This is a genomic window from uncultured Corynebacterium sp. (assembly GCF_946998835.1).
GTDB lineage: Bacteria > Actinomycetota > Actinomycetes > Mycobacteriales > Mycobacteriaceae > Corynebacterium.
The window spans coordinates 1-57,671 of sequence record NZ_CAMQAZ010000004.1 but is presented as its reverse complement, the minus strand read 5'-3'; the positions used below and the strand labels follow the sequence as shown (position 1 = coordinate 57,671).

General features: G+C 59.1%; 50 protein-coding genes and 1 riboswitch (1 of these 51 running past the window's edge). Of the genes, 31 read left to right on the top strand and 19 right to left on the bottom strand.

What is annotated here, in order from left to right:
- Both Q0U90_RS02210 and Q0U90_RS02205 read left to right on the top strand, forming a co-directional pair.
- Positions 1 to 1,121: the 3' portion of an MFS transporter gene (locus Q0U90_RS02210; RefSeq protein ID WP_297451221.1), read on the top strand. It extends 358 nt beyond the left edge of the window; the window shows 1,121 of its 1,479 coding nt (coding positions 359-1,479); its start codon lies off the left edge, out of view; it ends in the stop codon at positions 1,119 to 1,121.
- Positions 1,122 to 1,132: 11 nt separating this feature from the next.
- Positions 1,133 to 1,600, top strand: coding sequence for a GNAT family N-acetyltransferase (locus tag Q0U90_RS02205; protein WP_297451057.1), 468 nt, complete (start codon positions 1,133 to 1,135; stop codon positions 1,598 to 1,600).
- Here Q0U90_RS02205 and Q0U90_RS02200 read toward each other — a convergent pair.
- The 4 genes from Q0U90_RS02200 to Q0U90_RS02185 form a co-directional block, all read right to left on the bottom strand.
- Complete coding sequence (locus tag Q0U90_RS02200; protein ID WP_297451055.1) at positions 1,597 to 3,072, bottom strand: NAD(P)(+) transhydrogenase (Re/Si-specific) subunit beta; 1,476 nt, start codon at positions 3,070 to 3,072, stop codon at positions 1,597 to 1,599. The two genes, Q0U90_RS02205 and Q0U90_RS02200, sit on opposite strands and share 4 nt — an antisense overlap.
- 5 nt (positions 3,073 to 3,077) lie before the next feature.
- Positions 3,078 to 4,670 carry a Re/Si-specific NAD(P)(+) transhydrogenase subunit alpha gene (locus tag Q0U90_RS02195; RefSeq protein ID WP_297451052.1) on the bottom strand — a complete coding sequence of 531 codons (1,593 nt, stop codon included), beginning with the start codon at positions 4,668 to 4,670 and terminating at the stop codon, positions 3,078 to 3,080.
- Positions 4,671 to 4,994: 324 nt separating this feature from the next.
- On the bottom strand, positions 4,995 to 5,549 hold the full coding sequence (locus Q0U90_RS02190) for a TetR/AcrR family transcriptional regulator (protein ID WP_297451049.1): 555 nt from the start codon (positions 5,547 to 5,549) through the stop codon (positions 4,995 to 4,997).
- Positions 5,536 to 7,032: an MFS transporter gene (locus tag Q0U90_RS02185; protein ID WP_297451046.1), complete on the bottom strand. Its 1,497-nt coding sequence runs from the start codon at positions 7,030 to 7,032 to the stop codon at positions 5,536 to 5,538. The genes Q0U90_RS02190 and Q0U90_RS02185 overlap by 14 nt, the downstream gene beginning before the upstream one ends.
- Before the next feature lie 128 nt (positions 7,033 to 7,160).
- Here Q0U90_RS02185 and Q0U90_RS02180 point away from each other — a divergent pair, with 128 nt between their 5' ends.
- Genes Q0U90_RS02180 through Q0U90_RS02165 form a run of 4 tightly spaced genes read left to right on the top strand, consistent with a single transcriptional unit; the run spans position 7,161 to position 11,874 of the window.
- Positions 7,161 to 7,784, top strand: a complete 624-nt coding sequence (locus tag Q0U90_RS02180) for a 2-oxoacid:acceptor oxidoreductase family protein (protein WP_297451043.1) — start codon at positions 7,161 to 7,163, stop codon at positions 7,782 to 7,784.
- Between the two features lie 8 nt (positions 7,785 to 7,792).
- Positions 7,793 to 9,070: a transketolase C-terminal domain-containing protein gene (locus Q0U90_RS02175; protein ID WP_297451040.1), complete on the top strand. Its 1,278-nt coding sequence runs from the start codon at positions 7,793 to 7,795 to the stop codon at positions 9,068 to 9,070.
- Complete coding sequence (locus Q0U90_RS02170; RefSeq protein ID WP_297451037.1) at positions 9,063 to 10,175, top strand: thiamine pyrophosphate-dependent enzyme; 1,113 nt, start codon at positions 9,063 to 9,065, stop codon at positions 10,173 to 10,175. Before Q0U90_RS02175 ends, Q0U90_RS02170 begins: the two co-directional genes overlap by 8 nt.
- A 13-nt stretch (positions 10,176 to 10,188) precedes the next feature.
- Complete coding sequence (locus Q0U90_RS02165; protein WP_297451034.1) at positions 10,189 to 11,874, top strand: NAD(P)-binding protein; 1,686 nt, start codon at positions 10,189 to 10,191, stop codon at positions 11,872 to 11,874.
- A 76-nt stretch (positions 11,875 to 11,950) separates the two neighbouring features.
- Here Q0U90_RS02165 and Q0U90_RS02160 read toward each other — a convergent pair whose 3' ends face one another.
- Together Q0U90_RS02160 and Q0U90_RS02155 are read right to left on the bottom strand one after the other, a co-directional pair.
- Positions 11,951 to 13,765 carry a hypothetical protein gene (locus Q0U90_RS02160; RefSeq protein ID WP_297451031.1) on the bottom strand — a complete coding sequence of 605 codons (1,815 nt, stop codon included), beginning with the start codon at positions 13,763 to 13,765 and terminating at the stop codon, positions 11,951 to 11,953.
- A complete protein-coding gene (locus Q0U90_RS02155; protein WP_297451028.1) occupies positions 13,762 to 14,292 on the bottom strand; it encodes a hypothetical protein in 531 nt (176 codons plus the stop codon). Before Q0U90_RS02155 ends, Q0U90_RS02160 begins: the two co-directional genes overlap by 4 nt.
- Positions 14,293 to 14,678: 386 nt before the next feature.
- A riboswitch (TPP riboswitch) is annotated at positions 14,679 to 14,800 on the top strand.
- Between Q0U90_RS02155 and thiC the strand changes: the two genes are divergently transcribed.
- On the top strand, positions 14,799 to 16,505 hold the full coding sequence (gene thiC, locus Q0U90_RS02150; protein WP_297451025.1) for a phosphomethylpyrimidine synthase ThiC: 1,707 nt from the start codon (positions 14,799 to 14,801) through the stop codon (positions 16,503 to 16,505). (Overlaps the previous riboswitch by 2 nt.)
- 126 nt (positions 16,506 to 16,631) lie before the next feature.
- The gene (locus Q0U90_RS02145; protein WP_297451022.1) at positions 16,632 to 18,077 is read left to right on the top strand and encodes a glycosyltransferase family 87 protein; all 1,446 of its coding nucleotides are present in this window, start codon (positions 16,632 to 16,634) and stop codon (positions 18,075 to 18,077) included.
- On the opposite strand, the gene Q0U90_RS02140 is transcribed toward Q0U90_RS02145, so the two are convergent.
- On the bottom strand, positions 18,074 to 18,271 hold the full coding sequence (locus tag Q0U90_RS02140; protein ID WP_297451020.1) for a hypothetical protein: 198 nt from the start codon (positions 18,269 to 18,271) through the stop codon (positions 18,074 to 18,076). The two genes, Q0U90_RS02145 and Q0U90_RS02140, sit on opposite strands and share 4 nt — an antisense overlap.
- Positions 18,272 to 18,607: 336 nt before the next feature.
- On the opposite strand from Q0U90_RS02140, the gene Q0U90_RS02135 reads away from it, so the two are divergent.
- The 3 genes from Q0U90_RS02135 (at position 18,608) to Q0U90_RS02125 (ending at position 22,922) form a co-directional block, all read left to right on the top strand.
- The gene (locus tag Q0U90_RS02135; protein WP_297451017.1) at positions 18,608 to 19,978 is read left to right on the top strand and encodes a M18 family aminopeptidase; all 1,371 of its coding nucleotides are present in this window, start codon (positions 18,608 to 18,610) and stop codon (positions 19,976 to 19,978) included.
- Positions 19,979 to 20,122: 144 nt separating this feature from the next.
- The gene (locus Q0U90_RS02130) at positions 20,123 to 21,538 is read left to right on the top strand and encodes an amidohydrolase (RefSeq protein WP_297451014.1); all 1,416 of its coding nucleotides are present in this window, start codon (positions 20,123 to 20,125) and stop codon (positions 21,536 to 21,538) included.
- A 4-nt stretch (positions 21,539 to 21,542) separates the two neighbouring features.
- Positions 21,543 to 22,922, top strand: a complete 1,380-nt coding sequence (locus tag Q0U90_RS02125) for an alpha-amylase family protein (RefSeq protein ID WP_297451010.1) — start codon at positions 21,543 to 21,545, stop codon at positions 22,920 to 22,922.
- Positions 22,923 to 23,453: 531 nt separating this feature from the next.
- Here the strand turns inward: Q0U90_RS02125 and Q0U90_RS02120 are convergent.
- On the bottom strand, positions 23,454 to 23,669 hold the full coding sequence (locus Q0U90_RS02120) for a hypothetical protein (RefSeq protein ID WP_297451007.1): 216 nt from the start codon (positions 23,667 to 23,669) through the stop codon (positions 23,454 to 23,456).
- 89 nt (positions 23,670 to 23,758) lie between these two features.
- Entirely contained in the window at positions 23,759 to 25,810 is a 2,052-nt protein-coding gene (locus tag Q0U90_RS02115; protein ID WP_297451005.1) for a hypothetical protein, read from the bottom strand.
- A gap of 136 nt (positions 25,811 to 25,946) precedes the next feature.
- Between Q0U90_RS02115 and Q0U90_RS02110 the strand changes: the two genes are divergently transcribed.
- The 6 genes from Q0U90_RS02110 (at position 25,947) to Q0U90_RS02085 (ending at position 31,587) form a co-directional block, all read left to right on the top strand.
- Positions 25,947 to 26,555, top strand: coding sequence for an ECF transporter S component (locus tag Q0U90_RS02110; protein WP_297451002.1), 609 nt, complete (start codon positions 25,947 to 25,949; stop codon positions 26,553 to 26,555).
- Positions 26,556 to 26,563: 8 nt separating this feature from the next.
- Positions 26,564 to 28,096, top strand: coding sequence for an ABC transporter ATP-binding protein (locus Q0U90_RS02105; RefSeq protein WP_297450999.1), 1,533 nt, complete (start codon positions 26,564 to 26,566; stop codon positions 28,094 to 28,096).
- Positions 28,093 to 28,911: an energy-coupling factor transporter transmembrane component T gene (locus tag Q0U90_RS02100; RefSeq protein ID WP_297450996.1), complete on the top strand. Its 819-nt coding sequence runs from the start codon at positions 28,093 to 28,095 to the stop codon at positions 28,909 to 28,911. The genes Q0U90_RS02105 and Q0U90_RS02100 overlap by 4 nt, the downstream gene beginning before the upstream one ends.
- Positions 28,912 to 28,929: 18 nt before the next feature.
- Positions 28,930 to 29,445 (top strand): hypothetical protein, encoded by a 516-nt coding sequence (locus Q0U90_RS02095; RefSeq protein WP_297450992.1) that lies wholly within the window; start codon positions 28,930 to 28,932, stop codon positions 29,443 to 29,445.
- On the top strand, positions 29,445 to 30,290 hold the full coding sequence (locus Q0U90_RS02090) for a YdcF family protein (RefSeq protein WP_297450989.1): 846 nt from the start codon (positions 29,445 to 29,447) through the stop codon (positions 30,288 to 30,290). The genes Q0U90_RS02095 and Q0U90_RS02090 overlap by 1 nt, the downstream gene beginning before the upstream one ends.
- A 112-nt stretch (positions 30,291 to 30,402) precedes the next feature.
- Positions 30,403 to 31,587 carry an acyl-CoA dehydrogenase family protein gene (locus Q0U90_RS02085; RefSeq protein ID WP_297450987.1) on the top strand — a complete coding sequence of 395 codons (1,185 nt, stop codon included), beginning with the start codon at positions 30,403 to 30,405 and terminating at the stop codon, positions 31,585 to 31,587.
- Between the two features lie 418 nt (positions 31,588 to 32,005).
- Here the strand turns inward: Q0U90_RS02085 and Q0U90_RS02080 are convergent, their stop codons facing one another.
- The 5 genes from Q0U90_RS02080 to Q0U90_RS02060 all read right to left on the bottom strand — a co-directional run bounded on the left by Q0U90_RS02080 (position 32,006) and on the right by Q0U90_RS02060 (position 36,044).
- A complete protein-coding gene (locus Q0U90_RS02080) occupies positions 32,006 to 33,238 on the bottom strand; it encodes an amidohydrolase (protein ID WP_297450983.1) in 1,233 nt (410 codons plus the stop codon).
- A gap of 126 nt (positions 33,239 to 33,364) precedes the next feature.
- The gene (locus Q0U90_RS02075) at positions 33,365 to 33,862 is read right to left on the bottom strand and encodes a hypothetical protein (protein WP_297450981.1); all 498 of its coding nucleotides are present in this window, start codon (positions 33,860 to 33,862) and stop codon (positions 33,365 to 33,367) included.
- 108 nt (positions 33,863 to 33,970) lie between these two features.
- Positions 33,971 to 34,582, bottom strand: a complete 612-nt coding sequence (locus tag Q0U90_RS02070) for a suppressor of fused domain protein (protein ID WP_297450979.1) — start codon at positions 34,580 to 34,582, stop codon at positions 33,971 to 33,973.
- Positions 34,583 to 34,621: 39 nt separating this feature from the next.
- On the bottom strand, positions 34,622 to 35,266 hold the full coding sequence (locus Q0U90_RS02065) for a DUF402 domain-containing protein (protein ID WP_297450976.1): 645 nt from the start codon (positions 35,264 to 35,266) through the stop codon (positions 34,622 to 34,624).
- A 100-nt stretch (positions 35,267 to 35,366) separates the two neighbouring features.
- Positions 35,367 to 36,044, bottom strand: coding sequence for a hypothetical protein (locus tag Q0U90_RS02060; RefSeq protein ID WP_297450973.1), 678 nt, complete (start codon positions 36,042 to 36,044; stop codon positions 35,367 to 35,369).
- A 608-nt stretch (positions 36,045 to 36,652) separates the two neighbouring features.
- Here Q0U90_RS02060 and typA point away from each other — a divergent pair.
- The 7 genes from typA (at position 36,653) to Q0U90_RS02025 (ending at position 44,890) form a co-directional block, all read left to right on the top strand.
- Positions 36,653 to 38,566 (top strand): translational GTPase TypA, encoded by a 1,914-nt coding sequence (typA, locus tag Q0U90_RS02055; RefSeq protein ID WP_297450970.1) that lies wholly within the window; start codon positions 36,653 to 36,655, stop codon positions 38,564 to 38,566.
- 81 nt (positions 38,567 to 38,647) lie between these two features.
- Entirely contained in the window at positions 38,648 to 40,723 is a 2,076-nt protein-coding gene (locus tag Q0U90_RS02050; protein ID WP_297450967.1) for an ABC transporter family substrate-binding protein, read from the top strand.
- A complete protein-coding gene (gene mshB / locus Q0U90_RS02045) occupies positions 40,680 to 41,696 on the top strand; it encodes an N-acetyl-1-D-myo-inositol-2-amino-2-deoxy-alpha-D-glucopyranoside deacetylase (RefSeq protein ID WP_297450964.1) in 1,017 nt (338 codons plus the stop codon). Before Q0U90_RS02050 ends, mshB begins: the two co-directional genes overlap by 44 nt.
- Entirely contained in the window at positions 41,696 to 42,172 is a 477-nt protein-coding gene (locus Q0U90_RS02040; protein ID WP_297450960.1) for a hypothetical protein, read from the top strand. Before mshB ends, Q0U90_RS02040 begins: the two co-directional genes overlap by 1 nt.
- A 243-nt stretch (positions 42,173 to 42,415) precedes the next feature.
- Positions 42,416 to 42,739, top strand: a complete 324-nt coding sequence (fdxA, locus tag Q0U90_RS02035) for a ferredoxin (protein WP_048761072.1) — start codon at positions 42,416 to 42,418, stop codon at positions 42,737 to 42,739.
- A gap of 16 nt (positions 42,740 to 42,755) precedes the next feature.
- Positions 42,756 to 43,883 carry a succinyldiaminopimelate transaminase gene (gene dapC / locus Q0U90_RS02030; RefSeq protein ID WP_297450953.1) on the top strand — a complete coding sequence of 376 codons (1,128 nt, stop codon included), beginning with the start codon at positions 42,756 to 42,758 and terminating at the stop codon, positions 43,881 to 43,883.
- A 65-nt stretch (positions 43,884 to 43,948) separates the two neighbouring features.
- Positions 43,949 to 44,890: a pseudouridine synthase gene (locus tag Q0U90_RS02025; RefSeq protein ID WP_297450950.1), complete on the top strand. Its 942-nt coding sequence runs from the start codon at positions 43,949 to 43,951 to the stop codon at positions 44,888 to 44,890.
- Here Q0U90_RS02025 and dapD read toward each other — a convergent pair.
- The 3 genes from dapD to Q0U90_RS02010 all read right to left on the bottom strand — a co-directional run bounded on the left by dapD (position 44,883) and on the right by Q0U90_RS02010 (position 48,523).
- Positions 44,883 to 45,854, bottom strand: a complete 972-nt coding sequence (dapD, locus tag Q0U90_RS02020; RefSeq protein ID WP_297450947.1) for a 2,3,4,5-tetrahydropyridine-2,6-dicarboxylate N-succinyltransferase — start codon at positions 45,852 to 45,854, stop codon at positions 44,883 to 44,885. The two genes, Q0U90_RS02025 and dapD, sit on opposite strands and share 8 nt — an antisense overlap.
- A 148-nt stretch (positions 45,855 to 46,002) precedes the next feature.
- The gene (locus tag Q0U90_RS02015) at positions 46,003 to 47,406 is read right to left on the bottom strand and encodes an amino acid permease (protein WP_297451218.1); all 1,404 of its coding nucleotides are present in this window, start codon (positions 47,404 to 47,406) and stop codon (positions 46,003 to 46,005) included.
- Positions 47,407 to 47,530: 124 nt separating this feature from the next.
- Positions 47,531 to 48,523, bottom strand: coding sequence for a succinyltransferase (locus tag Q0U90_RS02010; RefSeq protein ID WP_297450944.1), 993 nt, complete (start codon positions 48,521 to 48,523; stop codon positions 47,531 to 47,533).
- Positions 48,524 to 48,573: 50 nt separating this feature from the next.
- On the opposite strand from Q0U90_RS02010, the gene Q0U90_RS02005 reads away from it, so the two are divergent.
- The 6 genes from Q0U90_RS02005 to Q0U90_RS01980 all read left to right on the top strand — a co-directional run bounded on the left by Q0U90_RS02005 (position 48,574) and on the right by Q0U90_RS01980 (position 54,130).
- Positions 48,574 to 49,506: a hypothetical protein gene (locus Q0U90_RS02005; protein ID WP_297450941.1), complete on the top strand. Its 933-nt coding sequence runs from the start codon at positions 48,574 to 48,576 to the stop codon at positions 49,504 to 49,506.
- Positions 49,503 to 50,639: a succinyl-diaminopimelate desuccinylase gene (dapE, locus tag Q0U90_RS02000; RefSeq protein WP_297450938.1), complete on the top strand. Its 1,137-nt coding sequence runs from the start codon at positions 49,503 to 49,505 to the stop codon at positions 50,637 to 50,639. Before Q0U90_RS02005 ends, dapE begins: the two co-directional genes overlap by 4 nt.
- 139 nt (positions 50,640 to 50,778) lie before the next feature.
- Positions 50,779 to 51,606, top strand: coding sequence for a TIGR00730 family Rossman fold protein (locus tag Q0U90_RS01995; protein ID WP_297450935.1), 828 nt, complete (start codon positions 50,779 to 50,781; stop codon positions 51,604 to 51,606).
- A 45-nt stretch (positions 51,607 to 51,651) separates the two neighbouring features.
- Complete coding sequence (gene folP / locus Q0U90_RS01990; RefSeq protein ID WP_297451215.1) at positions 51,652 to 52,464, top strand: dihydropteroate synthase; 813 nt, start codon at positions 51,652 to 51,654, stop codon at positions 52,462 to 52,464.
- A 232-nt stretch (positions 52,465 to 52,696) separates the two neighbouring features.
- Positions 52,697 to 52,864, top strand: a complete 168-nt coding sequence (locus Q0U90_RS01985) for a DUF3117 domain-containing protein (protein ID WP_005509573.1) — start codon at positions 52,697 to 52,699, stop codon at positions 52,862 to 52,864.
- Positions 52,865 to 53,254: 390 nt separating this feature from the next.
- Entirely contained in the window at positions 53,255 to 54,130 is an 876-nt protein-coding gene (locus Q0U90_RS01980; protein WP_297450919.1) for a methyltransferase domain-containing protein, read from the top strand.
- A gap of 3 nt (positions 54,131 to 54,133) precedes the next feature.
- Here Q0U90_RS01980 and budA read toward each other — a convergent pair whose 3' ends face one another.
- Together budA and glgA are read right to left on the bottom strand one after the other, a co-directional pair.
- Positions 54,134 to 54,883, bottom strand: coding sequence for an acetolactate decarboxylase (gene budA / locus Q0U90_RS01975; RefSeq protein WP_297450916.1), 750 nt, complete (start codon positions 54,881 to 54,883; stop codon positions 54,134 to 54,136).
- Between the two features lie 126 nt (positions 54,884 to 55,009).
- Positions 55,010 to 56,206: a glycogen synthase gene (gene glgA, locus Q0U90_RS01970; RefSeq protein ID WP_297450913.1), complete on the bottom strand. Its 1,197-nt coding sequence runs from the start codon at positions 56,204 to 56,206 to the stop codon at positions 55,010 to 55,012.
- A 112-nt stretch (positions 56,207 to 56,318) separates the two neighbouring features.
- On the opposite strand from glgA, the gene glgC reads away from it, so the two are divergent.
- Positions 56,319 to 57,536, top strand: a complete 1,218-nt coding sequence (gene glgC, locus Q0U90_RS01965) for a glucose-1-phosphate adenylyltransferase (protein WP_297450911.1) — start codon at positions 56,319 to 56,321, stop codon at positions 57,534 to 57,536.
- Positions 57,537 to 57,671 lie beyond the last annotated feature (135 nt).

The following is a 57,671-nucleotide window of genomic DNA, read 5'->3' as shown; positions in this document are numbered from 1 at the left end:
ACCCACAGGGTGTCGGCATGATTCAGCAGTACTTCAGCGGGCGTGAGAGAGCTATCGCTTTCGGCTACTTCGGTACCGTCGTGGGCGTTGCGGTGGCAATCGGTCCACCGCTGGGAGGGTTGCTCATTCGACTCGGCGGCCCTGACCTAGGCTGGCGGCTGACCATGCTGGTCAACGTCCCCGTCGGCATCCTCACTATTATTTTGGGGCTCATTTTCTTTCCGCGCCCCTACCTGCGGCGACTCCGCAATGCAGACGGCAAACCGATTGGCCTGCTGCGCACCATCCGCGCTCTTGACCCAGTGGGCGCACTGCTGCTGGGGCTCACCGTACTTATGGTCATGCTGCCATTTATGGAATCACGCGGCTCCGCCTGGGTGTGGGGCATGCTGCCGGTAGCAGCAGTGCTGCTTGTGGTGTGGCTGAAGTGGGAAAAGCACATGAAATCCACGCCGACCGCGCCGATGGTGGACTTGGACATTTTCCGACTTCGCCATTTCCGTAATGGCGCGATTATCGCCACGTTGTGGTTCTTCGGTACGACCAGTATTTGGGTGCTCGTGGCGCAGTACTACCAAAATGCCCTGGGGCACTCGGCGTTGGTCTCCGGTTTGATTGGGCTGCCTGCCGCAGTACTTAGCTCGATTTCTGCGAACTGGGCTGGCCATCACTTGGACAAGGGAGGCCGCAGAATCGTCATCGGCGGCATCGCCATGTCCATTACCGGCCTGCTGCTGACCGTGGGCATCATCGCCCTGCACAGCAAATTCGGTGTCAGCGAGTACTGGATGATTCTCACCTTGTGTTTCGTTGGCGCATCGGGTGGTTTGGTCATTTCGCCAAACCAGGCATTGTCACTGCGCGACGTGCCTCTGAACTACGCTGGCGCGGCAGGTGCAGTGTTGCAGACCGGCCAGCGCATCGGCACTTCCGTCGGCCTGGCGGTTATCCTCGCGGTCACCTTTGCCGTGAAGGATGCAATTAACTGGGAGGTCGGTGCTGCCGCGGGCTTCCTCACCATCATTGTGGCCTTCTTCTTGACACTGCTCGTAGCAGTGGCGGACGACAGAGGAGACACGAAAGAAGTGCAGCTTTCGCATGTTCCCGAGCCGCCGCACTAGTATCGAAACCCATGATTGAGCGAGCTTCCTTTTCCGATCTCAGCGCGACCGATGTGTACGCTATCTCGGCACTGCGTACCGACGTTTTTTATCTCGAGCAGTCCTGCGCGGAGCCGGAAATGGATTGGCGCGATTTGGAAGACACCGCGGAGCACTACTTCATCCGCGACGGCAATGACTCTCGCAAAATCACTGCTTACCTACGAGTAATCGACACCATCGATGAGTTTGCATTGAGCTACCCGCGCACCATCGGCCGCGTTGTCGTTGATGCCGCGGACCGGGGTAGGGGATTGTCTTCGAAACTGCTGCAGCAGGTCATCGCAGACCATCCGAACACCGGGCTCATCCTGCATGCCCAGACGCAGGCGAAGGCTGTGTACGCAAAAGCCGGCTTCCATGAGATCGGGGAGACCTTCATGGAAGCCGGCATCGAGCACATCACGATGGTGCGTGATGCGGAAAGTGACGCAGCCTAGGCGTTGACCTGCGACTCTGCCAGGATGCGGTTCAGCGAATCGATGCTGGCCTTCGCATCACCGATGAGCATGTCGGTGTTTTCGTTGAAGAACAGCGGGTTCTGCACGCCCGAGTAACCCGAACCCATCGAACGCTTGAGAACAATCACGCGCTCGGATTCCCACACCTTTAGTACCGGCATACCGGCAATCGGGGAGCCCGGCTGCTCTGCCATCGGGTTGACGGTGTCATTTGCACCGATGACCAGGGTGACATCCACATCAGCGAAATCATCGTTGACCTCATCCAGTTCCAGCACGATGTCGTACGGGACTTTAGCCTCAGCCAGGAGCACGTTCATGTGACCCGGCAGACGACCTGCGACTGGGTGGATACCGAAGACCACTTCCTTACCTGCGGCACGCAGGTTACGAACCAGGTCAGCAACGGCGTACTGAGCCTGCGCCACAGCCATACCGTAGCCCGGAGCGATGAGAATCTTGTCCGCGTCGCGCAGAATCTCGGTGGTGTCCTCATGGTTGACCTCGGTGTGGGAGCCTTCCACGGCGCTTGCCGACGAAGCCTCGGAGCCGAAGCCGCCCAGAATAACGTTGGCAAAGGAGCGGTTCATGGCCTCACACATGATGTACGACAGGTAAGCGCCGGAGGAACCAACCAGCGCACCGGTGATGATGAGCAGAGGGTTGCCAAGCATGAGACCGGTGAAAGCGGCAGCCCAACCGGAGTAGGAGTTCATGATGGACACGACGACCGGCATGTCGCCACCACCGATAGCGATGACCAGGTGCCAGCCCAAGAACAGCCCCAAAGCAGTGACTGCAATCATGCACGCCCATGCGATGGCGTCGCCGTTGGAACCGGTTGCGACGAAGACACCCAGCAGAACCAGCGTGACCACCAGAATGGCAATGTTCAGAGCATTGCGGCCCGGCAGCAGCAGCGGCGAGCCCTTAATCTTCTCAGAGAGCTTCAGGCCAGCGACGATGGAACCAGTGAAGGTCACAGCGCCGATGAAGACGCCAATGTAGACCTCGCCGAAGTGGAACTTCAGAGCATCGGCATCAACATCTTCGGCGAAGATGTAGGAGTTGAAGCCGATGAAGATAGCGCCGAGGCCGACCAGGCCGTTGAACAGTGCAATCAGCTGCGGCATACCAGTCATGGCAACGCTGCGTGCGCGGGTGATACCGATGACACCACCGATGCTGATAGCGACAGCGATGAGAATCAGGGTAATCAGCGGGGAGAAGTGCGTATCCGGCTTGGTGTCAGCGGTGACGAGTGCCTGGAAGATGGCGATGACAACGGCGACGGCCATACCGGCAATACCGAAGGCGTTGCCGCGGCGTGCGGTCTCCGGCTTGGACAGGCCCGACAGGGCAGCGAGGAACAGGACGGCGGCGACAATGTAGCCGACGTTGGACAGGCGGTAGGTCCAGTCCAGAAGCGAAGCAGTATCAATGCTAGCCATGAGACTTATGCCTCCTCTTTCACGAACATGCCGAGCATGCGGTCGGTGACGGCGAAGCCGCCGAAGATATTGATGGAGCTAACCACGATGGCTGCGAACGCAAGGCCGGAAACCAGCAGGTTGGAACTTCCCACCTGCAGAATCGCACCCACCAGGACAATGCCGGAAATCGCGTTGGTCTCAGACATCAGCGGGGTGTGCAGGCGTGGCGTGACCGCGGAGATCACGTAGAAGCCGAGCACAATAGCCAAGGTGAGAACCATGAAGTTGGCGCTCACGCTGTGCGGTGCGCTGAGCATGACCGCAATTGCCAGCAATGCAGTCAGGCCAATAGCAATCTTGGAGCCCATTCCTCCGCCCAGGAAGGAGACCTTCTCGGGTGCGTTTTCTTCAAACGCAGCCTGCTGAGCTTGTTGCTCCTGCAGTGGGGCAGCCGGGGTGACCGCAACCTTAATCGGTGGCGGTGGCCAGAGAATCTCAGCTCCGGTAGCGCCGGCGCCACCTGCCTGCGGGCGAGCCTTCGTCACGGTGATGCCACGGATGATCTCGTCCTCCAGGTCGAGAACCGGTGAGCCATCCTTTTCTGGTGTGATCAGCTTGAACAGGTTGAAAATGTTCTGGCCGTACAGCGACGATGCCTGCGCCGGCAGCCTACCTGCAAGGTCGGTGTAGCCAATGATGGTCACACCGTTGTCGGTGACAATAGTCTTGCCTGGAACCGTCATCTCGCAGTTACCGCCACCGGCGGCAGCCATGTCGACGATGACGCTACCTGGCTTCATCGCCGCAACGTCAGCAGCTGTCAGCAGCAGCGGGGAGTGGCGGCCCGGGATGTTCGCGGTGGTAATAACAATGTCAGCTTGCGCGGACTGCTCGGAGTAGAGCTTCGCGGCAGCGGCAGCCTGATCATTGGTCATTTCCTTGGCGTAGCCGTCTTCGGACTTCTCAGTGGCAGCCGGAATCGGGATGAACTCTGCACCCATCGATTCGACCTGTTCACCGGCTTCGGGGCGCAGATCCGTTGCCTTGACAATCGCGCCCATCGAGTTGGCCGTACCAATCGCAGCGAGACCACCGACGCCAGCGCCGATGACGTAGACGGTAGCTGGTGGCATCTTGCCTGCGGCAGTTACCTGACCAGTGAAAAGACGACCGTATGCGGAAGCGGCTTCGACTACTGCGCGGTAGCCACCGATGTTGGCCATCGAGGACAGCACGTCCATCGACTGTGCCCTGGAGATGCGGGGAACTGCGTCCATCGCAAGGGCAGTGATGTTGCGCTGCGCGAGCTCTTCGACCAGCTCTTCGTTACGGCCTGGCGCAAGTCGGCTAATCAGCATGGCGCCGTCGTTAAGCAGTGCGCGGAACTGCTCCGGCGGGGTGTCGAGCGTAACGACGATATCGCTGCGCCAGACCGACTCGTCGACAATGGTGGCACCGGCGGACTCGTAGTCCTCGTTGGTGAACTTAGCAGCCAGGCCGGCGTCAGCCTGCACGGCGACATCGTAGCCAAGCTTGACGAGCTTGCCGACGGTCTCCGGGGTCGCAGCCACAATTGTTTGCTGGGGATCGGGTTCTAAGGGGATGCCGATTCTCACTGTGGGAGTTCTTTTCTATTCGTGGGTTTGTCAGGGGCACGCGCACTCGGGTGTCGGTTAACGGTGAGTGTGAGCGTGACCGCTTTCTCCTTGGTGTCAATAAGGTATGCGCTGACAGAGAGACCACGGAGGAGTTTCTAGAAAAAGATAATAAAAATATGCGGGTAACGGTGGTGAGGTGGCTGTTTTCGGCATTGCGTACTAGCATAAGGGGGTAGCTAGTGGGGGTAGGGCTGCAGTTTTTAGTCCAGAGTGAACATTTTTGGCTTGCCGAGTGATTGTTTGGGGGGTGAAGTTTGGGGGTGTGGCGATGGTGGATGGCTACTAATCGACGGCTTCTGCCGATTCCGGAATCAGCTTTGCCGCGGCCTCGACGATAGCCTTGCGCTGTGCTTTCGTGAGCTGATTGCCGTTGAGGTAATCGTTTGCCCAGAGTCCATCGGAGATCATCTGGACGACGTAGGCCATGCAGGCATCTTTGTCGGTGGCAATCTCTTCGGCCGGAGGGTTCCACCGGCGTAAAAGTCGTGTCCAAATCTCGCTCAGCTCGGGGTCTGCGGCTGAGTCGATAGACATAAGTAGCTCAGCCCGCGTTGCCGTCTCCAGCGAAACCTGCAGGTTGGCGCGCAAGCGGGTCGCAGGGGAGACTTCCTCTGCGGTCCCGCCCGCGGCCTCAATGAGTTCTTCCTCCCATAGCTGCGCCATGTACTCATGGACGCTGCGAATCATGTCTTCGCGGGAGGGGAAGTGGTAAATCAGCCCCGATTTACTCATGCCGCATTGAGTTGCGACATTTTCGTAGGTGACCTCGGAAAACCCGCTTGTCTCGATAATCTCAACAATTGTGTCGAGAATGACTGTGCGCTTACTCGTGCGCATACTTTGTCTCCTTTGGATTTCCGCGGAAAGCCATCGCAGTCACAACTGCTGCAATGACGGCCACGACAGCGAGGATGATCAAGATGGCCAAGTAGGCGCTGTCGAGGCCGACGCGGGCGCCGTCGTAAAGCGCTTGCGTGTGGAGCGCATCAGTGAGTGAGATGCTGGCGTCGATAGGTGTGAACAGAGCGTAGAACAGCGGCAAGAGGCTGCCAGTGATGGCGACGGTGATCAGCGTGCCGAATTCGTAGGACACGGATTCCATCGCCGCTGCCATGCCCGCCTTTGATTTTGGGGCCGAGCCGATGATTGCGGTCGACGACACCGACATCACGGAGCCCGCGCCCGCGCCGAGCAACAGTAATCCCACAATTGTGAGCGGGAAAGTGCCTGAGGAAACGCCGAAGTACACAAACCCCAGGCCGACGGCGTTGAGGAGGAATCCGCCGGTAATTAACGTGCGGAACCCCACTCGGTGCAGCACCATGCCACCGATGACGCCAACGGGCAAGGATGCGAGTGCTGCGGTGGCGACGAGCAGGCCGGCGTCAAGTGGTGTGTAGCCGACGGAAATCTGAAAGCGCTGCGTTGTCATCAATTCGGCGCCTGCCAGCACGAACATGGCAAGCGCGGCTGCCAGCACGCCACCGGTGAACATCGGTGAGCGGAAGACGGAGAAGTCGATGAGGGGCTCGGTAAGGTTCGCTTGACGACGTCGAAACAGTACCGCGCCCACCAGCCCGCAGGCGATAGCTGTCACGATGACCGCGGTGGAGCGATGACCTGCAACTTCCTTGATGAGTGAAACCAGTCCCAACATGACCAGCATTGCGTAAAGACTGGTGAGGAAGTCCCAATGCTTGGCCGAGTTGGGTTGATTCGGTGGCGCGAAGATGAGCGTGCCAATAATCGCGAACATCACGACCGGGATGTTGATGAGGAAGATTGAGCCCCACCAAAAGTGCTCCAAGAGGAATCCACCAACGACGGGGCCGGCAGCAGCGCCCAACGTTGCCGTGGCTGACCAAATGCCAATCGCAGTGGCCAGTTCGCGGGGGTTGTGGAAAGTCTCACGAAGTAGGGCGAGGGTGGCCGGCATCATCGTAGCGGCTCCCAGGCCAAGGAATCCGCGTGCGGCGACCAGGGCCCAGGCGCTCGGAGCAAAGGCGGCGGCGAGGGAGGAGAAACCAAAAATTGTCAGGCCGACAAGGAACATCTTGCGGTGGCCGATTCGGTCTCCCAGCGTGCCTGTACCGAGGAGGAGTGCGGAAATCACCAGTGGGTAGGCGTTAATAATCCACAGCCCCTCCAGCTCAGTGGTGTGGAGCTGTTCGCGCAGAACGGGCAGGGCCGTGTAGAGCACCGAGTTATCTATGCCGATGAGTAGTAGGCCGGCGCTGATGATAGCGAGGAAGAGCCACCTGTGGGTGACGGTAGTGGGCGGGATCGCCCCCGCGGAAGCGGTATTGTCGGTGCTTGTCATTCCCGTAACTGTAACGAACGTTCGGTTTAGTTACAACTTGTGTGGAATAGCGAATTAGGTATGAAACTGCAGGAAAAGTTAGCCAATCCTACCGGGCGAGACTGTGGAAAAGCGTCTAAGTTGAAGGCATGGTCGAGGTACGAATTCACGGACGCGGAGGACAGGGCGTGGTCACTGCCTCCGATCTCATCGCGATGGCCGCTTTCGCGGAGGGGCGGCACGCACAGGCATTTCCATCCTTTGGTTCTGAACGCACCGGCGCGCCCGTTGTCGCGTATTGCCGTATCAGTGATCGCGAGATTCGCACCCGTGAGCCGGTGCTGAATCCGGATTTGTTGATTATCCAGGACCCCACGCTGCTACCTATTTTGGACGTTTTTGCAGGGCTTTCCGACGAGGGCTATGTGCTCATTAACTCCTCGAAACGCACAGCCGAACTCGGGTTGTCCGAACTTCAGGCGCGCCAGCCGGCGGGGCACTTTATGACAATTCCTGCCACCGACATCGCACGTGAATACACCGGCCGTACCGTCCCGAATGCCGTGCTGCTCGGAGGAATGGCCGCGCTGACCGGGCTCATTGAGATGCAGTCGGTAGCCGATTCGATTATGCAGCGCTTCTCAAAGACCGTCGGTGAGAAGAACGTCGCCGCGGCTCAGGCAGCGTATGAGTTGGTCAATGAGAAGAAGGCCGCGGCGCAGAACCCAGTGGCGCAGAACCCGGCAGCACAAGATTCAGCACAGGAAAAGTAGGCGAGTAGATGCTTAAGCAAATTGAGGGCAGCCAGGCGGTAGCGCAGACCGTCGCAGCATGTCGTCCTGAAGTTATCTGCGCCTATCCCATCTCCCCGCAGACACATATTGTGGAAGCGCTGTCGGCCCTGGTGAAATCCGGCGAGCTGACAGGCTGTGAATACGTCAACGTCGAATCCGAGTTTTCTGCGATGTCGGCATCTATTGGTGCTTCGGCAGCGGGTGCTCGCGCTTACACCGCAACGGCGTCCCAGGGCCTGCTCTACATGGTTGAGGCCGTCTACAACGCCTCCGGCCTGGGACTGCCCATCGTGATGACAGTGGCAAACCGCGCCATCGGTTCGCCGATTAACATCTGGAACGACCACACCGACTCGACGAGTCAGCGTGACTCCGGCTGGCTGCAGCTCTACGCAATTGATAACCAAGAGGCCGCTGACCTGCATGTGCAGGCTTTCAAAATTGCCGAGGAGCTCTCACTTCCCGTGATGGTGTGCATGGATGGCTTCATTCTGACGCACGCAATGGAGCAGGTCGACGTTCCAGAGGCTGACCAGGTCAGCGAATTCCTGCCACCATACGAGCCGCGCCAGGTCCTCGACCCGGCTGACCCGATTTCCATCGGTGCCATGGTCGGGCCCGAGGCGTTCACCGAGGTGCGCTACCTCGCTCACCACAAGCAGCTGCAGGCGTTAGACATCATTCCGCGCGTGCAAAAGGAGTTCGAGGAAGTCTTCGGCCGAGCTTCCGGCGGACTGCTGCACAAGTACCGCACTGAGGATGCCGAGACCATCATTGTCTGTCTCGGCTCGGTCACCGGAACTCTCCGAGATGTTGTGGACGAGCGTCGTGAAGCAGGGGAGAAGATCGGTGTGCTATCCCTGGTCTCTTTCCGTCCGTTCCCGACGGAGGCAGTGCGCGAAGCCCTGAGCAACGCGAAGCGATTCATCGTGCTGGAGAAGGCATTTTCCGTCGGCATCGGCGGCATTGTGTCGTCCCACTGTCGCGCTGCGATGCGAGGTCGCCGATTCATCTGCCACGAGCTGATTGCCGGTTTGGGTGGGCGCGACATTACGAAGAGTTCGCTGCATGCGTACCTGGACAAGGCCGTGCGCGACGAAGTGGAGGACACGACTTTCCTCGACCTCGACCGTGAGCTCGTTGACCGCGAGCTCGAGCGCGAAAAGCTGCAGCGCCGCTCCGGATCTATCCCGGAAAACCTGCTGAAGGACGTATCCAACAAGGCCATGGTCGGTCACTACTCCGAGGAGACTCACAATGACTAGCCCAACGCCACTTCCCACCCCGCGCTACCGCGCCACGGAAATTCCATCTCGTGAAGAGGCGAAGTTCTACCAGGTCGGCTCCTTTGCCATTGGTAACCGACTGGTCGAAGAAAAGCTCCGCTCCGTGCAGTCCGGCACCGAGCGTTTCAACTCGCTGACCTCAGGACACCGCGCCTGCCAGGGCTGTGGTGAGGCATTGGGCGCTCGCTACGCACTCGACGCTGCCGTGGCCGCCGCCGAGAAGCAAGTCATCGCGGTAAACGCGACCGGCTGCCTGGAAGTTTTCTCAACTCCGTATCCAGAAACGTCCTGGAACCTGCCGTGGATTCACTCGCTGTTCGGCAACGCCCCCGCCGTCGCCACCGGCGTGCAGGCTGCAATGAAGGCAAAGGGGCGTGACGACGTCCGCGTGGTCGCCCAAGGTGGTGACGGTGGCACAGTCGACATCGGTTTCGGCCCTCTGTCCGGCATGTTTGAGCGCAATGATGATGTGCTCTACATCTGCTACGACAACGAGGCCTACATGAACACCGGTGTCCAGCGCTCTGGCGCAACTCCGCCGGCCGCCCGCACTGCCACCACGCAGCCAGTCGGTGAGCACCCAGGCAACACCTTTGGCCAGGGCAAAGACCTGCCACGCATCGCAATGGCACATGAGATTCCCTATGTCGCCACCGCCACCGTCGCGGACCTGCGCGACCTGGAGTACAAGGTCACCCGTGCAATGGAATTCCGCGGCGCGCGTTACATTCACGTGCTCGTGCCCTGTCCGCTGGGTTGGGGCTCGGCCTCGAATCACACAATTAAGGTCGCCCGCATGGCAACGCAGTCGGGCATGTTCCCAGTTTTTGAAGCCGAGTATGGCGAGGTCACATCGGTGGCCAAAATTCGCCGCCCGGTACCGGTGACCGAGTACTTGAAGCTGCAGCGGCGCTTTGCGCACTTGTTCAAAAAGGGTGCTGACCCGCAGGTTCTCGAGCAGCTGCAGGCGGGCGCGGATCGGAATATCCGTCGCTACAACCTCATCGACGATGACGCTCTAGACCTGCTGGAGAAGCCGCAGGGGACGTCGGCAAGCGAATCAATGACTTCCAGCGAGAGGTAGGGAGAAAGCAACAATGAGTAATCAGGAATCTCAGTCGTCGACTCCGGCTGGCGAGTCTAAGAAGACTCTGCTGCCATTTGCGATTTCCCTCGACGTGGGGTCGTCACTGGCCAACGAGACCGGCTCGTGGCGCACAGAGCGTCCCGTGTATGTCGACTTGCTGCCGCCGTGCAACAAGGCGTGCCCGGCGGGCGAGAACATTCAGCAGTGGCTCTACCACGCTGAAGAAGGCCACTATGAAGACGCCTGGCGTGAAATCATGCGAAACAACCCGCTGCCTGCGGTAATGGGGCGCGTGTGCTACCACTCCTGTCAGACTGCCTGCAACCGTGCACAAGTCGATGAGGCCGTTGGCATCAACGCAATCGAGCGCTTCCTCGGCGACAAAGCTATCGAAGAGGGCTGGCAGCCCCGGGTCGCCTGCGAACCAACCGGCAAGAAGGTGCTCATTGTGGGCTCCGGCCCATCGGGACTCTCCGCCGCCTACCACTTGGCGCTGCTCGGACACAGCGTGACCGTGCGTGACAAGGCCGAGAAACCCGGTGGCATGATGCGCTACGGTATCCCGTCCTACCGCCTGCCGCGCGGAATTCTTGATGCCGAGATTCGCCGCATCGCCGACCTGGGCGTGGTCTTCGAACAGGGGACCTGCGTTGATGATCTCGCCGCCGCGCGAGAGGAATTCGACGCTGTGTTCACCGCCATCGGCGCAGGTCTGGCGAAAAACATCGGGGTTCCCGCCGGTGAGGCCGCACATATTATGGACGCGATTGACGTGCTTGCCGACGTCGAGAAGCACACCTCTGCGAACGACGAAGCCAAGCCGATGCTGGGCCGCACCGTCGTTGTCTACGGCGGTGGCAACACTGCGATTGATGCGGCGCGTACTGCAAAGCGCCTGGGTGCTGCGGATTCGGTGATTTTGTACCGCCGAAATCGCGAGCAGATGCCAGCCCATGATTCCGAGGTCCTGGAGGCTGAGGAAGAGGGCATCACCATGCGGTGGCTGTCGACGGTCAACCATGTCGACGGCGGCAGCATCAAGATTGAGAAGATGGAGCTCGACGAAAACGGGTTTCCGCAACCGACCGGCGAATACGAAGAATTGGCGGCGGACTCGCTGGTCATGGCGCTGGGCCAGGAGACTGACCTGACGCTGTTCGATGGTGTCGATGAGATTGCTACGGACCGCGGCAGCGTGACTGTTAACAACCAAATGATGACTGGACTGCCGGGCGTTTTCGCCGGTGGCGACATGGTGCCGAGTGAGAAGAATGTCACTGTCGCCATTGGGCACGGTAAGAAAGCAGCGCGCTACATTGATGCGTACCTTTCTGGTGCTGAGTATGAACCGCCAGCCAAGCACGGCGATGCCACTTTGGACCGCATGGAGACCTGGTATTACTCCGATGCGCCGCATAAGGTGCGCCTCAAGCTTGAGGGTGCACGCCGCGCTTCCAACTTCGATGAGGTCGTGCAGGGGCTCGATGAGGAGTCCGCACTGTTCGAGGCTCGCCGTTGCATGAGCTGCGGTAACTGCTTCGGCTGTGACAACTGTTTCGGTGTCTGTCCGGACAACGCCGTACTCAAACTCGAACCGGGAAAGTACGAGTTCAAGTACGACTACTGCAAGGGCTGCGGTGTCTGCGCCGAAGAGTGCCCGTGTGGAGCGATCTCTATGGTGCCCGAGGAGATTTAGCCTTCAGTGCTGGTGCGTTCAGTTTGTGTCTGGTGCTTTACGCTCTGAGTTTAGGCTCGGGATTTTAGACCGGAGTTTAGGCTCGGACGTTGTGGCCAATCACCGGTGGGATGGTGATGGGCGCCTCCCCGAAGAGCTCCTTTTGGTATTCGTTCTGCTCAAACGCACCGGCATCGTTATCGCGGATGGTGGCCACATTCGTTAGTTTGCGTGCCGACGACGCGGAGTCCTCACGGCCAAGTCCTCCTCGGTTTCCCGCAGTGGCGGCCGCAGACGAACCGGGCCCGTGGTTGGCACCAGCTGTTCCCGAGGTTGCTCCCGTGGTTCCATTGCGGGCGTTGAGCAAAGCATTCATTAAGCCACTGCTGCGCTGACCGGAACTATTCGTGGTGTTTGTTGGTGCAGAGCCGGCAGGTCCCGCACCGGTTCCGAATCCTGCGTTAATGCCCGGTTTCGGTGTTGCGACGATTCCAGGATTCGACATCGGAATTCCTGAATTTGGTGCCGCCGAGATTCCACCGAAAGGTGTGAATCGTGTGGGGTTTCCTGCACCGACTGATCCGGCGGGGCCTCCACCATAAGTGCCGTACGCCCCTGAACCCGGCGGCAACGGGTGGCGCGCGGCCCCTCCAGCGAGCTGAGGAGCACCGACACCTGATGGAGTAAGTGCACCTGTACCTGCAGAATTCGGCTGCGTCATGCCTGGTGTTTGAGCCGGCGGAGTCGACATCATAGCGGGCCCCAATGGGCTGCTAGCCGGGGAAGTATGCGCAGGTACGGCTGCCGGGTTCGTCGGCGTCGGCATGGTAGAAGCGCTCGGTTGGACCTGGGAGGGAATGCTCGGACTCGAGTTCGCCGTATGTAGTGTCGGTGAGTTAGGGACAGCGGAATTGGTGCCAAGCGGTGTGCTTGCAGCTTGCATGTTTCCTGACATACCAGCAGGTGACAGTCCAAACTGGCTAGTTCCGGAACGCCCGGCGACCATGGCGCCGGTGGAAACTTCTGAGGTAACTCCGCTTCCCGCATCAGCCGAAACCAGGTTCGGAATGCGAGGAATCGCAGTCTGCAGTTGTGCCGTGTAAGGACCGGCAAGAAACGCAGCCACTTCAGCCTGCTCGAATGCCTTTTGGGCGATGGGGTTCGGAAGAGCCTTGGACTCGACCTGAATCGCAGATAGCGCGTTGACCGACATAGCCTTGACTGCAGGCAAGATCTCAAGATGGCCTGCCATCACCTCAGAAGCTGTGGCAATAGCAGTAGCTCGGGCTGCGAGGCCTTTCATAGTCGAGTCGGCAGCAGTGAATACTTCACCGCTGTTGCTTGATACCAAGCCGGAGGAGATGGAGTTAAGGTTGTCGGACAGCTTAAACATCGTTTCAGCGAAGTTGTTCCAGTAGGCGATTGCTTCAGCCACAACGGAGTCATTTGTCGCCGCGAACATAGCCAGCAGCGCCTTCGCATCTAGACCTAACTCGGCGGATAGCGTGACTGGCGCGAAAGTGAGATTTCCCGCTTCAAACATTGGCCGACGCTGGAATACGCCGCTTGAGTGCGCTACCTCCTTCAGGGAAGCACCCTTGCCATCGAAAGGATTAATGCTCCGAAAGATCCGATTCATGGTGGATTCGTGGTCAGTGATGACACGACGGAAATCGGAAAGATTGGTTTGGGCCCAGGTGAGTTGTTTGCCCAGGGACTTCCCGACGGCAATTGAGCTTCCGGGGCTACCTGAAATTGCCAGGCTGTGCTCTGTCGCTACCAGCTGGAGCGACGGGACCTGCGAATAACCGGCTAAATTTGGCTGCATCGTAATCGAAGAGCCCGGAAGCATAATCGCACCAGTAAGGCCATTAATTGCATTATCAATTGTTGAAATGTTTGCAGAAATCACGACATTTCCCCCAAGTAATCGGTCATGAGATTGTTAGCAGACTTACAGTCGCTGTCATCAAGATTTGTTGATTCTTGATTTGCAATATGCGTGATAAAACCCAGTGCACCTCTAGGGGTTTCGACTGATGCGATGCAGTACGAGAGGCCGATTGGGTTGGTTTGGTTAAAACTTACCCAATGGAGGTTCTCGAAATGATGCGAAATCGGACGCGCACCGTACTTTTCTAGTTGGGAATGAGCCACTCCTGCATGCCAAATCCCAAGTGAGACAATCTGTTCTGCTTGAAGGCCGCAACCTATTTGTTTGACACCTTTAATCCGGTCTTGGACATCCGTCTGCTCCCGATACCCAAGCTTTTCCAAGCGCCCCATGATCTCTGGGTCATCACAAGGATTAGTGAGAACAAACTCGGGCGCGTCGTAGTTGTAGTGGCCATCAGCGCCGAGCGGGGCATCACCAGGCGCTGGCGGATCGTTGGGCGGAAGGACACCTGCAGGCAAGGTCACGCCCGAGTCAGTAGTCATGGGTGTCGCATTATCGCCGACGGGGCGAACCTCTTCGCCAGATGTCTCAGACGATGTGCAGCCGGTCGCCGTTATCCCCAGTAGAAGTGCCGACAGCAGGGCAGTGGTAGTCGCCTTTTTCAAAATTTCCCTCCCCAAAGAATTTGTGTGACAAAGATATAGCACTGCAGCCGCGGTCAGCGCTTGCCGAGAAGCCGAAAAACTGACGGATTGTGGATAACTTTTTTAGGGTGTGGATAAAGGGGTGCGCGCACGAGATACAAGGAACAAAACAGTCACTGCCTGCACATTTGGGATGCGGTCTCCATGCCGTCGGCAAGCGATGGTGACTCGTGCGGGTGTAGTGACCGAAGTAATCCGAACGATTGGTTAGACTATGAGACGCATTACAAAACCACGGGAGTGCCAACCGAATTTCCGGCACTGAGAGGACGCTAGGAACCGAGCGTCGACCGGACGAACCTGAATCTGGGTAATACCAGCGTAGGAAAGGGATGTGTTGCTTCATGGCTGCACGCGTATCTGTATCCGCTCCGCCGAAAGAAGGCGAGGTTACAACCGGCCCGATTTACCGCAGCAACAAGCATTACAACGAGGTTGCGTTCAGCAACGACTTCGGTGAGGCGAGCCTGCGCGTTCCAGTACGTCGCATCAATCTGACGGACGGTACTCACTTCGATGCGTACGACACCTCGGGTATCTATACCGAGGAAAACCCGGAGCTGAACCTGAAGGACGGGTTGGCCAAGACTCGTGATTCGTGGCCGAAGGCCCCTGCGGTACCGGCAGTTGCGGACTCGGAGGAGGCTCCGAAGGTTAAGACTCAGCTGGCATGGGCGCGCGCGGGAATTGTCACCCCGGAGATGGCATTCATTGCTGCTCGTGAAGGTGTAGATCCGGAGGTCGTTCGCGAAGAGGTCGCTGCGGGGCGTGCCGTGATTCCGGCAAACCACAAGCACCCGGAGATCGAGCCGATGATTATTGGCAAGCGCTTTGCTACGAAGATCAACGCCAACATCGGCAACTCTGCCGTGACCTCGTCCATCTCTGAAGAGGTGGAGAAGATGGTGTGGGCAACCCGTTGGGGCGCTGACACCATCATGGATCTTTCCACTGGTAAGGACATCCACGAAACCCGTGAGTGGATCCTGCGCAACTCGCCGGTGCCGGTGGGCACGGTGCCGATCTATCAGGCGCTGGAGAAGGTCAAGGGTGACCCGGCGAAGCTGACCTGGGAAATCTACCGCGAGACCATCATCGAACAGTGCGAGCAGGGTGTGGATTACATGACCGTTCACGCCGGTGTGCTGCTGCGTTACGTGCCGCTGGCAGCTAACCGCGTGACGGGCATTGTCTCCCGCGGTGGTTCGATTATGGCCGCATGGTGTCTCGCGCATCACCAGGAGAGCTTCCTCTACACTCGCTTCGCTGAGCTGTGCGACATTCTGGCGCAGTACGATGTCACGTTCTCCCTCGGCGACGGCCTGCGCCCGGGTTCTATTGCCGACGCTAACGATGAAGCCCAGCTGGCTGAGCTGCGTACCCTCGGTGAGCTGACCAAGATTGCCAAGTCCCGTGGCTGCCAGGTCATGATTGAAGGCCCGGGTCACGTCCCGATGCACAAGATTGCTGACAACGTGAGGTGGGAAGAGGAATGGTGCGAGGAAGCCCCGTTCTACACACTCGGCCCGCTGGCAACCGACATCGCGCCGGGCTATGACCACATCACCTCCGCCATCGGCGCAGCAATCATCGCGCAGGCCGGCACCGCCATGCTCTGCTACGTCACGCCGAAGGAGCACCTGGGTCTGCCGAACCGCGATGACGTCAAGGTCGGTGTGATTACGTACAAGATTTCCGCTCATGCCGCCGATCTGGCGAAGGGCCTGCCGCGTGCTCAGGAGCGTGACGACGCCCTGTCGAAAGCCCGTTTCGAGTTCCGTTGGCATGACCAGTTTGCTCTGGCCCTGGATCCAGACACTGCGCTGGACTACCACGACGAGACCCTGCCGGCAGAGCCAGCGAAGACTGCGCACTTCTGTTCCATGTGTGGTCCGAAGTTCTGCTCCATGCGTATTTCCAAGGACGTCCAGGACTACGCGAAGGAACACGGCCTGGACTCCGTCGAAGCTATCGAGGCCGGCATGGCTGAGAAGTCCCAGGAGTTCTCCGACCAGGGCGGTCGCGTCTACCTTCCGATTACTTCGGAATAACTCGGCGGCTGATTGTTCTAGCGGCTCGGTGGCTCCTACTAAGTGAGTCGTTCTGTTCTTTGAGCCGTTGCCACTACAGTTAGGGCAGACCAAAGAACAGAGCGTTCATTAGTGAATAGGAGAGTCGTGGCAAAGCACCGTCGAATAGCTGAGTCGCCACAAGCGCCGGAGACGGCAACTGCGGTGGTACCTCAGCCGACAACGGCCGCTTCATCTTCGGTCAAGCGTTCTTCGGTGATGACTTGGCCATTGATTCTGATTTCACTGGTCGCTGGTTTTCTCACTCAGTTGGTTTGGGGAGAACGTGATCAACCGGATGACTGGGCTTCGCTGTGGATCGGCGGGGTCCTCGTGGACAAAGGGCAAATTGATCACCTATATGACCATAATCCGGTTGATTTTTCCGCGATGTCGGGTGATGCCTGGCTGACGGCTGCCCACGATGTTTCGGCACCTTTTCCGCACCCCTTTGTGCAGAATCCACTTTTTGCACAGGCGCTGTCGTATCTCACCAAAATTATGTCTTTTGACACGTCGGTGCTGTGGTTGTTGTTCGGCTCCGGCGCTGCCGTAGTGGTAATCGCCGCTGCGAGTTACTTTTTGTGGTTCAACCGCCCTATGCCATGGGGGCTAGCTGCCCTGGTCACGGTTGTTATCCTCTGCCTGCCAGCGACTATCAACTCGCTTTGGCTCGGGCAGACCACACCTTTAATCGTCGCGGGAGTTATCTACGGGCTGGCTGCGTCTCGTACTCGTCCGTGGTTGGCGGGCATAATCTTAGGGCTCGTCGCATCCATTAAGTTGACACCGTACGCATTAATCGTCGTCATGCTGTTTTTTGCTTATCGACGCCGCGCAGCTCTCTGGGCGCTCGGCACGACGGCGGTGCTGGTGGCTTTGATGTTCATCAGCATTGATATGTCGGTGATTTCGACGTGGCTCGATCGTCTAGAGACCATCAATAGTTCTGTGCTGGTTGGCGCGGCCAACCAATCGATTGCCTCAATGCTGGCGTCGGATTTGGGGGTTCCGGAGTTTGCGGTCAGTCTGGTGACGGATTATCCGGACAGCGTGAAGCTCATTCCACTTAGTATCGCCATTGTCGTGACGCTACTGGCAACTGCGGTGGCGTGGTGGAATCCGGTGTACCGTTTTCAGCTTTTGATAACGAGCGCTTGGTTGATTGCGACTGCGTTCTCGTCGATTGTGTGGACTCACTACATGATTGTCTTGGTTGTGCCGGTGATGGGCTTTGCAGCGATGTCCGGAACACGGTTTACCAGCCAGTGGCCCTATGTCGCCATTGCGGCGCTGGTGGGATTGTTGAGTTTCCCGGTCACGAACCCTATTGGGGCGATTCCATTTACGTCCGGTTACGCGTATTCGGGCACGACGGCGATGCTTGTTGGAATTGCGGTGCTATTGCTGGTTGGTGGCTGTCATGCAGCTGCGGTTCGTCACTCAGCTGTGGTGGGCTCTGCTACTGATTACGAATCCGGTTCGGTCGGTAGTGCCGTGCAGCCCGAGCCGATGATCTTGTTTGATCTGTTTAAGCGTTCTTCTAGAGCCTAACGGCTAAGCATGCTGACAATGTCGCGGGCGGACATGTCGTTTGTGATTTCGGGGCGCTGCGTATTGATGCGGCGACCATAGTGGACGGAGTTCGCTTCGCGGCCACCGTCGTGGGCCAGCGTCTCGGAAAGGGGAGCGGAGTAGTGGGCACGTTTGGTATCGAAGGAATGGGGGAAGATGCGTGCGAGGCTCATATATAGGTTCCTCTTCGTATAAAGGTTCGTAGTTAATCGGATCTGTTATGTGGGAGTATTTCCACTGTGGGAACATCTCTACATCTGCAAACCGCCACTATATGCCCGTTTCTGCCTGATATCGAGCTAAAAGGGGCGAAAGTGATGAATGAAATCTCCGTTCCCAACATGAAACCCACGTCACAATCTTGGTAGATGCGCAGTTCAACTCCGACGGTTTTCACCGTGCCACGAACCTCAATCCCGAGCATCAATACAATGTGTCTTGACACTGTGTCTTGTGCAACGAAAACCGTCGTGCACATCAAAGGGTTTTTGCGAAGTAGGAGATAGCTCATGGCTCTACCGACGTCGAATTCGTCTTCAGCTGCACCACGCACGGTGCCGGCTGCGGCTCGTGCACACGTGGAGGACCTCATTGCTTTCGTAGAAGCCTCGCCAAGCTCCTTCCACACAGCTCAGCAGGTCGTGGATCGTCTGACTGCAGCTGGAGCCACGCTCGTCGACGAGCATGAACAGTGGCCGAGTGAACCTGGCGCCTACGTCCTTCGCCGTGATGGCGCCGCCGTTGCCTGGATTGTCCCGGAAACCCCAGCTGCGGATCTGACCGGTTTCCGAATTGTGGGTTCCCACACGGATTCGCCCGGTTTCCGCGTGAAGCCGAATGCACAGGTCTCCCATGCTGGGTATGCGCAGGTCGCTGTGGAGGTCTACGGCGGTGCGCTGCTGGGAAGCTGGACTGACCGCGAGATTGAGTTCGCTGGCCGTGTGATTGATAAAAGCGGCAATGTGCACCTTGCCCGCACCGGTCCAGTCGCGCGTATCCCGCAGTTGGCTATCCATCTCAACCGCCAGATCAACGATGAGGGGCTGAAGCTCCACAGGCAAAATCACACTGCACCAATTATTGGTCTGGATACCTTCGGCACGGATGTCCACCAGGTCATCGCTGAGGCGGCGGGCCTTTCTGTCGATGACATCGTTGCCTGGGACCTCATTTCCTTCGACACCCAGAAGCCGCGCACGTTCGGCGCTCACGATGAGTTCCTCGCCTCTGGTCGGCTGGACAACCTGCTCAGCGTCCACTCTTCGCTGGTCGCCTTTGAAGCTCTGCTCGGCTGGGACCTCAGTGCGCTAACCACCATCCCGGTCATGGTCGCTTTTGACCACGAGGAAGTCGGGTCCGCCTCCACGACAGGTGCTGCAGGGCCTTTGCTTGCCGACGTTCTGTCCCGCATCGCAGCGGCCACAGGCGCTGACCTGGAACGCACCCAGCAGCTCTACCGCGGTTCCGTCTGTCTCTCTGCCGATGGTGCACACGGGGTCCACCCGAACTATGCGGGTGAACATGAGCCAGGACATCAGCCAGAACTCAACGCCGGCCCGGTGGTGAAGGTCAATGCGAACCAGCGTTACGCCACCACGGCTGCCGGCCAGGCTGAGGTAGTGCGCATTGCAGAAGCGACTTCCACGCGCATCGGTCAGGACGTGCCCGTTCAGTACTTCGTGTCTGCCAACCACAAGCCGTGTGGCTCAACGATTGGGCCCATCACTGCAACGCGACTGGGCATCGACACCATTGATATTGGAGCTGCGATGGTCTCCATGCACTCGGCCCGAGAAATGTGTGGCACTGTCGATCCGTGGTGGCTGGCCGAGCTTACTGTAGATTTTCTGGGGCGCAGGAAACTAGGAGTTCGCCGGTGACGCTTAAGCCTCCTCAGGAGGTGTTTAAAAACTACCTCTAGCAGGGGAGATGTTGGGGCGCTATGGACGTCGTGAAGCGAGAAGCGGTAAGAGATTTTCCGCAGATCCTCGTCGCGAGGCCTATTTTCTGTCATGCTATGAACCATGACTGATGCTAACGACACCCTGCCGTCGCACCGCCTTGAAGTACCTATTGACGAGGCGGTGGCGTGGCGTCGCCAGCTGCACCAGAATCCGGAACTGAGCTTCCGGGAGTACAAGACGTCCGACATGATTGAGGACCTGCTTAATCAATGGGACATTCCGACCTACCGGCTGACCCCGACGTCGGTAATCGGTGTCATCGAGGGCACGGCCGGTGACCCCAGCACTGGGCGCGTGATTGGTTACCGGGCAGATATCGATGCGCTGCCGATCCAGGAGGAAACTGGGCTGCCGTACGCCTCGCGCACACCGGGCGTCATGCACGCCTGTGGCCACGATGTCCACACGGCTATGCTGCTCGGCACGGCGAAGGCGCTCTCCGGGATGCGCGATCAGCTGCACGGCAAGGTGCTGTGCATCTTCCAGCACGCTGAAGAGATGCTGCCGGGCGGTGCTCGTGAGCTGGTCGACAAGGGTGCCGCCGATGACCTGGATGAGGTCTATGCCTTCCATGTCGCACCGCACCCGGTCGGCCATGTGGGTATTTGCCCAGGTCGAGTGACAACCATGTCGGGCATCGTGTCCATCGCCATCCGTGGCCGTGGTGGTCACTCCTCGAACCCGCAGCTGTCGATTGACCCGGTGCTGATTGCCAGCGAGGTGACTCTCATGCTCAACACGATTGTCTCCCGCGATGTGGACCCGAAGCACATGAACATCGTCAATGTCGGCTCACTGCACTCGGGCGAGGCCGGCAACGTGATTCCGGATACCGCGAACCTGGAAGTGTCCATCCGGTCGGTCGACGAGGCCGACTGGGAGATTGTCTGCCAGCGCATTGAGGCCGTCGTCAATGGTGTCTGCCAAGCCCACGGCGCGCAGGCGACCTTCGACTGGCAGATTCCGTACCCGATGGTGGTCAACGCCGACATCGCGGTCAACCGTGCCTGGCACGCGGCCACGAAGGCAATTGGCACGTCCAAGGTGTTCGCCGCCGACCCGTGGGCACCCTCTGATGACTTCTCATACTTTTCCCGCGAAGCACCGGGCTGCTACATGTTCCTCGGCACTGGTGGCCCGGAAGTGGGTAACCCATTCTTCCTCCACAACTCCAAGTTTAAAATTGTGGAGAGAGCCATGGTCAGTGGCATGCGCACGGAAATTCAAATTGCGCTCGATGCATTGAACCCATCGAATACCCAGCCGCCAGAACGACCTGCCACGACACCGACCATGCCCGCAGCCGGTTCCGTGCCACCACGGCCACGGAACGCCGGCCTTGGCACGCCGAAATCGCATGCCGGCCAGGCGCGGGCGTCGTCAAGCGAATCGGAGGGGCAGACCTCGCCGAGCCCTGAGGCAGCGACGGCGCCGAATAATTCCAATCAGCCTCAGGCACCTAGAGAGGATGCATAGGACAATGTCCACGACCCCCAACGCCGCCGACAAGATGCTCGCTGCCGCCGCACCTGAGTGGACGAAGTGGGCGATTGGATGGCACGTCTATCCGCTGGGGTTTGTGGGAGCACCCATCCGGGAGAAGGACCGGGGTGCCGCGCCGGTCAATCGAATTCGCAAACTGATTGACTGGCTGCCGTATGTCCAGGAACTTGGACTTAACGTCCTGCAGCTGGCGCCGGTGTTCGAGTCCACCAGCCACGGCTACGACACTGAGGACTACTACCGCATCGATTCGCGCCTGGGTACCGAAGAGGACATGAAGGCGGTCATAGAGGCTGCCCATGAGCACGGCATCAAAGTGCTTTTCGACGGCGTCTTCAACCACATCGGGGCAGAGGCACCCGCGCTGAAGACTGCGAAGGAAAACCCCGGCTCTGAAGAAGCGCAGCTGTTTGCGTTTACACATTCAAACGGCGACATGACTGCGCCGGTGTTTGAAGGCCACGAGGGTTTGGTCGAGTTTGATCACACCAGTGATGCGACCGCAGACTTTGTTGTGGACGTGATGAACTACTGGCTGGCGCGGGGGATTGATGGCTGGCGGCTGGACGCGGCCTACGCAGTGGACCCGCAGTTCTGGCGCAAGGTTTTGCCGCGAGTGCGTGCCGAGCACCCGCACGCTTACATCTATGGCGAGGTCATCCACGGTGACTATCCGGAGATTGTGTCTGTCTCCAGCATGGACTCGGTGACAGAATACGAGCTGTGGAAGGCGACCTGGTCCGCGCTGAAGGAGGAGAACTTCTTCGAGCTGGACTGGACGCTGAAGCGCCACAACACCTTCACGGAGTCGTTTGTGCCGGTCACCTTTGTAGGAAACCACGATGTTTCGCGCATTGCGACGCAGGTGGGACCCGACAAGGCCGTGCTGGCGGCAACAGTGCTGTTTACCGTGGCCGGCGTGCCGCTGGTCTACTACGGCGACGAGCAGGGCTACACCGGCACCAAGGAGGAGCGCATCGGCGGTGATGATCAGGTTCGCCCGGTGTTCCCGGACAGCCCGGAAGAGCTCTCTACGCTAGGCGAGGAACTCTACCGCTCCTACCAGCAGCTCGTTGCAATGCGTCGCCGCTTCCCGTGGCTGCACTCTGCTCGCGTGGAAACTGACGAATTGCGCAATGGTTTCCTGCGCTACCGTGTAATCGCGACCGATGCGGCGCTGGTCAGTGGTGGTGCTGGTGGTGCTGGGGATTTCAAGGGGGCCGGTGCTTCTGGTGCTTCTGGTGCTTCTGGTGCTTCTGGCGAGATGCCCTCGCTTGTCGTCGAGTTGAACCTGGAAAATGGTGCGACCAGCGCGGTAATTCGCCACGGCGACCAGGTGGAATTCGAGTTTTCCTAGACACTCCTGGCGGCACTGGGCTGCCCGGAGAACCAAAACCGGGTTAATAGACAGATAGCATGTCCGCCCAGCGTGTCGCCGGGTGGGCACCTTTTGCTATTTAGCCCTACTTAACCCCAATCCGAGTTACTGACCGCGTTTATGTTCGGCGGCAGCGGGCCAATCCGAGTTACTGACCGCGTTTATGACAAAAATGGCCCGAAAAATGGCCTGAAAGTGTCTTAAACTTACACAGTTTCACATTTGCAGCCCGTTGAACGGGGCGTGGACCCCGCCTTCCACGCTGTTGGTTGTTGATTTCCCATCGCGTCGGTTCCAGCACACTGGCATCCAGCACACTGGCATCCAGCACACCGGCATGCGTCCAACATGCGGGTGACGTTCCGTGGATTGAACGAAAAATAGGCTCGAATCAGGGGTTAAACCTAATTCAAGCCCGATGTAAAGGGGGCGGTCAGCGGTGGCTTAGGGAGTCAAGCCACCTGTTTGCTGCTTATCCCGTTTTCGCAGATGCAATTAATAGATCTGTGACTACATCTGTGCGGTCTCAGCAGGAGCCATCTCGTCGGAGGTCTCCGTGGTCTCGCTGCTCTCCGTGGTAGTCGTCTTCTGCTCGAAAGTTGCCGACGGGTTGGCCTGGTCGCCGACCTTCACGTCCGAGTCAACCTCATTCGGGGGAGAGCAAGCGACCAGGGCTGCTGCGGCAATGGCGGATGCGGCGATAGCGCCGGCGATGCGGTTACGCATGGATGTGGCTCCTCTGTCGGAAAAACAATAGCTACTGCGGGCTAATGAACTTTTCTCACATTATCTTAAAGCAATATCTTAGAGGATTCTTAACGGCTTGCGGGAACCAAGGGGCCAATCGCCCCCGCTCCGATACACAGGGTTGCACCCGGAGTCGCCTTTTCCACATCGATATGGAGCGTATTTCCGCCACCGCTGAGGTAGACATACCGTGGCCGCAGCTCGTTGTTCATCTGCACCACGGTGGAGCCGCCACGGGTTTGCTCGGCAGTCTCGAATGGGTTCGGCAGCGACAGTCGGATGTCCATGTCTTCAGAAGCCGTGGCCGGGAACTCGAGGACCCAGTCACCGAGCTTGATGATGTTCTCAAGCTCGATGTCCTCCGACGCAGTCCCGTCGTCCTCGACCGTGATGCGGTGGCCACACTGCTCGACAGGACCATCGACGACACGAGTGATGCCGGAGACCTTGGCGTCGATAAGCGAACCGTCGGTGTTGAACATCCGAGGGTGACCGGTGACGCGCGCAAATGGTGGGCGATCAGAGACCGCATCAAACACGCGCGAGTACATGTTCATGGGGGCAGCGACTGGGACGAGAATCTCGTAGGGAACGGGCTGGTCGATGAGGTTGTAGTCGAGCGCCTTGTCAGGGCCAGCGGCATCGGCCTCTTCGCGAAGTGCGGACATAGACGCGGTGGTGTTATCAATCCACTCCATCGACATGTCGTCGGACCATGCACTGCGATACGTGAACACAGAAATGGTGGAGGTTACAGCCAGTGCGGTGCCCAGCAGCCAAATGAGAATATGCGTCCGGGCCGGCAGCAGCGCGGGAGCTTCATCTTTTGGAGGAAGACCAGACAGGGAAACCGCGATACAGATGACAATGACCAGCGCGACATCTGAGTAGTAGTGCAAAGTGTGCGCCAGTACGCCAGAAGTATTCGCGCTCGAGCGGAAGAGGGTAACGGCGAACAACGTGGTGAACATGTACGCCACTGACAGCGTCCACGGGGCCCAGCCACGGTAATCGCGACCAATCAGGGTTGCGGACAGAATCAGCAAAAAGATGCCACCGATGGTGATGAGCTGGGGCGGGGCAAAGGCGAAAGGCTGTCCTGGAGCCCATCGCTGCCAGTTGGTAGGGCCACCGATAAGGCCTGCAAAAATCTGGCCAAGACCATTGAAGAACAACTCGGGTTGGAGCGTTTCAGCGGTCAAACCAGCGCTTTTAGCGGTGCCGAAGTAGTACCACAGTGCCCAAACCAGAGTAAGCAGCATAGTCGGAACCCACACAATCAGGCCACGACGGAGAACCTGCAGAATATTGCCGCGTTCCATGTAGGTCATAGTGATGACAACCAGCAGCGAAACAGGGGCGATAGCCAGGGATTTTTCAAAGAATCCCAATGCCACTGCCAGCAACACGAACAGGCCAATAGCCTCCCCGGGGCGCGGGCCAAAGGAGCGGCGGAGCGTAGTGCGGATGGTGACAATCATGAAGATCACGAACGCCAAGTGGAACGGTTGCGAATTTGTCGCAGCGGACCACCAGGTGTCGCCTGGAAGCATGAGCGGCGTCCAGGAGATGGCCGCGAGGAGGAAGAGCGACACCAGCGTGCGGCCAGTAATAATCTCAAAAAGTTTGGCGGTGGCGTAAGTGAGTGTCACTGTCATCAGCGCCATGGTTATCGCTGGCAACCACCAATTCCAGGGCGCAATGAGTTGATACAGCCCCTGGATAAAGAAAGCCAGCGGCGCCAAGTGCCCGTCATGGTCTTGAAGCAGATAGTCCTTGCTCAGCAAGGAGCTGTCGTGGAGCTCGCCGACGATGATGAAGTCATCCCAGTAAAAACCGTGGCTGGTCAGTACTAGGAAACGCGCGAGAAGCTGTATGACGACGACAACTCCAATGAATCCCCACCACTGCTTCGCAGACAAGTCGAGCCTTTGTCCCCACGTCAATTTAGGCAGGTAATATGGGCGGAAACTTGCCTGCTCAGCGGTGCTGCCAGTCCCGAGGACTTCGGAAGATTTCACCGCGGTATCCGCAGCTGTTGCCTCATCGCTCACTGTTGGCGTGTGAGGGAGTTTTGCAGTTGGGGTGTCTCCAGCAGATGACCGCTCGGCTTTTGTCATGGTTCCTTATGTTATATAGGCCAGGTGCTCAGCGCGGTAGGGTAGGCAAAGTTAGTACTTAGGGCGTGTCGGCAAAGCCCCATTTCGGTCACAGCGATTGGGTCAAAGACACTGAACAAAACTAGGAGAATGTGGGATGACGCAATCGGCGAGTGCAGCACGCGCTAACTTCTCATGGCGCAATATCGACATCATCATTGCAGCGGTCATCGGTGTGGCTGTCGGCCTGATCTTTGTCATTTGGAACATCATCGGTGGGGCGGGCTACGAAGCAGTCAACGCCCTTACCCCTGGCCTCGGCGGTTTGGTCGCAGGCATGTGGTTCCTCGGTGGTCCACTCGGCGCTTACATCATCCGCAAGCCGGGTGCCGCTATCTTCGTTGAGGTCATCGCCGCGACGGTCTCGGCGCTAATCGGTAACCAGTGGGGCATCTCCACCCTGTACTCAGGCTTGGCGCAGGGGCTCGGCGCGGAGCTGGTGTTCCTCATTCTGGCGTATAAGCGCTACAACATGACCACCGTCGTTATCTCCGGCCTCATGGCAGGCATCGGCGCCTGGACCTTTGAGCTCTTCACCGGCAACCTGGCCAAGACTTTCGAATACAACGTCATCTACCTGATTTCCACGGCGCTGTCGGGCGCTGTCCTCGCCGGTGTGTTGGCGTACTTCCTGGCTAAGGCGCTGGCGGCAACCGGTGCGTTAGATCGCTTTGCCATCGGGCGAGAGCGGCACGACAACATCTAGGAACACCGATGACTGATGAGGCGTTGACGCGGGGGTCGTCGTCAAGCGCACACGCCCCTGCGGTGAGCGCGCGGGGATTTGGATATCGGCACGCGGGGCGGAAGGCGGCGGTGCTGCACGACATCACGCTGGGTATTGAGAGTGGCGAAAAAGTGCTGCTCCTCGGCGCGTCGGGGGTGGGGAAGTCGACGCTGCTCGCCGCTATTGCTGGTGTGCTTGGCGACGACTCCGATGGCGAAGCCACCGGAAAACTCCTGATTGAAGGTCGCACTCCCGCTTCCGCACGCGGCGCGGTGGGGCTGGTGCTGCAAGACCCCGACTCGCAGACAATTAGTGCCCGTGTTGGCGACGATGTTGCCTTTGGTGCGGAAAACCTCGGTGTCGACCCGGCTGAGATTGGTAACCGAGTGCGTGCCAGCTTGGATTTGGTGGGGTTGGATGTGCCCTTGGACCATCCGACACACAGGCTTTCTGGCGGGCAGAAGCAGCGTCTGGCATTGGCGGGTGTGCTGGCGATGGGCGCGCGGGTCATCTGCTTGGACGAGCCGACCGCAAATATTGACCCGGCCGGTGTGCCGGTGCTGCGCGATGCCTCAATTGCAGCGGCGGAGAGAACCGGTGCCGCTCTTATCGTGGTCGAGCACCGCGTGGATGCGTGGGTCGATGCGGTTGACCGCATTGTGGTGCTCGGTCGCGAAGGTGTGATTGCCGACGGTGCGCCGCATCGGGTCTTGGAAGACTATGGGCAGGCTCTGACGGATGCTGGGGTGTGGATTCCGGGCGCTCCGCCCGCGCTGCCAGATGCGCGTTCCGTTGACTGTGACCAGACGGGGCGACCGGTCGGCGACATTGCTATCGAGACCCGCGGGTTGGACATTGGCTATGGCGCGAAGAAGTCATGGTTCAGCGGTGGCGAAACAGTTGAGCCGATTGCTCGCGATATATCCGTAGCGATTCCATCTCAAGCCTCCACCTGCATCGTTGGACACAACGGCAGTGGTAAGTCCACGTTGGCGCTGACCATCGGAGGCCTGCTGGAGCCGATGGCGGGCACTGTCCACGTTGCAGGCAGCGGTAGCGCGCCGTGGAAATGGCCGTCGAAGAAATTGGCTACTCGGATTGGCACGGTGTTCCAGGACCCCGAGCATCAATTTGTTACCGGCACTGTGCTGGAAGAGCTGCAGCTGGGCCCCAAACTCGTCGGTGTCAACGCTGATCAGCGCATTGAGGAACTACTTGAGCGGCTCCGGTTGACGGCGCTGACTAGGGCGAACCCATTCTCGCTTTCCGGCGGTGAGAAGCGTCGTCTGTCGGTAGCGACGATGCTGGCCACAGCGCCGGACATTGTGCTTCTCGACGAACCGACGTTCGGCCAAGACCGCCGAACATTCACCGAATTGCTGACTCTGCTCCGCCAGCTTGCCGATGACGGCCGGACCGTTATCTCGATTACCCACGATCCGTTGGTGGTGCAGGCGATGGGTGACTACGTCGTCGACATGGACGCGTTTCACCCGGAGCGGTCAGGAGGTGCGCCGTGACTGACGTCGATTCCGCCGGTTCGGCTGAGAGTGCTCAGAGCACGACTCCGAGCAAGCAGCCTTTCCTCGCTACGGTCAACCCGGTGGCGCGAGTGTTGGGCCTATTCCTGCTCACCACGCCTCTGTTGATTTCCATCGACTGGGTATCGGCAGTGGTGGCGCTTGTCTGCACGCTTTTCTTAATCCCGCTGTCGGGGTTGGGGTTTCGTCGTTTTCTCGGGCGCAGCATTCCGCTTCTCATTGCCGCGCCCATCTCGGGCATTTCGATGGCGCTCTACGGCAACCCGGATGGCAAAGAGTATTTCTCCTTCCTGCTTGCCCATGTGACGGATAATTCCATCTCACTGGCTATTGCGATTATGTTGCGTGTGCTGGCCATCGGTACGCCGGTTATTGTGCTGACAGCCAATATTGACCCCACTGATTTGGGCAATGGGCTGGCGCAGATCCTCAAGCTGCCCAGTCGGTTTGTGCTGGCCACGGTGGCAAGTCTGCGGCTCGTCGGGCTGTTCATCAATGACTGGCAGGCGCTGACCCGAGCCCGTCGTGCGCGCGGGTTGGGCGACCATGGAGCAATCCGCCGCACGATTTCCCAGGTGTTCGCTCTGCTGGTGTTTGCGCTGCGCCGCGGCACCAAACTGGCCACTGCCATGGAGGCCCGCGGTTTCGGAGCCCCCATCAAACGCACGTGGTGGCATACCTCGACGTTGGCTGCGCGCGACTACCTCACCATGGCCGCTTGCCTTGCCATCGCCGCCGCTGCCATCGGTATTTCCGTGTGGGCCGGCGAGTTCCGCTTCCTGGGCGTGGCGTAGAAGGGCTTTTCACACACGATGATTCTGCTTATCGACGGCCGCTCCGCCAGCGGCAAAACCACCTTCGCGGCAAAGCTGCACGGCATCCTCGGCTGGCCGGTTATCCACTTAGAGGATGTCTATCCGGGCTGGTCTGGCCTGCAGAAGGCGTCGAGCGCGGTGGCGGAGACACTCCTCAATCCCGCACTACCCGCGGAGGACCGCGGGTATCGCCGTTGGGACTGGTACGCCGGCGAATTCGCCGAATGGGTCCCCACACCGAAAAACTCCTCGCTCATCGTCGAAGGCTGCGGGGCTGTGACCGAAGCCAATCTCGCCGCTGCCCGCGCCATTGGCGACGGCAATGCTTGGGGAGTCTGGGTAGAACTGGACACCCAGACACGCTATGCCCGCGCCATGGCCCGCGACGACCACTTCGAGGAGCACTGGGACATGTGGGCCCAGCAGGAATCGCAGCACATGGCCAAGCACAATCCGCAGCAGCTCGTCGAGTGGACCATCACCTCGCCAGAACCGTTAGCCTGGGATTTCTGATGAGAAAAACACTCGTTCGCCTCGGTGCAGGTTTCGGTTCCATGCTCCTCGTCGGCGGACTGCGCGTTGCTGTCAGCTCGGAGCTACGCCCACCGCGCCTGCCCAATCGCAGACCACCCCGTTGGGCTCTGCCCGCTGTCGGCGCCGCATGGGCGCTGGCCAGCTGCGCTACCTATTCGGCTCGAGCACCGCATCGCTTGACGACGCCCCTGCTCACCGGCCTCGCAGTGCCAGGGGCAGCGGCCCTAGTCTTCGAGGCCGTGCGTCTTCGATGCGCTGCAGTTGACCCAACAGTGCCGCCACGCACCGTGGTTGTGCTGGGCTGCGCGTTGAAGAACAATCAGCCTTCGGATTTGCTGACCAGGAGATTGCAGCGAGCCGTAGCAGTGTGTGATGAGCGCACCGAGCGAATTATCTGCTCCGGAGGTCTCGGCAGTGAAGCGGTGACGGATGCCACCCGCTCCGAGGCGGATGCCATGGTCGAGTGGTTGGTAGAGGTCGCTGGGGACGTCGTAAAGCGTGGCGACATCGCGCTGATGACCGAGGACCAATCGACGAATACGCCAGAAAATATTGACTATGCGTGCGAACTGATGCGGGCTATCGACGGTGCGTCTCGTGCTGGAACTGTGGTTGTGACCAGTGATTTTCATGTGCCGCGGGTAGCGAAGCTCGTGCGTGAACGCGGGCTGGAGTCCTGGTGCGTGGTCGGAGCGTACACGCCGTGGAAGTACTGGGCGACATCAATGCTGCGAGAATTTCTGGCGCAATTTATTCTGTGGGCACCGCGTGGGAACGCGAGAATTTTGCGAATTTCGCGCCTGCAACAAAGTGTTAGCCATTAGTATTGAACGAAGATAATTACGTCGTGCGGCGATAGTGCTGCGTGAAAAGCGATATCATAACACGACAATCAAAAACACGACATCGGAATCATTATTCGGGAGGAACACCCACATGGCTTTGACCCCAGGATTCGACCTGTTCCAGCTGCCAGAGGAGCACCAGGAGCTCCGTGCTGTTATTCGCGATCTGGCTGAGAAGCAGATTGCTCCGTACGCAGCGGACGTCGACGAGAACGAGCGTTTCCCGGAGGAGGCTCTGAAGGCTCTCAACGAGGCTGGCTTCAACGCCATCCACGTTCCGGAGCAGTTCGGTGGTCAGGGTGCGGATTCGGTCGCAGCCTGCATCGTTATTGAGGAAGTCGCTCGCGTTTGTGGCTCGGCCTCCCTTATCCCGGCTGTGAACAAGCTGGGCACCATGGGCCTGATCCTGAAGGGCTCCGACGAGCTGAAGAGCAAGGTCCTGCCGGACATCGCCAACGGCGCAATGGCCTCCTACGCGCTGACTGAGCGCGAGGCCGGCTCGGACGCTGGTTCTATGAAGACTCGCGCTGTCCGCGAGGGCGACGAGTGGGTCCTGAACGGCTCCAAGTGCTTCATCACCAACGGTGGCCGCTCCACCTGGTACACCGTCATGGCTGTCACCGATCCGGAGAAGGGCGCCAACGGCATCTCTGCATTCATGGTTCACAAGGACGACGAGGGCTTCCGCGTCGGTGGCCTGGAGCACAAGCTGGGTATTAAGGGTTCCCCGACCGCTGAGCTGTACTTCGAAAACTGCCGCATCCCGGCTGACCGCATCATCGGCGAAGAAGGCACCGGTTTCAAGACCGCCCTGGAGACCCTGGACCACACCCGCCCGACCATCGGTGCACAGGCACTGGGCATCGCACAGGGCGCTTACGACTACGCCGTTGGTTACGTGCAGGAGCGTCAGCAGTTCGGTAAGCCAATCGCCGCTTTCCAGAACACGCAGTTCATGCTGGCTGACATGCGTATGAAGATCGACGCTGCTCGCCTCATGGTCTACACCGCAGCTGCCAACGCTGAGCGTGGCACCGCTGAGGGCGGCGCTCGCCTGGGTCTGATGGCAGCTAACGCCAAGACTTTCGCTTCCGACGTTGCTATGCAGGTCACCACTGATGCTGTGCAGCTGCTCGGTGGTTACGGCTTCACCCGTGACTTCCCGGTTGAGCGCATGATGCGTGACGCCAAGATTACCCAGATCTACGAGGGCACCAACCAGATCTGCCGCATGGTCGCAGGCCGCCAAATCCTCGCAGACGCACAAAAGCGCTAACTACCAGCGCAAATACGGGTTAAGTAGTAAAAAGTGTGTCCAGTCGGTGTGTCCGCTCAGTGTGTCGCTGGGTGAATCGCCGGGCGGGCACCTTTTGCTATTCACGCCAATGTTGGTTAGTGACTGCGTTTATGGCTGGCGGCGGTGGGTCGATGCGGGTTAGTGGCCGCACTTATGTCAGCGGCGGCGGGCCAATGCAAGTTAGTGACCTCGCTTATAGCAAAAATGGCCCGAAAAATGGCCTGAAAGTGTCATAAACTCACACAGTTTCACATTTGCAGCCCGTAATTTTGTCTCTTCGTCCCAGGTTTTTCGGCCGTCCCGCGCGAGCCCTGCACTATATCATCCACCAGCTCGCCCCACGCTGGTCCCGCACTCGCCCCGCGCTGGTCCCGCACTAGCGCCACTAACCTCGTCCCTAATGCGCCAGCCAAGCGCACGCGGCGACAACGATTGCCTCTGCTCCCCGGTCAAGGGTGGGTTGGAGATCAGGGGCGAAAGCCGGATTGTGGTTGCCAACAGCGTTGCTCATATCCGCGAAGCCGCCGAGGCCCCAGTACGAATATGGCACGCCAAGTGCATCGGGGATGATGGAGAAATCTTCAGAAGCGGGCACTGCGTTTAAGTCGCAGGACTGTTCACCGAAGTATGCGTCGAATGCCTCGCGCACAGTGTCGGTGGCATCCCCGTCATTGTTGGTGAGGGGATAGCGGTCGTAGTAAGTGAACTCGGGTTCTTGAGGGCTGCGGGCAGCAGTGCACTCTGCTCGGACAATGCGCTCGATTGCTTCTTTGAGGTGTTCGGTCACAGCGCTGCTATAAGCACGGGTGTTGATGAGTAGTTCTGCGGAATCAGGAATGATGTTGGATTTAGTTCCTGATTGAATCGCACCAACGGTTACCACTGCGGTCTCGGTGGCTGCTACCTCACGCGAGACAATGGTCTGAAGGCGCATCACAATGCTGGATGCCAAGACAACGGGGTCGACACTGAGCTCCGGCATGGAGCCGTGGGAACCTTTGCCGTGCACAGTGACTTTGACCGAGAATGCCGAGGAGAGCACCGGGCCGCGGCGAGTTCCCACATGGCCGCCGGGCAAGCTAGCTAGTACGTGCTGGCCGAGATAAACATCTGGACGCGGAATTGCCTTCTCAAGATCTGCCGCAAGCATTGCGCGTGCACCTTCGGCTGTTTCTTCAGCAGGTTGGAATACACCGATGAATGCTCCGGACCACTGATCTTTGTTCTCGTGGAAAGCCTGCAGTGCTGTGAGCAACGACATCAGGTGAACATCGTGGCCACACGCGTGGGAGACAGGGACCTTGGTGCCGGTCTTTTCATCAACCTGCGTTGCTGTAGAGGCATAATCTTTGCCCGAGGTTTCCTTGACCGGTAGTGCGTCTATGTCCGCGCGCATCGCTACAACTGGTCCGGCACCGTTTTCGATGATGGCGACCACTCCGGTGTCTCCGATGCGCTTTGTGGAGATTCCCGAGGCTTCGAGCTCGTGAACGATTCGGTCTGCAGTACCGTGCTCCTGCATGGAAAGCTCAGGGTGTTGGTGGAAATACTTATAAAGTTCCTCGCGCTGGGATTGGGTTGACGCGAGAGTATCCAAAATTCTTCTGGCGGTATAAGCAGTGGTGGGCATACCTAGAATGTACGTCGACCTAAAGCGGATAGCGGAGGCTATGGCAGGTTTTCACTCAATCACAGGAGCTTTCCACGCAAAAGTTTTCTGCGCAAAAAAGAGCTGTCTACGCCTAAAAAGTGTTGCTTACGTAGTGACAAAGAACTTCTGGTTTCGCTCACCGCGGTAGGCCTGGGCCGTCGCGGTGGCAGCGATGATGGAGGCAACAATCAGCAATCCGGCCGTAATCAAACCAAGTGCTGTTGAAGTGCCGGCTCGTACCTGCGAAACCGCTCCCACCAGTGTCATTGCTGCATTAATGACAAAAACTGCCGCGGCTACCGACAACACCGTCCGCGCTGCAGTTGATCCCTCGAGGAGCTTGGCCGCCAGCCACCAGCAGGCAATCGCCGTTGCTGTCTGGGCGATAATCGCAAACGCAAAGCTCACAGCCAGGCTGGTCTGAGCTGCAGAAACCTCTATGTTATTGGCCTTCGCAGCTTCCGCGACAGTCGCATCCCACTTCAACAGGGAGCTGACCACGGTGAGGATGAGCGCCGGGAGGTAGACATATACCGCCAGCCGCCACCACCTAAAGGACTGCGCCGCATGGAAAGGAACGTCTTTAGTCGAATTGACTGCCATAACTTCACACTTTAAACCACGACGTCGGGGACGCGATACGTCACAGCTCGGTAGTGCTTATCGCTTGCCGACGAGCACATACTAGGCAGCACCCAAAACACCTAACTCCTACACCGCGCTGGTGCGGTGTGGGTCGGAGAAGTCGACACCTTGGGTTTCCCACACGCGACGCAGTTCGTCAACGCCCTTAGCACGCGCCAGAGCAAACTCGTTAGTAGTGGCCGGAACCGGCTGGAAGATGGTGACTTCAGTTTCTTCTACCGATACCGGCGGGATTTCTGCCCTGGTGAGGACGAAGCCGGTGAAGCGGGACTGCTCCCACAGGGGCTGACCAAAGTCGATAAGCGCCCCGTCGGTGAGGATGAGACCTTCGATGCTTGGGGACGCGGCAAGAATGCCAAGTGGGCGGAGAACTTCGTCCAGACCCCCACGAATAGGAAGGACGAGCTCGGCTCGGGGGCCAGAATTAGTGTCCACGACCATTGCGGACGGATCCTGCATGGCCTCGGCGCTACAGCCGAGCGTTGCGTAGGTGACGACGTGGTCCGTGTCTGGGCCAAAGCGCAGCATCTTTAGTGGCGCAGAGCCGAGGAAAGTCAGCTGCGCTTCGCCGGGGTTGGGCTCTTCAAAGTAGGAGGTAAACGCGGCTCGGACGGCCTTGATAATCGCATTGCTATCTGGGCCGGCAGGAGGAATCGGGCCGGTTAGGCTGTCGAACACGGGCGGTACTCCTTGTTAAACATTGTTGAAGTGGTCGTTTTAGGCTGAGGGCGAAAGCTTAACATCGCTAGCCCAGGTCGCATTGAGTTTCAACGTCTGCATCCAGGTATCAATATCGTCACCGTGCGCTGCGATAGCAGCGCGTGCAGTCAGCGTAGTTTCAATTGCGAATTCGGTGAGCTCATCGCTAATCAATCCCTGGGTATGGGCTGCGACGAGTTCGTCAACATCTTCAACGCGGATCTGTGTGGTGGCATCGGCTGGTAGGGGAGCCACAGCCTCGGAATTGGTCGGGGCCTGCAGAATGTCGAGATACAGGTCGGTCATCCGCCAACACTGCGGATCAGTGCGATCAACGCTAACGATATCGACGTAGCGTTGGTGTTCAACCTTTATGCCCGGGCGGAAGTGATAGATGCTGATGCGCAACCCTTCGTCGGCGAGCAGGAATGTTTCGAGATATCCGAACTTCGGGTGATCCATACCGCGACGCATGTAGAGGCGGTTGGGTGCAAGGAGCCGGAACTCATCGACTTTGCGGTGAAAGCCCTTGGGGTCGATGTTGACCATTTCACGCAGGTCAAATGTCTCGACTTTCGGAGGGTGTGTGTCCTGACCCGAGCGAATGGGCGCGAGTGCAGGAGTTGCAGAAGCCGAGGTCGAGGTAGCTGGTGAAGTGGACATGCGAATACCTTAACGTTGATGGACGCGCGGAGCACGAAAAAGCCCTTTTTGCACCGCCTTCGATGCAAAAAGGGCTAGAAGCTACGTGAAAAGCAGCTGATTACCAGCCGACCGGGAAAACGCCAGCGGTCGGAGTGTAGTTGCAGTTAGTCGGTCCGGAAGACTCGGCGGTGGTGATACCGCCCTGCATGACAGCGAATACCAGACCCTTGCCGGTGTTCGCAGTGCCGTTGACAGCACCCGGGCCCTTCTGGGCGTTGATGCCGTTGTTGGTCAGCGTGGTCTTGCCGTACTTACCGTTGGCAACGTTGATCCAGTAGACGTTCATCTCGGTGTTCTGCTGCTTGGCCAGCTGCTTGGTGCCCAGGCCGGTGAAGATGAAGCCGAGCTGGTCAGCCGGAACACCTGGCAGTGGCAGCGGAGCGGGGCCCGGAACGGAAGTGGCCAGACCGAAGGAGCGCCCCTCGCCACCGATGCACTTTTCAGCAATGGTCGGCAGCAGGAACTGGTTGGTCTGTGGAGCCTGGTCCGGAATACTGAAGCCCGGCTCGCCGCCGCCTTCACCAGTCAGGAAGTCAAGGCCCTTGTTGAGGACACCGGAAATCTCCGCAGGCACGCCAGGGCTGTTAATCATTTGGCGGGCGTTGTTGTAGAAGTCCTGCTGAGCAGGGTTCGCCGGGGCTGCAGAGGCGGGGGCAGCGATGCCTGCAGTCAGGATTGCAGTTGCACCCAGGGCGGCTGCAGCGCGGCGCAGGAAAGAGCGTCCAGTCGAAACCACGGTGAAGAACCTCTCATTCGTGGGCTGTCGGAGTCAAAAGTAAATATCGGAATCGTTGCTCATCTTAAAACGATTGCAACGCAAATTGGAAAGATTTGGAAAAGAAATGTTCAGAATCTTCTCAGACAATTAATTCACGAGTTTTCGCGTGTCGCAAGTTAACCCGCGGGAAAGGAGGTGTAAGAGGTGAATACTGTGAAAGTTGAGCCCAAAAGGTAACTATTGTGATTAATGGTGTTTAGCAGTGTGAAGTCACGCCAAGTCAAGCCTGGTCGTGTATCGCCTCACCAATAGCGGCGAGTCACATGTGTCACAGTGGGGCTTGGGGCGTAGTCGTCGTAAAGCAGATTGGCGGGGCGGGGGGAGGCTCTGCGACGCGTCGTAAAGAGGGGGTGATTTGAGGGGGTGATTTGTGCTTGGCGACGGCCCAGGGGTGTCGCCTTGCGTGACGGATGGGTGCTCGGGGTTGCGAAGAAAGCACTCAGATGTGCGGGACCATTGAGAAGGAGTAGACTGTAGAACGCTTTTATTACGCGTTGATGCGAGTCGTTATAAGCCCGTATCTCGTTTCTTTTTAGTCCTCTTAGCTTGTTAGGAGCTATCCGCCTGTGAGCGATACCGAGTTCCGTAATGTCGCCATCGTCGCACACGTCGACCATGGCAAGACCACTCTCGTGAACGCCATGCTGGAGCAGTCCGGCGTTTTCAGCGACCACGAAGAAGTTGCAGACCGAGTGATGGACTCTGGTGACCTTGAAAAGGAAAAGGGCATCACCATCTTGGCGAAGAACACCGCTATTCGCCGAAAAGGTGAGGGTAAGAACGGCGAAGACCTCATCATCAACGTCATTGACACCCCTGGTCACGCCGATTTCGGTGGCGAGGTGGAGCGCGCACTGTCCATGGTTGACGGTGTCGTGCTGCTGATTGACTCCTCCGAAGGCCCGCTGCCGCAGACCCGCTTCGTGCTGGGCAAGGCGCTGGCCGCCTCCATGCCGGTCATCATTGTCGTCAACAAGACCGACCGTCCGGATGCACGTATCGACGAGGTCGTCGAGGAAGCGCAGGATTTGCTGCTCGAACTGGCCTCCACCCTGGAAGATCCGGAGGCCGCTGAGGTTGCAGAGCGCAACCTCGAGCTGCCGGTGCTCTACGCTTCCGGTCGCGCCGGCAAGGCCTCTACCGAGAACCCGGGCAACGGTAACCTGCCGGAGTCTGAGAACCTCCAGCCGCTGTTCGACGTCATCACCGAGGTGCTCCCGGAGCCGTCCGCTGAGATTGATGCTCCGCTGCAGGCGCAGGTCACCAACCTGGACTCCAGCTCCTTCCTGGGCCGAATTGGTTTGATTCGTATTCACAAGGGGCGTATCCGCAAGGGTCAGCAGATCTCGTGGATTCACTACGACTCCGAGGGCAAGGAGCACGTCAAGAACGCAAAGGTTGCAGAGCTGCTGCGTACCGTCGGCGTGACCCGTGTCCCCGCCGAAGAGGCCATCGCAGGTGACATCGCTGCTATCTCCGGCATCGACGAGGTCATGATTGGTGACTCGCTGTGCGACGTCGAGCACCCGGACCCGCTGCCGCGCATTCTGGTTGACGAGCCGGCTATTTCCATGACCATCGGCGTTAACACCTCGCCGCTGGCTGGCCAGGGCGGTGGCGACAAGCTGACCGCTCGTATGGTCAAGGCCCGCCTGGACCAGGAGCTGATTGGTAACGTCTCGCTGCGGGTGCTGCCGACTGAGCGCCCAGATGCTTGGGAGGTACAGGGGCGTGGTGAAATGGCGCTGTCCGTCCTGGTTGAAACCATGCGTCGTGAGGGCTTTGAGCTAACCGTCGGTAAGCCGCAGGTTGTTACCAAGACTGTCGACGGCAAGGTGCAGGAGCCGTACGAGCACCTGACCATCGACGTTCCGGAAGAGCACTTGGGTGCGGTCACTCAGCTGATGGCTGCCCGCAAGGGACGCATGGAGCAGATGGGCAACCAGGGCACCGGTTGGGTGCGTATGGAGTTCCTCATTCCGTCCCGAGGTCTGATTGGCTTCCGTACTACCTTCATGACGGAGACCAAGGGCACCGGCATCGCCAACCACTACTCAGCCGGTTACGGCGAGTGGGCTGGCGAGATCAAGGACCGCCCGACCGGTTCGCTGGTGGCTGACCGCACTGGCCAGATCACCGCATACGCGCTGATTCAGCTCTCTGACCGCGGTACCTTCTTCGTGGAGCCGGGTGACCAGGCTTACGAGGGCATGGTGGTCGGCCAGAACCCGCGTGATGAGGACATGGACATCAACATCACCAAGGAAAAGAAGCTCACCAATATGCGTGCAGCCTCTGCCGATGCGACCGTCACGCTGGAGAAGGCCCACAAGCTCTCCCTTGATGAGGCCATGGAGTTCTGTGGTGCCGACGAGTGTGTTGAGGTAACCCCGGAGGGCATCCGCGTGCGCAAGCAGATCCTCAGCGCCACCGATCGCGCCCGCGCTCGTTCTCGTGCGAAGGCTATGAACAAGAAGTAAGTCAGGTTGTCAGGTTCTAAACCACCTGGAAAACAGTCTCGGGATAACTGACTCGACCAGGTGTCGAGTAATCTCGTGGTTATGTTCATTCGCAGCCGTCGTCAAGCAGGTTCCCGTCGATTCTTTGTAGCATCGACGCTCTGCGTGACGGCGGCTTTGGCGTCTTCGTGCATGGCTCGCCCGTCGGACGCGCCAACGGTGCCCGGGCAGCAGGAAGTGCCGGTGCAGCGGGAAGAGTCTGCTGACCAGGCGAAAAAGATGCGTGAAGTCACGGTCGGCGTCGACGAGTTTGTCGAAGGTTTCAATCCGCATTTGCTTGCCGACGTTTCCCCAGTGACCAGCCTCGTCGCGCGTCTGACGCTCCCCAGCGTTTTCACTCCCGCGCCGGTTGCGGGTGGTGCGGACGATGCTGTGAATGCCCGTCCGGCGGTGGCTCCACAGTGGCTGCTCAACGATGACCTGCTGGATTCTGTGCAGGTCATCGTCGATGACGATCGCAGTGACAGTACTGCCTCCAGCGGGGCGGGCAGGTGGAAAGCCGCTGATGTTGATGTGACGGACCCGGCAGTGGTTGCTGAGCACGTTCGCTACCGCATCCGCAAGGGCGCGCAGTGGAGTGATGGCACGCCGATTAGTGGGGAGGACTTCCGCTACCTGCATTCGCAGGTTACCTCCACGCCAGGCGCGCTGGATACGGAGACTTACGAGCTCATTAAGTCCATCGATGTCTCCGACGGTGGTCGTCAGGTTGACGTGAAGTTCACGCGTCCGATTGCGCATTGGCAGCGGCTATTTACCCATCTTTTGCCAGCGCACCTGATGCGCACGAATACCGATGGCTTTTCCGAAGGCTTAGATAGCCGATTCCCGGCATCCGGTGGGCAGTACACGGTTGAGTCGATGGATGTTGGCCGCAACATCATTCGGTTGGTGCGGAATGACCGCTACTGGGGTGAGAAACCAGCAGTGTCGGAAGTTATCACGCTGCGCGCCATGCGCAGTGCCATCGACGGTGCAGAGCAACTGCGTTCGAAGCAGATTCAGGCGGTGCAGGTCCGCCCGAAGGAGACCTCCGAGTTGACGTACGGCTTGGTGCCTAGCGTTGCTGAGTTCTTCCACGAACCCAACCGGGAACTGGTCTTTAGTACAAATCTTGCTTCGCACAGGCTTGCCGACGAGTCCGTCCGCAAAGCCATCCTGAGCACGATCGACACCACAGAGGTCGCGGAAGTTGCCACCGGTCGTAGAATTCCTGGCGACACTGGCGAAAGCGGTGGACAGGAACAAATCGAAGGGCCACAAGCCGGTTTCACTGAGGATAATCCGCTGCGAATTGGCATTATTAGCGACGGTATGACGGCACGCGCTGCGGCTTTTGCTGTTTCTGATCAATTGACTGCAGCGGGTGTTCCCACCACGGTGGTCTCGTACTCGACGGCGGATATGCTGCGTTCTTCGTTGCCCTATGGCACCGTCGATGCTGTGGTGGCGTGGTCTGAGCAAGCTAATTCTCTCCCGGCAGCCCGTGAACGCTATGCGTGTACGGAAAGCTCGGTCAGTTCACTGGCCCCGAAGGGCATGGACGAAGCAGAAGAAAATGCGCAGCCTGATGCCGAGGCCGGGGCTGGAAACGATAGCGTCGATAGTTCGGCGAAGTCTGCTCCGAGTGAGTCTGACGATGATGTATCGCAGCCTGAAAAGTCCAATTCTTCTGCGCTTGGCGAGCCAGCTGAGGTGGGTGGTGTGCCCGTGGCCCCGAAGTCGGCTGCTCGCGGTGAAAATCTTGCCGGCCTGTGCGACCCGCAGGTAGATGAGCTACTGGCTCCCGACCGTGCTGAATTGCCAGGGGAGCTTGCGGATATTATTGCTGGTCACAGCATAGAGGTGACGTTGGTGAAGGATAGCTTGCTCACTGTTGTCAGCCCGGAAATTACAATTACTGGTCGGAACGACTCCTCGCAGTGGACGGATGACCCGGTGCTGGGTCGTCTAGGTGCGTTGGCAGAAGTTCGCCGGGTTTCGGTACCACGTGGAGCACGCGAATCGTCTGAGAACTCGCAACCGGGAGACAATCCCAGGGACGAGAGTGGGCAGAATGGTTCCGGCCAGAACAATGACGGCCGAGAGAGCGTCGACGAACAGAACAAGGGGAAGTAAGAGACTCGTGAAGTTACTTTTTGTTCACGCACACCCGGATGACGAGTCCATCTGGACAGGTGGTTTGATTGCGGCTGCCGCGCGCGCTGGAGCGTCGGTAAGCGTCGTGACTTGCACGATGGGCGAGCTGGGAGAAGTCATCGGCGCGCCGTATCAGGGGCTAGTTGCTGACGAAGCTGATCAGCTCGGCGGTTTTCGAGTGGCGGAGTTGCGTTCGGCGCTTCGCGCGCTGGGAGCTAATGGTCCGGATAACGCGCCACGATTCCTCGGCGGTGCGGGCCGTTGGCGGGACTCCGGCATGGCCGGTGACAAGGGCAATGAGCATCCCCGCGCCTTCATCAACTCCGGCGATGAGGCAGTCGAGCAGCTTCGCACCATCCTCGACGAACTGCAGCCGGACCTGGTCATTACCTACGACGCCGATGGTGGCTATGGGCACCCGGACCATATTCGCGCACACGACATCACGGTTGCGGCATGCGGCAATCGCTTTCCGACGCTGTGGGCGGTCACCGACCGTGAAGCAATGGCGGCCGGGCTCGATGCCATTACCGTCGTGCCGGAAGGCTGGCAGGCGTGTGATGTCGATGACTTCGCTACTGTGACAGGCCAGTTGGAGGTTCAGTTGGACGATGCCGCTGTGGCAGCCAAGGTTGCGGCGATGCGTGCGCATGCGACGCAGGTGTGGTTTGCCGACGGCTGGGTCAGTGAGGTCAATCCGGATGCCGCCTATGGGCAGGCCGATGGCTCTAGTCGTGCGCGAGCTGTTTGGGCGTTTTCCAATTTGTTGTGTCAACCGGTGACGCCGACTGAGGCCTACCGGTTTGGTACGGTGTCCGCTGAAAGCCTGGAGGCTTTGGGGGAGCTGGTGGGCCTGCGGTTGGTTGAAGAACCGGTAGAAGCTCCCGGTGCCGGGAACGGGCGCGAGTCTGATAGAGGATGTGGCTCCGCGGCCAAGGGGGAGCACGGATGATGAGTGATCCGCAACCTCGTGAGCTTTCGAGTAGCGAAAATCGCTCGTTCGGGGATGAGCGCTACTGGGGCGAACCCAATCACTCGCAACCACGGGAGAATTTCCACCAGGGCGAGGTGACGGTTGCACTGGTGTGGCTGTCGCTGGCCGCGCTGGCGGTGCTGGTTATCGAGGTTGTGTTCCTTGGAACGTGGATTACTGTCGGCTCGGTTGCTGTTCCGCTGCCGTGGACGATTCCACTGGCCTATATCGGCAATCTGATCATCACCAACACTGCGTTGTTGTGGACTCGCGACCGCGCTAAGGCTGCCATTCCGACTGGCCTGTGGCTGCTGGGTTTTGCCGTTTTCTTGCTGTGGGCGGTTATTCCCTCGGGTGGAGATGTGGCCATGGGGCAGTGGTTGCGAACTGTTCTGCTGCTAGCTTTCGGCGTGCTGGGCGGGGCCTGGCCATTGCGTCATCTGCGGTCGCTCTAGCCGTCTAGCTGCTCCTAGCCGGTGTCGCACGGCTGGTCTGTGGCTAATCCCGCCACCCGATCGCGCATCGATATGTCTAATTCTGGAGCTAGTTGAAAACAACACCTACGTTGGGTGTAGACTCCAATCTGAATGTACCGCTCTGTCTATTTTGCTCTGTTTCCCGTCGAAACGGCATAATCGACAGATAGTAAAAAGCCTCAGCCCATATCTTGTGAGAAAGGTTCTTTAAAACCTAAAGTCATGACTTACATCATTGCCCAGCCATGTGTTGACGTTCTCGACCGCGCATGCGTCGAAGAGTGCCCGGTTGACTGCATTTATGAGGGCAAGCGCATGCTCTACATCCACCCTGATGAGTGTGTGGACTGTGGCGCTTGTGAGCCGGTTTGTCCAGTAGAGGCCATCTTCTACGAGGACGATGTGCCGGATGAGTGGATTGAGTACATCGATGCCAATGTCGACTGGTTCGATGAGCTGGGTTCCCCAGGCGGTGCTGCCAAGCTCGGCCCGCAGGACTTCGACGTGCCTTTCGTGGCTGCTCTGCCGCCGCAGGCAGAAGACTAGGACGCTATAACCGCTCATGTCAGCTTCCCGCAAGCGTGTAACTCCCGGTTCTTTGTTACCTCAGTTTCCGTGGGATTCTCTCGCCCCGGCAAAAGCCACGGCGGCTGCGCATCCCGAGGGCATGGTGAATCTCTCGGTCGGCACACCGGTCGATGACGTGGCTCCAGTAATCCGCAAGGGTCTTTCCGAAGGAGCTGTGCAGCCGGGTTATCCACAGACCGTCGGCACGCCAGAGCTGCGCGAGGCGATTGTTTCGGCAATGGTCCGGCGCTACGGCGTGACCGGACTGGAGCCTGCCGTCCAGGGCGGCAATGTGCTTCCGGTAATCGGTACGAAGGAAGCGATTGGCTGGCTGCCCTTCCTTCTCGGCGTCGGCGCGGGGCATACCGTCGTTATCCCGGAGCTGGCATACCCCACCTATGAGGTCGGCGTTCGCATCGCAGGTGCTGAGTTGCTGCGTGCGGATTCGCTGACTCAGATTGGCCCCGCTTCGCCGACACTGATGTTTATTAACTCCCCGGGCAACCCCAACGGCAAGGTCCTCGGGGTTGAGCACCTGCGCAAGGTCGTTCAGTGGGCTCGCGAGCGTGACGTTATCGTCGCCTCTGACGAGTGCTATCTGGGGCTCGGCTGGACCGAACAGCCGGTCAGCATCCTCGACCCGCGCGTGTGTGACGGCGATTTCACCAATCTTCTGGCCATCCATTCGCTGTCAAAGACATCGAACATGGCGTCGTACCGTGCGGGTTGGTTCGCCGGCGATGCGGATCTCATTGCGGAGCTGGTTGCCGTCCGCCGCCACATGGGATTGATGATGCCGGGGCCGATTCAGCACGCCACAATCGCCGCGCTTAACGACGACTCCCACGAGGCCGAACAAAAGCAGCGCTACTCTGGCCGCCGTGAGATTCTGGCCGATGCCCTAGTGGCTGCGGGCTTTCGAATCGATAACTCTGAAGGTGGTCTCTACCTGTGGGCTACTCGCGGGGAAGACTGCTGGCAGACGGTCGATTGGTTGGCAGAGCGCGGCATCCTGGTCGCGCCGGGCAGCTTCTACGGCCCCAAGGGAGCGCAGCACGTGCGTGTGGGGCTCACCGCGACTCTTTCGGACGTGGAGAAGGCGGCTTCGCGCATTCGCGGCTAGGCCGACACAGGTGTCTGTCGTATCGCCATCGGCATCGACCAAAAATATGACAAGGGGAGTGCGCTGTGGGACGAGCTGCTGGCAACCGCGATTCCTGGTGGGGGCTTGAGAAGAACCGTCAGGCAGCGCAGGTCGATGCCGCAGCCCATGAGTGCGAGGAGTACATCCCCTTCGAGCCGACAATTGTGGCCGGCACCGATGAATTTTTGGTCGTGGACAAGCCACCGTTTCTGCCTGCCACTCCCAACGGCCGCATCGTGGCCAATACCGTGCAGGAGCGCCTGCGGCGCAAGCTCGGTGAACCGGAGATTGTGGCCGTTCATCGCCTGGATCTACTGACCAGCGGTCTGATGCTGCTATCCCGGAATCCGGCTACGCGTGCTCGCTACCAGCAGCTTTTTCAGAATCGGGAAATCACCAAAGAATACGAATGCCTCACGGTGATGCCGGATGATTGGCATGCTGGGCAGAGTAGGGAAGTCACACTGCTGCTAGACCCCAACCCGGCTGGGCGCGGAGTGAAAGTCGTAGAGGCCGACGATTCCGCACGCGTTGCTGCGAAGAATCCCAAGTACAAGCTTGCACACACAACCGTGACCTTCCTTGGCCCAGCGGCAGCGGACATCGGCGATGTGCTGGCGAGCGATCGCGGCGCGGTGTCTAGTGCCAGTATTCCGTTGCACACAGTCGGTTGCGGCTGCGGGCATTGTGGTAGCCGCATGCAGGTAGGGCACTGGCGCTTGCAGCCGCATACGGGCCGCACACACCAGCTGCGGGTGACGATGGACTGGTTGGGCTATCCCATCCTCGGCGAGGACACTTACGGCAGGCAGGCGGGGGTGTTGGGGCCGTCGTCAAGCGAGGGCAGCGCGCCAAAATACACGCCACAGCTGCGACTGACGGCGACCGCGCTGGCGTTCGTCGATCCTGTCACTGGCGAGCGACGTACTTACCGAAGCGCGCGAAACATCGCGGCTCCCGCGGACGCGCCGACCAACGCTAGTTAGCGTGCAGCTCCGCGCTGAGCTTGACCTTCTCGGCAGCCCACGGCACAACTTCAACCGCGCCGGAGAGCGAATTGCGGCGGAAGAGCATATTTGATCCGCCCGAGAGCTCACGTGCCTTCAGGGTCTTCTTCACGCCATCCAACGCGACATGGCACTTGGTGCCCGCGGTGATGTAGAGGCCGGCCTCCAGCACGCAGTCATCGCCCAGCGAGATACCGAGACCAGCGTTCGCACCGAGCAAGCACCGCTTGCCGACGGACACAACTTCCTTACCTCCACCGGAAAGTGTGCCCATAATCGATGCCCCGCCGCCAATATCGGAGCCGTCGTCGACGATAACGCCCTGAGAAATGCGGCCTTCCACCATGGAGTGTCCAAGCGTGCCTGCGTTGAAGTTGACGAAGCCCTCGTGCATGACTGTGGTGCCCTCTGCGAGGTGAGCGCCAAGGCGCACTCGGTCAGCGTCGCCGATGCGGACTCCGGTGGGCGTGACGTAGTCGACCATGCGGGGGAACTTATCGATGGAGTAGACGGTGACGGGCCCGCGGCGGGACAGCTTGGCTCGGGTTACCTCGAAGCCTTCGACAGCGCAGGGGCCGAAATTGGTCCACACTACGTTGTTGAGCTTGCTGAAGATACCGTCCAAGTTGATGCTGTTGGGTGTAACCAGACGGTGAGAGAGCAGGTGGAGTCGCAGGTATGCGTCGATGGTGTCAGCCGGAGCGTCATCGAGTGAACCGATAGTGGCGGTAACCAGGCGGCGTGTGGTGCCGCGGTCCGCGTCGGCAACGGCCAGATCTGCGAGATAGGTGAAATCTTCGGCCAGCGCGTCGGCGTCAATAGTTCCGGTCGTGGTGGAGGTTGCGACGCCCTCTTCGATGAGCTCGGGGGCGGGGAACCAAACGTCGAGAACAGAATCGTTGTTAAAAGTTGCAATGCCGGTAGCTTGTGCTCCAAATTTCATGGAACACAGGCTACCGGCATTTTCCTATCTGTGAAAAGGATTCCGTAAATGTGTAGGAAGGCAATGTTCAGATAGGGGTGACAAGGCGGTCACGCCCTGCAATCAGTTGCAGCAGGTACGTGCAGCCATTGTCATTAGTTCCTGTCGGCTAATTGCCGTCGGCGGACTCGAGAGCCTCGCGTGCAGCGGTACGATTCTTCTTCGTCAGCGCGGCAAGCACTGCGAGGAACGCGGTGACGCACACGACGGCGATGACCTGCTGGCGAGCACCCGGGTCGGTGAGCATGCCAACAGCAAGGCCCAGAATCAGGACGACCGCCACCCAGGACAGTGTTGGGTAGGCCCACATGCGAACGGAAAGCTCGTTGTTGGCCTCCATCTGCGGACGCAGCTTAATCTCAGACAGTGCAATGACCAGCCAAATCACCAGCAAGCAGCCACCGACAGCGTTCAGCAGGAAGACCAGGACGCTAGAGCCGTCGAAGACAACCTGCAGACCGACGGAGACAAATGCGAAAACCATCGACATGATGACCGCGCGGTTCGGAACCGCGTGCTCGTTGGTATGAGCGAAGAAGCGCGGAGCCTCGCCGCGGGTGGACATCGAGTAGACCAGGCGAGAGGTGGCGTAAATCTGAGCGTTGAACGCAGACAGCAGCGCCAGCACGATGATGGCCTCCATGAAGCCAACGGCACCCGGAATATTCGCCTGCTTCAGAACCAGGGTGAACGGCGACTCAGCTGCGGAATCAGCACCGTCAATCTGGGAGTATGGCAGCAGCAGGATGATGACGGTCACGCAGCCCAGGTAGAACACAGAGATACGGAAAATCACCGAACGGACAGCGGCGGCGATGGAGCGCTGCGGATCGTCGGCCTCAGCGGCGGCGATGGTGACAATCTCGATGCCGCCGAAGGCGAAGGCCACGGCCAGCAAGCCAGCAGCAATGCCGGAAGCGCCATTCGGGAGGAATCCGGACTCAGCAATATGCGTCGTACCGACAAAGCTGGTGCCCGGCAGCAGACCGAAGAAGAGCAGAACGCCGATGACCAGGAACGCGATGATTACCGCGACCTTGATGAACGCGAACCAGAATTCGAATTCGCCGAAACCGCGGACATTGGCAAGGTTCACCACGGCGAAAAAGACGACACAGATGAGGCCCGGAATCCAGCCCGAGATACCGAACCACGCACCCATGATGGCACCGGCACCGGTAATCTCAGCACCGAGCACCATGATGAGCATGAACCAGTAGAGCCAGCCGAGGACGAAGCCTGCGGACGAGCCAAAGGCCATCTCGGCGTAGGTGGAGAAGCTACCCGGTGTCGGGCGGGCGGCTGCCATCTCGCCGAGCATCTGCATGACGAGGACGACAATGAAGCCAGCGATGACATAGGAAATTAGAACACCCGGGCCAGCTGCCTTAATGCCGACGCCCGTACCAAGGAAAAGACCGGCACCGATTGCGGAGCCAAGACCCATCATGGTCAGGTGTCGAACCTGCAGCCCCTTGCCCAGCTGAGTTGTCTCGCTGGAGGTGGAGGTAATTTGCGATTCGGTCATGTCGCAAACTTTACCTGGCGGATAACAGGGGCAATAACTGTGGAGCGGGGTTACCCCCGTTCACAGGTTGGGGGCCCATTCAGGTGCCGAAAAGAGCACCTAATTCAGGTTATCCGGCCAGTTCATCCGGCACGTCGGCAAGCTGAGCGAAAGCAGTGGCACCATCGCCGTTATCGGGGCGCTCTGTGCGGCGGACGCACACTGCCGAGTGGTCAGGGTGGTGGTAGAAGTGCATGTTGTCACGGCCCGAAATTTCCCATGCCTGGATGCGGCGATTCTCCGAGGGGACATCGATTGGTGTATCGGGGGCGATGAGGATGCTGCGGTCAATGACGCAGTCATCACCGAGGCTGACACCGACGGTGCCGGCGGCGATATCGATGTGACAGCGCTCGCCAATAGTGAGCGGCTTACGCTGACCATAATCGTCATGGGCAGCGATGATGGAGGCGGACAGCCCCACCTTCGTGTGCGCGCCAATAACGACGCCGGAGGACAGGCGGCCTTCAATCTTGCAGGGCCCCAGTGTGCCCGAGTTCAGCGAAACAAAACCCTCGCGCAGCACTGACGTGCCCGGTGCCAGGTAAGCGCCCAACCGAACGCGTTCGGCCTCGGCGATGCAGACACCGGCGGGCAACACATAGTCGACCATGCGTGGCATGCGGTCGATGGCGTAGACGTGGATGAGGCCGCGGACGCGCAAATGGGTGCGCAGCTGCTCGAAGTTATCCGGCAGACATGGCCCCTTGTTGGTCCACGCCACGACGTGGAGCAGCTCGTAGAGGCCCTTGGTATTCAGCTGATGCGGCTTGACCAGGCGGTGAGAGAGCAAATGCAGCCGCAGGTACGCATCGTGCGGGTCAACGGCCGGCTTGGACAAATCCGCAATGGACGTGCGCACCGCAACCTGCTCCACACGGCGATCTTCGTCCAAAATCACCTGACGCAGCAGCTGTGGGGTTAAATCAGCGGCGCCGAGTCGGTGAGTACTCGATTCTTCGACCTCATGGCTTAACTGAGGTGCGGGAAACCACGTATCAAGGACTGTCCCGTCCATTGCGATGTTGGCGATTCCCGTAGCGACAGCACCAGATGTAATCATGATTCTTAATATTAGTATCCATTTGAGAAATCTTCGCGGAAGGATGAACGATGCCCCTAGCTGGCCATGAAAGCACACAGAAGATGAAGCAGTGGTTCCTGGTTAGCCTCATCGTTGCGCTCGGTGTGCTCGGACTCGGTTACATCCTCGCCCTGTCAGTGGTCTTCTACATCGGCTTCGCGCTATTTAGTGCCTGGATTCTCGCTGTGGCCAGCTTTTTTGGCTTCGTTTTACCGCCTCGCGCAATGCCGATGGGCGCTGTAGGCGTGGTTATTGCCGCAGTGGTCGCGGTTATTGCTCCGAATCGTCTTGTCCTGGTTCTCGCAGTTGCCATCGCCGTGGGGCTCGGCGGCGGCATGATTGCTCGCCTGCTGCTGGAGCGCAAGAACCGTGACCAGCAGGCGCGTATTGACGCCCTGCCCATGTGGGAGCGCGACGAGTTAGGGGATGTCGCCGAAACGCTCCGCCCTGCTTATCGACGAGACATCGATCCCACTCCGGTGCAGCTGCCACATGCAACGGCCAAGATTGTCGCGGCCGTCTGTAAACCGCTGGCCGGTTCCACTGTGATTGTCAGCACGAATGAGCTGCGGCCGGTAATTGCCGTCTATGGCTCGCGTGTAGCTGTGGTCTACGGTCCGGGCGCTGGTGTCCTTGCGGAGGAAGCAGGTCAGGGAGGTGCCGCCGATGCTGCGATGGGGGAGCGGGCGCTGGGGTCGTCGGCAAGCGAAACTCCGGAAGCAATCATTGCCCAGACTCTGCCGGATGGCGCGAAAACTCTGGTCTTTGAGGTGGCTGATGGGCTCAAGCGGCCGGCGGAGGGGCGAATTGGCGTGACATCCGCAGAGCCGCACGAGCTGGCGCTGTTCCTCGGTGGCGGAGCACCCGCCAACGGCGATGCAATCAATGGCCGTGCGGCGCATATTCATCACAAAATTTTGGTTTCGCTGGCGCACAATGGTTTGTACGCTGGTTTGATGTGAATGCGACGTTAAATCTGCTCCAAGGCCCTGTCGACCTCACAGCGGCGCTGGTGGACATTGAATCGGTGTCCCACAACGAGGCCGCAATTGCGGATGCTGTTGAGGAGGCATTGCGCGAGGTAGCGCGAGCCGATGCAACGATTGAGGTCCTGCGCATCGACAATAACGTGATTGCGCGGACCCACCGCGGGCTGTCGCAGCGCGTGATTTTGGCAGGGCACCTGGATACGGTGCCGACTGCGGACAATGTGCCCTCGACGCGCGGGGTGGACGCGCAGGGGCGAGACACGCTCTTTGGTTGCGGAACTGTGGATATGAAGAGCGGTGACGCGGTATATCTGCATGCTTTTGCGACACTTGCGGCAAGCCAGGAGCTGCAGCGCGACCTGACGCTCATCATGTACGAGTGTGAAGAAATTGCAGCGGAGTTCAACGGACTGCGGCACTTGAGTGAGTCGCATCCGGAGCTTTTGACCGGCGATGTCGCACTGTTGGGCGAGCCCAGCGGCAATGTCATAGAGGCCGGTTGTCAGGGCTCAATCCGTCTGAGGCTCACCGCGCATGGCACTCGCGCACACTCGGCCCGGGCGTGGCTCGGTGACAATGCCGTGCACAAGCTCGCGCCAGTGCTTACGCGCATTGCTGCTTATGAGCCACAGACTGTGGACATCGACGGATTGGCCTACCGCGAAGGGCTCAACGTCGTCTGGTTGGAGGCTGGCGTTGCCACCAACACGGTTCCCGACGAAGCAGTGTTGCGGGTCAACTTCCGATTCGCGCCCAACCGCAGCGCCGACGAGGCGATGGCTCACTTCCGCGAGGTGCTGGGGCTCGACGAGTTTGCGGCCGAAGACCTCACCGTCGAGGTTGAGGATGTGAGCCCTGGGGCATTGCCGGGACTGCATGCGGCTGCTGCGAAGGAATTGGTTGCGGTCGCAGGTGACGTCGTCAAGCCCAAGTTTGGGTGGACCGATGTGGCGCGTTTTTCGGCGCTCGGCATTCCGGCAGTGAACTTTGGTCCAGGTGATCCGGCGTACTGCCACAAGAAGGACGAGCAAATTCCGGTCGAGTGCATTACGGCACTGTGGGAGGATTTACGGCGGTACTTGACCACCGCACCAGCGGCTGAGTGAGCCCCGCGACGGCTCCTGCGACAAGCACTACGCCAGGCGCTGTGTCAGGCACAGTGTCAGCGCCCGCACAGGCCTCGAACCACACCCTGCCACGTCGACCGGGTGCGAGTATGTCGTAGCTGACATACATTGTGAGGTTATGAAACCCGTACGTACTCCGTCCCCAGCTAAGCGCCGTGCACTCCGTGGCCCGATTGCAATTCGACAGGCGGGCGAACCGCAGGCATCCACCACAGATCGCAGGCTGTTGTCGCACAATCCAAACACGGATTGGCTACACAACGACACCTGGCGTGTGCTGCGCATTCAGTCGGAATTCGTCGACGGCTTCGGTGCGTTGGCAGAGATTCCGCCGGCGGTGACGGTCTACGGTTCGGCACGCTTGACCGAGGACAGCCCTTACTATCAGTGGGGCTTTAACCTGGGGAAGGCGCTGGCGGAAGCCGGTTACGCAACCATCACCGGCGGTGGGCCGGGCATCATGGAATCTGCAAACCGCGGTTGCTACGATGCCGATGGTCTATCCATTGGGCTCGGCATTGAGCTGCCGCACGAGCAGCACCTCAATGACTGGGTCGACCTGGGCATGAATTTCCGCTACTTCTTCGTGCGCAAGACCATGTTCCTGAAGTACTCGCAGGCATTCATTTGTCTGCCGGGTGGTTTTGGAACGCTCGATGAACTCTTTGAGTCACTGGTGATGGTGCAGACCGAGAAGGTGGAAAATCACCCGATTGTGCTGCTGGGCACCGAGTTCTGGTCCGGGCTGGTTGATTGGATGCGCGAGAAACTGGTGGCCATGGGGTTGATTTCGCCTACCGATATGGACCTTTTCCTGGTCACCGACTCCATTGAAGAAGCTGTCGAGTACATCGAGGCCGCACACGAAAAGCTGATGGAAGAGTGCGAGCCGACCTCCGATGTTCGCGAGAAGCTCCGTCGAGTCCGCCGCTTCAGCGAGAGGTAGAACGCCGTGCGGAGTTTCTATCAGGACTCCGCGGTGCCGACGGTGATGGCCATCGTTAATCGCACCCCGGATTCCTTCTATGACCGCGGCGCAACAGCAGCGGAGGAAGCTGCACTCGTTCGCGTCGATGAAGTTGTTGCTGCCGGCGCGGGCATAGTCGACATCGGAGGCGTCAAGGCGGGGATCGGTGCGGAAGTCACCGTCGCCGAGGAGATTGAGCGCGTGGTGCCGACGATCGCGAAGGTCCGTGAGCGCTATCCTGACCTGCACATCAGCGTTGATACCTGGCGCGCCGAGGTAGGCGAGGTTGCCATCGAAGCCGGCGCTAACCTCATCAACGACACCTGGGCCGGCCACGATCCGGAGCTGCTGGAAGTCGCCGGTGCGCACGGGGTGGGCTACGTCTGCTCGCACACCGGTGGGGCTCAGCCACGCACCAATCCGGTTCGCGTGCGTTACGACGACGTCGTGGACGATGTCATCTCAGAGACCGGCAAGCTCGCCCAAAGGGCAGTGGACGCAGGCGTGCCGGAAAATCGTATCCTCATTGATCCCACCCATGACTTCGGCAAGAACACTTACCACGGTCTCGAACTTCTGCGGCGGTGCAATGAGCTCGTGGCCACAGGCTGGCCGGTGTTGATGGCTCTGTCTAACAAGGACTTTGTCGGTGAGACGTTGGATCGCTCGGTCGAGCAGCGTGTGCCTGGCACCTTGGCTGCGACCGCGCACGCGGCAGCTGCCGGTGTCTCCGTGTTCCGTTCGCATCAGGTGGCTGAAACCCTGGACGTCTGCCGTATGACCCTGGCCATTTCCGGGGACTTTGCGCCACTGCATCCGGTGCGAGGACTGGTATGAGTCTGGTGTAGCTCCTGCTGTAGCCCTGGAGTAACGGGCGTGATTCTGACCACTTCACCCATGCCGTTGCTTGCGACAAAGGACTATGATGTAGGGAAGTAGTCGAAAATGCCGGCCGGGATTCTAATCCGGGGATTGTTAACCGGGATTGTTAATCTCCCGGCTGCCACAGTTGTACTGCGGTAGCCGGTCGTCTCCTGCATCGACATTGTCTTAGAACGAAGGAGTTCACATGGCAGCAATGAAGCCGCGTACCGGTGATGGTCCGCTGGAGGCAGTCAAAGAGGGCAAGAAGATTGTGATGCGCGTTCCCGCGGATGGCGGTGGCCGCTTGGTTGTGGAGCTTTCGCCAGAGGAAGCCAAGGAGCTCGGCGCCGAGCTCGTTGCAGTAGTGGAGTAGTGGAATAACACAGCAGTGACCGGGTAGTGGTCGGGCCTGTCCGGTTTTGACCCAGCGGCGACCTACACAAGTGGTGTAGGTCGCCTTTTTCCTTTTCAGGTGATAACGGCTCGAATGAGGGTTGATAAACAAAAGTACGGGCTGCAAATGTGAAACTGTGTGAGTTTATAGCACTTTCAGGCCATTTTTTGGCCATTTTTGCCATAAACGCGGCCACTAACTTGCATTGACCCGCCGGCGCCACACATAGCCGCAGTCATTAACCCGTCAACGAGTTGGCCTCGAGTAAGTCGGATTATCGAATCGCCAGGTATGAGTTACTTGGCTGAGCTCATCACGGGCTAAGATGGTAAAAATTATTTTTCTAGCTCAGTTTGAGGAGTGACCGACGTGCTAGCTGACATCATTGATGTGCTCGCTGACCCCATTGATGGCACTGATTTGAAGTTTGGTGATGCCGAACGAATGACTCTGAAGTCCGAATCCGGCCATAGCTATGACATCGCCCGCCAGGGGTACGTCACGCTCGCCGGCGGGGCTGGTCTGCGCTACACCGGCGATGACGCCAAGATGATTACCGCCCGTGAGGAATTCCTCTCTGGCGGCCACTATGGTCCATTCGTTGAGGCGGTCACTGGAAACGTTCAAGACGTGCTTGACGACGCCCACGTGTCCGAGGCCGCCAGCCCGGTCATCTGCGAAGTCGGTGCAGGAACTGGTTACTACCTCGCACACACGCTGGACAGCATTCCCAATTCCCGGGGCGTTGGCATCGACGTCTCAGTGCCGGCCGCCAAACACCTTGCGAAGAGCCACCCGCGTCTCGGTGCGGTTGTGGCTGATGCGTGGGCGCGTCTGCCGCTGCGTGATAGCTCCATCGATGCCCTTACGGTTGTCTTCGCACCTCGCAATGCGGAGGAGTTCGCCCGCGTTCTCAAGCCGGGCGGCCAGGTCGTGGTGCTGACTGCCACCACCGGCCACCTGGGCGAACTGCGCGAGCCACTGGGCATCATCGATGTCGAGCGTGGCAAGGTCGAGCGCATGATTTCCCAGGCAGAGGGACACCTTGTGCCCGTCGGCGACCCGGAGCTGGTGGAGTTCGATATGAATCTCAACCAGAGTGCAATTGCCGCACAGATTGGTATGAGCCCGTCGGCACGCCATATTCACCCGGAGGTGCTGCAGGAGCGTATTGCAGCGCTACCTGCAGAAATGCACGTTACCGCCCGCGCCTACGTCACTCGTCTTGGCCGCCCGGGAGAGTAGCTCTTAGTCCTTAACCTCGGTTTTGTGGATCTGGTCATCCAGGTCTTCGGGATCTAAGTCCGCATCCGAGAACTCCGCCGTTAGCGGAAGGCGAAGCTGCAGGTCAGTACCAGGGCACAACTCGATGGTGCCCGATCGCAGCTTGAAGTCCAACACGTGCCCGCCGCCCGTGCCGCCTTCCGCGAGGAAGTGCACGTGACAGCCGGGCACCGAAATGCCCTTCTCGTACACCGGCGTGCGGAAGCCCGCAATCGTGCCCCGCAGGTTCTCAAAATCAACCGACGCGTCGTCTTCCGTCGCATCAACCATCTTCTGGTACGGCTTTTCCTGCTTTACGACGGTTCGAGTCTTCACCCACTCAAATTCCCCGGTAATCCGCAGTGCGTACATAAAGTTTTGGCTCGGTACCAAGGAATCGATGATGGGGCTAATTTCCTTGCGAGTCAGGTTTTCCGGTGCATCCATCACCGTGTGCGGGACGAAGTTGGTCACCACCGTGTAGGGGCTGCGCTGGTCCATGGTGGCCCGGGTTGCGGAGCCGTCGTGACGCACCTGCCAGCAGACTCCGTCGAGGATTACCATTTCGCCGTCGAGGCCGTCGAAAGTGCCGATACCGAAGTTGCCATGACCGAGGATCTCGCCAATGGTCATCTCGCCGTCGTAGATGCCGTCGAGCAGTGCGGACATCAGCGAGTTTTGGAAAATAGTGTGTCGAACCGTTGGAAAATTAGCGTGAGTGGTCATGGCTGCCATTATATTCGCGATAGTTGTGGCTCAAGTTTGGGCGGATCGCGGGCACAGGTTGCGGGCACAGAGAAAGCCCACCGCCTCCTCATCGGAAGCGATGGGCCCTTGTGATGTAACTCAGAAAATAATCTGCTACATCAAAGACTTGTAGACCTCAACGGTCTGCTCAGCGATGTTTTCCCAGCTGAAGACATCCTCAGCGCGCTTCTTGCCGGCCTGGCCAATTGTGGCAGCACGGTCGCGGTCGGCAACCATGTTGTTAACAGCGGCGGCAATATCGCGTTCGAAGCCCTCCGGATCGGACTCGTCATAGTGCACCAGGGTGCCGGTTTCACCGTCGACGACAACCTCTGGAATACCTCCGACATCAGAGGCGACAACGGCGGTGCCGCAGGCCATGGCCTCCAGGTTGACGATGCCCAGCGGCTCATAGATGGATGGGCAGACAAAGGAATCCGCAGCCGTCAGGATCTCCTGAATCTTCTCTTTCGGCAGCATGTCCTGTACCCAGAAAATGCCATCGCGCTTCTCCTGGAGGTCATGGACGAGCTGCTCAGTCTCTTTCGCGATTTCCGGGGTGTCCGGAGCGCCGGCGCACAGTACGAGCTGCACACCGTCGTCGAAAAGCGATGCGGCCTTAACCAGGTGGGCGACACCCTTCTGGCGGGTGATGCGGCCGACGAACGCGACCATCGGGCGAGTCGGGTCGACGCCGAGCTCCTCCAGGACAGACCAGCCGTATTGTTCCTTGGACTCTTCCCACGTCGGGCGCGGGTGCCACAGCTCGGTGTCGATGCCGTTCAGGACAACGTGGACACTGTCGGGGGAGATACGCGGGTAGGCATCCAGGATTGCGTCCTTCATGCGGGCGGAGACAGCAATGACAGCGTCCGCGTACTCCATAGCATTGCGCTCAGACCAGCTGGAGACGTCATAACCGCCACCGAGCTGCTCACGCTTCCACGGGCGGTGCGGCTCCAGCGAGTGTGCCGTAGCCACATGCGGAATGCCCTTGAGCAAGCCCGTGAGGTGACCGCCCAGACCCGAGTACCAAGTGTGGGAGTGGACGACATCAATGTCGGTTGCCGCGGCGGCATTTGCCATACGCAAGCCGGTGGACAGCGTCTTAATCGAGGCGTTGGCATCCTTTAGCTCCGGGTCAACGCCGTGGACGTAAACATCCGCTTCATCGCGGGGACCGCCCATGCAGTGCACATCGACGTCAACGCCGTCGAGGCCGCGCATAAAACGGGTCAATTCAGTTACGTGAACACCTGCTCCGCCGTAAATCTCCGGAGGGTATTCCTTGGTCATCATGGCAACACGCATAGTTCCAGCGTAACCAGATTTGACTTTTTCCGTCGCTTGATATGCCCGGGTGTGGGTAGTGGGGAGGGGAGACTGGCAGCGAGGAACGTAAATCACATATAGGTTGGTTGGTGTGAGGAGTCAACCACATGTTTTGTCCATTGTCCTTGCCGGTGGCGAAGGCAAGCGTCTCTTCCCGCTGACGGAAGACCGCGCTAAGCCCGCCGTGCCTTTCGGCGGTAGCTATCGGCTGATCGACTTCGTGCTGTCGAACTTGGTCAACGCAGGTTTCCTAAAAATCTGTGTGCTGACCCAGTACAAGTCCCATTCGCTCGACCGTCACATTTCGCAGGCGTGGCAGCTGTCCGGCATCACCGGCCAGTACGTCACCCCGGTGCCGGCTCAGCAGCGTCTGGGGAAGCGCTGGTTCACCGGTTCGGCTGACGCGATTCTGCAGTCGCTGAACCTGGTTTATGACGAGGATCCGGAGTACGTCATTGTCTTCGGTGCCGACCACGTCTACCGCATGGATCCGCAGCAGATGCTGGAGGCCCACATTGAGTCCGGCGCTGGCGTGACTGTCGCTGGTATCCGCGTCCCGCGTTCCGAGGCCAGCGCATTCGGTGTCATCGATGCAGATGACAACAACCGAATCACTGAGTTCCTGGAGAAGCCAGCTGATCCGCCCGGGACCCCAGATGACCCGGACTCGACATTCGCGTCGATGGGTAACTACATCTTCACTACCTCCGCGCTTATCGACGCTATTAAGCGTGACTCGGAAGATGAAAACTCCGACCATGACATGGGCGGAAACATCATCCCGATGTTGGTAGAGGAGGGCGAAGCCTTCGTCTGGGACTTCAAGGACAGCTACGTTCCGGGTGAGACCGAACGCGATAAGGGATACTGGCGTGATGTCGGTACCATCGATGCCTTCTACGAGGCCAACATGGACCTGATCTCTGTCCACCCGGTGTTCAACCTCTACAACAAGAAGTGGCCAATCCACACCTTCTCGGAGGAGAACCTGCCTCCGGCCAAGTTCGTCCAGGGCGGTATTGCTCAGGCTTCGATGGTCGGGGCCGGTTCGATTGTCTCCGGTGGTACGGTCCGCAACTCGGTGATTAGCACCAATGTTGTGGTCGAGGATGGCGCGACGGTGGAGGGTTCCGTCCTCTTCCCAGGTGTCCGCGTCGGCCGCGGAGCTGTGGTCCGTCACGCGATCTTGGACAAGAACGTTGTTGTCTCCGACGGTGCCATCATCGGTGTCGATCCGGAGAAGGACGCAGAGCGCTTCAAGGTCAGCGCTGGCGGCGTTGTGGCCGTTGGTAAGGGTCAGGTTATCTAGGCTGTTTGAGCCTGTCTGAGTCTGACCGGGCTACAAAAAGGCACGTACCGTGTGGTACGTGCCTTTTTATTGACCCTTTTTGGGTTAAGGCTCAAAAAGTGTGTCCGATTGGGCTGATTTTTAGCAGTTGATCTG

Coding starts and splice junctions, on each gene's coding strand:
- Q0U90_RS02205 (WP_297451057.1), top strand. CDS start 1,133: ATGATTGAGCGAGCTTCCTTTTCCGATCTCAGCGCGACCGATGTGTAC.
- Q0U90_RS02200 (WP_297451055.1), bottom strand. CDS start 3,072: ATGGCTAGCATTGATACTGCTTCGCTTCTGGACTGGACCTACCGCCTG.
- Q0U90_RS02190 (WP_297451049.1), bottom strand. CDS start 5,549: ATGCGCACGAGTAAGCGCACAGTCATTCTCGACACAATTGTTGAGATT.
- Q0U90_RS02185 (WP_297451046.1), bottom strand. CDS start 7,032: ATGACAAGCACCGACAATACCGCTTCCGCGGGGGCGATCCCGCCCACT.
- Q0U90_RS02180 (WP_297451043.1), top strand. CDS start 7,161: ATGGTCGAGGTACGAATTCACGGACGCGGAGGACAGGGCGTGGTCACT.
- Q0U90_RS02175 (WP_297451040.1), top strand. CDS start 7,793: ATGCTTAAGCAAATTGAGGGCAGCCAGGCGGTAGCGCAGACCGTCGCA.
- Q0U90_RS02170 (WP_297451037.1), top strand. CDS start 9,063: ATGACTAGCCCAACGCCACTTCCCACCCCGCGCTACCGCGCCACGGAA.
- Q0U90_RS02165 (WP_297451034.1), top strand. CDS start 10,189: ATGAGTAATCAGGAATCTCAGTCGTCGACTCCGGCTGGCGAGTCTAAG.
- Q0U90_RS02155 (WP_297451028.1), bottom strand. CDS start 14,292: ATGACTACTGACTCGGGCGTGACCTTGCCTGCAGGTGTCCTTCCGCCC.
- thiC (WP_297451025.1), top strand. CDS start 14,799: ATGGCTGCACGCGTATCTGTATCCGCTCCGCCGAAAGAAGGCGAGGTT.
- Q0U90_RS02140 (WP_297451020.1), bottom strand. CDS start 18,271: ATGAGCCTCGCACGCATCTTCCCCCATTCCTTCGATACCAAACGTGCC.
- Q0U90_RS02135 (WP_297451017.1), top strand. CDS start 18,608: ATGGCTCTACCGACGTCGAATTCGTCTTCAGCTGCACCACGCACGGTG.
- Q0U90_RS02130 (WP_297451014.1), top strand. CDS start 20,123: ATGACTGATGCTAACGACACCCTGCCGTCGCACCGCCTTGAAGTACCT.
- Q0U90_RS02125 (WP_297451010.1), top strand. CDS start 21,543: ATGTCCACGACCCCCAACGCCGCCGACAAGATGCTCGCTGCCGCCGCA.
- Q0U90_RS02120 (WP_297451007.1), bottom strand. CDS start 23,669: ATGCGTAACCGCATCGCCGGCGCTATCGCCGCATCCGCCATTGCCGCA.
- Q0U90_RS02115 (WP_297451005.1), bottom strand. CDS start 25,810: ATGACAAAAGCCGAGCGGTCATCTGCTGGAGACACCCCAACTGCAAAA.
- Q0U90_RS02110 (WP_297451002.1), top strand. CDS start 25,947: ATGACGCAATCGGCGAGTGCAGCACGCGCTAACTTCTCATGGCGCAAT.
- Q0U90_RS02105 (WP_297450999.1), top strand. CDS start 26,564: ATGACTGATGAGGCGTTGACGCGGGGGTCGTCGTCAAGCGCACACGCC.
- Q0U90_RS02095 (WP_297450992.1), top strand. CDS start 28,930: ATGATTCTGCTTATCGACGGCCGCTCCGCCAGCGGCAAAACCACCTTC.
- Q0U90_RS02090 (WP_297450989.1), top strand. CDS start 29,445: ATGAGAAAAACACTCGTTCGCCTCGGTGCAGGTTTCGGTTCCATGCTC.
- Q0U90_RS02085 (WP_297450987.1), top strand. CDS start 30,403: ATGGCTTTGACCCCAGGATTCGACCTGTTCCAGCTGCCAGAGGAGCAC.
- Q0U90_RS02080 (WP_297450983.1), bottom strand. CDS start 33,238: ATGCCCACCACTGCTTATACCGCCAGAAGAATTTTGGATACTCTCGCG.
- Q0U90_RS02075 (WP_297450981.1), bottom strand. CDS start 33,862: ATGGCAGTCAATTCGACTAAAGACGTTCCTTTCCATGCGGCGCAGTCC.
- Q0U90_RS02065 (WP_297450976.1), bottom strand. CDS start 35,266: ATGTCCACTTCACCAGCTACCTCGACCTCGGCTTCTGCAACTCCTGCA.
- Q0U90_RS02050 (WP_297450967.1), top strand. CDS start 38,648: ATGTTCATTCGCAGCCGTCGTCAAGCAGGTTCCCGTCGATTCTTTGTA.
- mshB (WP_297450964.1), top strand. CDS start 40,680: ATGACGGCCGAGAGAGCGTCGACGAACAGAACAAGGGGAAGTAAGAGA.
- Q0U90_RS02040 (WP_297450960.1), top strand. CDS start 41,696: ATGAGTGATCCGCAACCTCGTGAGCTTTCGAGTAGCGAAAATCGCTCG.
- fdxA (WP_048761072.1), top strand. CDS start 42,416: ATGACTTACATCATTGCCCAGCCATGTGTTGACGTTCTCGACCGCGCA.
- dapC (WP_297450953.1), top strand. CDS start 42,756: ATGTCAGCTTCCCGCAAGCGTGTAACTCCCGGTTCTTTGTTACCTCAG.
- dapD (WP_297450947.1), bottom strand. CDS start 45,854: ATGAAATTTGGAGCACAAGCTACCGGCATTGCAACTTTTAACAACGAT.
- Q0U90_RS02010 (WP_297450944.1), bottom strand. CDS start 48,523: ATGATTACATCTGGTGCTGTCGCTACGGGAATCGCCAACATCGCAATG.
- Q0U90_RS02005 (WP_297450941.1), top strand. CDS start 48,574: ATGCCCCTAGCTGGCCATGAAAGCACACAGAAGATGAAGCAGTGGTTC.
- Q0U90_RS01995 (WP_297450935.1), top strand. CDS start 50,779: ATGAAACCCGTACGTACTCCGTCCCCAGCTAAGCGCCGTGCACTCCGT.
- folP (WP_297451215.1), top strand. CDS start 51,652: ATGGCCATCGTTAATCGCACCCCGGATTCCTTCTATGACCGCGGCGCA.
- Q0U90_RS01985 (WP_005509573.1), top strand. CDS start 52,697: ATGGCAGCAATGAAGCCGCGTACCGGTGATGGTCCGCTGGAGGCAGTC.
- budA (WP_297450916.1), bottom strand. CDS start 54,883: ATGGCAGCCATGACCACTCACGCTAATTTTCCAACGGTTCGACACACT.
- glgA (WP_297450913.1), bottom strand. CDS start 56,206: ATGCGTGTTGCCATGATGACCAAGGAATACCCTCCGGAGATTTACGGC.